We start from the raw sequence: 57,671 nt of genomic DNA on the forward strand, positions 1-57,671 counted from the left end.
TCATCTATCTAGAGCATGGTGCGCATTATGCCATTGGTGCCTTGGCAATTATTATGCTGCTATCAGTGAAATTCCATGTACCAGAGATTATTACTGGTTTGATTGGTATTGCCTTTATCGGTTGGGCCTTGCTTGCTTCACTTAAGCATCGCAAGCAACAAGCAAAGGCGATTACTTAGTGTTGATTTTGTCTTACGTTTAAACGCTACGTTCAAATTAATAAAAAGCGCTTTGGTAGAAAATCGTAGTCATGACAGGTTATATCAAGCGATTGGTATGACCTGTCTTCTGTCACGGATTACTTTCTATTGCCTAAGATAAGCATCTTACTTTGTAACGCATATTCCCAAAAACAAGAGATATACATGCTAAAGAAAGCTGAACAAACATTAGAGAAAACTATATTTAATAGTCGTTGGCTACTAGCCCCATTTTATTTGGGGCTAGTGATCGGTATTATTTTACTATTTATCAAGTTTTTCCAAGAACTATGGCACATGATTACCCATGTGTTTACTGCTTCTGAAGCCGATGTCATCGTCGGCACGTTGGCTCTTATTGACATGTCACTGGTCGCAAGCTTATTACTCATCATCATATTTAGTGGCTATGAGATCTTTGTCTCAAAAATTGATACAGGTGATCATGAAGATCGTCCTGAATGGATGGGAAAAATTGATTTCTCTGGTCTGAAACTTAAAGTAATCGGTGCCATCGTTGCCATTTCTGCCATTGATCTTCTCAAATCATTTATGGATATACCCAAAGAGATGAGTGATGCTGATGCTGATGTATTGATGTGGAAAGTGATTATCCATATGACGTTTGTATTATCTGGCTTGTTGTTTGCTTTGATGGATAAGATTGTCGGTGATACCAAAAAGCACTAAAAAATCTTTCAGTACAAAGTGTAGTGACATAATATATGGCACAGTTTTTAGAAAATCCACCCGTACAAGCAATGAGTCTTGTTGTACTGGGTATGCCTGTCGGTAGCCCCAGTATGGAGTATCAAGATAAGTTTGAACCGTATCAGATTATGCAGCGTAATAAGGATAGCATCACCTAAGTCTACGCAGATATTGACTCGGTTCAGCAGAAATGATAGTCGGGTAAATATTTTTCCTATTGTCTGAATCTAATCGCTATAAACCAAGAGTATCCATTCAATTAATTGGTGAATTGAATGGATACTGATCAGAGGTCTTACTCTTTTTATATATAGACTTCATAGCTGTGAATGCCATAATCTTCAACTGGTAATTTTACGAACCAATAAAGTAAGTTTGTCTTTACCATTATCAACTGTAGCTTCCTTATCATAGGCGACGGTCGTTTCATGTTCCGCAACATCATCACCAACTTTAAGAGCCGTAACGACTTTAGCAGTATGTTCATTATAGGGCTTTACTGTCAGGTTATACTGAAACTCAGTGTCAACAGCGATCAATGCCATCTCTTCAGCATTTACAAGCATCATAGGTGAAGCAATTAACTCACCATCTTTAAATACAGAGGTAGAAACTTTATAAGCATCAGCAGCAAAGCATGATCCTGACGCCAATACGGTAGCTACTAACAAACCTGATTTTACTTGCATCTTAATTTCCTTATTTATAATCAATGTAACTATTCGACAATATTTATAGCCCACTAAAAATCTGATATTTCATGCCTTCTATAACGGAAGCGCTATACGTTGAAAGTGACACATTACTTATGTAGCGCAGTCGCTGTCTCTTTTAGCCAAGCAACTGCTTCACTTAGTTAGTTTCTATAGGTTTGACATACATCTGCAGGTATTCACGAAAAAAACAGTCAGTCTTCAAGTTTGTGAAGTTCGGCAAACTTGAATTAAGACGACGTATCATTTGGCAGTAGCTCCGCTATTCGTTTTTGCCATTCATCTTTAGAAAGAAGCGTATTATTATTTGATTTCATTTCTTCTAATACCCTATAACGAGTAGTAAGCTGATTAATGACATTGGTAAGAGCCGCTTGTTCGCTTTTCGCTTGAGCAAGCTTTTCGGAAACGGCAAGCATTCGTTTATCGATACTGAAATTGCCATCGTAATAATCATTAAGACCATCCTTAATTTCATTGAGACTAAAACCGACAGCTTTTATGTTTTTAATTATTTCGATACGCTCAATACATTCAGGATGAAACTCTGTATATAATCGTGACCCTGCCTGACGTTTACGAGATCTCAGCAATCCCAATTCATCGTAATGGCGAATAGTATCTTTAGTCGTATTGGCTTGTTTTGCCAATGCCCCTATCAATAAAAAGGCTGGATCAGATTTCATGTAATAATCTCGAAAAGGTACGTTTGTCTTATTTTAGACAAGTATACCTCAATGAAACCAGTGTAAACCGACTTCTTCTATTCAAAGTTATTTGCCATAACATTTATTATGGCAAGAAGTGCGGTTCACGAGCCATGTCATGGTATTCCTTTATGTAATTTCATAACCATTTTCAATTAATACTTTATAGATTTCTAGAACCTCATCTAGAATCTTTGTAGCCATAGTGTCATCTTTCATCATTTGCCACGGCTTACTAGAGTTTCTCCAATCGAAAGGCTCAAACTTGTCCTTAGCTGGCCACCAGTTAGAACTTTCAAACTGCTTATTTTTAATATTCTCGTTTAGTAATCTATTTATTTTACTTTTATGTTCACTTGCAAATTCAGAATGTCTGAATTTTCCTAAAAATCTTACACCTAAGCTTGGTTTATTATAATAATCTTGAAATTCAAAACAAATAATTCCAATTTTTTCTATACTTCCGAAGCTAAATTTTTCATACTTATTATCTACTTTCATATTTCTTAGAATAATTTTTTGAGGATAGCTTTTAGCATTTAGGTATAAATCTAATTTAAGCTTTCCGACAAACTCTTTTTTCATTTTTTCAACATTATTATGGAAAGCCAGGCTAGCCTCTATAGTATTCTTATTTCGGCTCATAATTTCTAAAGCTGTTTTACACTCATTCATATCTCCAACCTCCGTAAACTGTTTTTTCTTGATACTCGTCTGTGAGGTAATATTGATTTTCTTAGAGACCGCGTCCTTGCGCACATGGTTACCCATTCTTTTTGGGCTGATAATGCTAAAGCTGTCCAAGTTATTTTGCCATATAGCGTCGTATACATTACAGACTGCTCTATTGAGCAAAACGGTGTCTTGGCGCGGATAATAGCAACCAAACTTATGCAGTTGTAGTTGGTCAGATACCTGTTGCACGATGTGTAATTGACCTTGCAAAACGATGATTTTATGAATAGCTTGGTATTGATAGCAAAAGACCACCTTGATAAGTGATCTTTTGCTGCTTATTCTTTTTTTCAGATATTCTTTTTTTCAGATATAGTGCATTCAGTTTTCATGAAACCCCATTTAAAAAATCATATGCGCACATAGTGCAATAATCGGTAATGAAATAATGGTTCTTAATAGAAAGATGATTAACAACTGAAAAAAGCTCACTGGAATTTTTGTGCCTAAAATTAATCCGCCTACTTCAGACATATAGATCAATTGAGAAACTGACAAGCAAGCGATGACAAACCGAGTTAACTCTGATTCTATTGAAGAACCGATAATCGCAGGCAAGAACATATCTGCAAAACCTACCATGATCGTTTTTGACATTTCTACCGCAAAAGGTATATTCAATAGCTCTAAGAATGGGATAAACGGCATGCCTAAATAATCAAATACAGGGGTTTCTTCTGCAACGATTAAACCCATTGTCCCAATTGCCATAACGACAGGCAATATCCCGATCCACATATCTAAAATATTTTTTAACCCATCATTTAAGAAAGTAGAAAAGCTCGGACTCTTTTCTGCTCTGTGAACGGCTTTATGCAAGCTGTGGGTAAATAACGTTTTTCCTTCAGGGATGGTTTCATGATCTCTATCACTATTTTCTACTACATACGTATCGTCAATTTTAGATAAGGGAAATAACCTTGGTACGATTAAGGCACAAACAATCCCGCATAAAGCAACCACGCCAATCATATTGAGAAAGTAAGTTTCTAGCTTGACCTGAGAGATGACAACCAAACAGAATGTAATCGAAACTGCTGAAAAGCTGGTAGCAATAACGGCTGCTTCTTTTTTGGTATAAAATCCGCCTTCCAATTGTTTATCGGTCAATAATACACCAATCGTTCCATCACCCAACCATGATGTTAGACAATCGACAGATGACCTACCGGGCAAACCGAATAGAGGTCTCATTACTTTACTTAATAAAACACCAAAAAACTCTAATAAGCCAAAATCAAGTAGTAATGGTAGCAATAGGCCAGCTAAGAAAAATACGATGAAAAGTATTGGCATTAATTCATATAATATTAAGCCGCCAATATTCTCTGAATATATTGCCTCAAACCCAAATTTAAAATAGGTAACGACAACAAAAAACGCACCAAGCATTCTAATAATAAGCCAAGGGGTTGTGACGTTCAGTAAGTTGTTTAAAAATGCATTATTCAAAATCAATGAAGGCTTCATGATTTTAGTATATAGCGTACAACACAGTGTAATCATAATAGAGATTACAACAAACAATGGCAAAAGGTCACCCATATACCCTTGTATATAATCCTTTAACACAGAGATAGGAATGGTAAACCCTTCTGCATATGATACAAATTTACCATCTACATAGGGAATTGGAAATACAAAGAGCATCAAACCTATTATAGAGGGTATAAAGAATTTCAAAAATTGTCTGATACTGATACTGCTGACAGCTTGACTTGAAGCATTGGCTTTAATAATGTCCATATTATTTTTACTCGCAGTCCATTTTTTAACTAGCATAAATAGATTTTTTTATGCTAGATTCTTTAACTCATTTTAAATAATTTATACTAATAATTATTTAAAAGAGACTGTGTCACTTTTTCTAAAATTTTAAATATTCTGGTTGAGTCATCTTTTGAATTATTATACAAAGGATTGATTTCTGCCATTTCCCAACAGCATACTTTCTTATTCTTGATTAACTCTATGTTAAGTTGCATGGCTTGTTCATATGACAAACCATTCATTGCAGGCGTACCGGTTCCTGGCACATACAAAGGGTCAACGCTATCAACATCAAATGAGACATAGATATGATCACAATATTCCAATTTTTTGAAGATTTCCTCTACTGTGGAACTGATGCCTTTTTGAGTAATCTCAGCAACGCTATATAAAGGGATTTTATGTCTTCTAATTAAATCCATTTCTTCTTCTTGATAATCCCTAACGGCACAAAAGACCACATTTTCTGGCTTGATTGAGGGTTCATCAGATGCCATAAATTTCAATTTTTCCCAATACTCTTTTTCTTTTTCAGAAAGCTCATTGCGCTGGCATTCTAGATTGTCAATGGCACAAGCCATCGCCAAAGGCATGCCATGCATGTTTCCTGATCCACTGGTATATGGTGAATGAAAATCAGCGTGTGCGTCTATATAAACCACACCAATTTCAGCATCAGGATGCGCCATTTTTAGGCCATGCATCGTTCCTGCACAGCTAGAATGATCTCCAGCTAAGACAATTGGGAATTTATTCTCATTTCTTATATCTTTTATTTTGTGTGCTAACTTAGAGATAATCGGTTCAATCACATCAGCATATTTTGCATGCGCAAATTGTGATTCCCCTTCACTGTTGCTATTATCCTCAATACTGTCAAATTGCAATTTTTCAAAATAATCTGCATTAAGTTCTTTTGATGATGCTTTTAATGCATCAATACCTAAAGAGGCGCCTTTTTTATATCCTGCGATATCTGAATAAACTTCTACTATTCTTATATTTTTCATCATATCAGTCATGATTTTGTCTCTATTAAATAAAATAATTTTTACATCATTTAAATTAAATTCATTTTTATATACTAAAGCTCTTGAAAATTAGCAGATAGATTTAAAACAATAAACATATCCATAACTATCCAAGAGCTTTGCTAAATATAGATAAAGTTTAAAAAAATGATGCAGATTTTAAACGCTACACAAAATGAGAAGTGCTTATCATTTTTTTGTATTAATTACTGTTGCATCAATAACCATTGTATTAATCACTTACTACATAGCCGCAGCCATCGATTCAGCTTCATTCGTCACTAGGCTATGATTTTTGCTATGGCCTTTCACTACCGAATATAAGTTTTTAGGGTCAGCTTGCTGAGGTATCAGATCTAAAACCTCATACCCTCCCTGCTCTCTGATCAAGTCACGCAAAAATACCAAAGCTGTAAAGTCTTCTGATGCAAACCCAACGCCATCGAACACGACTAGATCATCATCTGAAGTTCGAGCTTGCACTTCACCTTTGAGAATGCGATGAAATTCAGTAACAGGGAAATCGCTTGATAAATTTTGGATCTCTCCCTCAATGCGTGTTTGAGGCTCAAACTCTACAATCACATGATCTGCGCGCATTAATATGTTGCTATCCAGCTCTGTCTTACCAGGACAATCACCGCCTATCGCATTGATATAAACACCTTTGGTGATTATATCGTCTCGTAAAATAGTGGCATTGGTTTTATCAGCCGTACAGGTAGTAATAATCTCTGCACCTAAAACAGCTTCTTCTAACGTGCGACAAACAATGACTTTCAAACCTGAGTCTGAAAGGTTGTCAGCCGTTTTCTGCGATGCTGCTGGATCAATATCATACAAACGAACTTCTGAGATACCCATGATGGCTTTCATACCCAAGGCTTGAAACTCAGACTGAGCGCCGTTTCCTATTAACGCCAGTTTTGTAACGCCTTTTGGCGCGCAATGTTTGGCCAACATAGCTGATGTGGCAGCCGTACGTAATGCCGTAAGGATACACATTTCTGTCAGCAAAATAGGATAGCCAGTTTCGACGTCAGACAAGATACCCATCGCCGCTACGGTCTGCAAGTTTCGTTTGGTATTGATTGGATGACCATTGACATATTTGCAGGCAAACATTTCTCCATCGCTGACTGGCATCAACTCGATGACACCGTCTTTTGAATGCGAAGCAAAGCGAGAAGATTTTTCAAATTGATCCCAACGAAGATAATCTTGCTCTAAAGCATCCACTAGATCTGTAATGCATTGCTCAACGCCATAATCATGAATCATTTTAGCCATCGCTTGTACACTAACGAATGGCACGCCTTCCTTGGGTGATACGATAAACTTAGACATTAATGCTGTTCCTTTTCATGAATATTGTTTGTTGAACCGACAATTAATATCCTACCAACTATAATTGTCAGTTAAAATGTCAATAAGTTATTAAATATGGACGTATTTTTGACATATTGTTAAGTGCTACTTAGCATAATGTCAAAATTCAATGAAGGAAGCATTTTTATGGCGTATTACACTTATGATTCTTTAGATAGCGAACTGATATCTGAACTTCGACAAGATGGTCGAGCAACCATCTCAAACCTTGCCAAAAAACTCAAAGTCTCTCGTGCCACTATCCAAAACAGATTGGATAGACTGATGCATAACGGCGCTATTTTAGGATTTACGATTCGAGTGCATGAGGCACTAGATAAAGAAACCGTCAAAGCGATGATGATGATTGAAGTAACAGGAAAGTCTACGTCACAAGTGATTAGGAAGTTACGAGGTATCCCGCAACTGATTAAGCTACATACGACCAATGGAGCGTGGGACTTAGTAGCAGAAATACACACCACAAGCCTGAGAGAATTTGATGAAGTGCTGCGTCAAGTCAGAGAGATTGACGGCATTCTTAATAGCGAAACCAGTGTTTTGCTTTCGAGTTTGTAATACAACTATACCCAGAAAAATATGTTCAGCACAGCCTAAGGTTCAATTCCCTAGTGAGGACTTGAATCTTAGGCTGTAGGCTAAGGGTATCAATGGTTTGATGTAGTAGCATAATAAAACTAGACAGCTTCTAAGAGGTTAGATAAACCCGAAGAAGGAAAGTAGTATGACCAACAAACGCGACCAATATATCCAAGAATTCAAACTTAAAGCTATCAGCTTAGTGGTTGATCACCAACGTAAAATACTCGATGTAGCAAACTCACTTGGTATTGGTAGATCAACTGTAGTGATCAAATAATTTAGAACATCTGACCACTACAGTACAGTCTCATATTGCATATCTTAATATATATTGTTTTGTTCTAAACGGGTTAGAAATGCTGCAAAACCTTCGGTTGCTCGAGCCTGTAGTCGGCTACTGGTCATTACACGGACACGATTGCTCCAAGTGATGGCATAGCTTTGAGCCTCAAATCTACTAACCAATTCCACATCCTCATGACAAGGTATAGATGTAAAGCCGCCAACAGCCAGATAAGCCTCACTACTAAAACTTAAATTTGCTCCATGAATATGATGATGTCCCATTCTATCTTGGTAATGAGCGATATAATCCTTTCGAGTTTGTGGTGTTAACCGTGACCAACTGTCAACTTGCACTACGCCGCAAATCATATCTGTCGGCTGGTGGCTAATATGTTCAATCTGCTGTGCCAACCAATCTACAGTTACCATGGAGTCAGCGTCTGTACAGGCAATCCATGTGGCACCATTTGTGATCGCATGACGAATACCAATATCTCTCACCCTTCCCACACATTGATAGTCACAGCATAAGTAATCAATGCCAGCGGCTTTGACGATGGACTGCGTATTATCAGTGCAGCTATCCAACACCACTAGCGGATACGCTTTAATCGTTGAGGACAATTGCTCGATAGCGGTCCGTACTGATGCCAAGCATTTAGCGATGGTCATTGCCTCATTATGAGCGGGAATCACAATGCCAATTTTCATAGCCTATTCACCTCTCTACTCAGTTTTTTAAAACTTACACCCTGTTATATCAAGTTTTCTTGCATGGCTACCGAGCTTGGAGAACGTTGCCAAATATCTAATAAGAAATCATTGTCTATCACTTGGCTTTGATGATTGAATGCAACCTGATGCTTCTCATTATTTGCAAAACTAAAGGCATGGTGCAGGCGCTGATGTACGGTTTCACCTGTCATAGCAAAGCCATCAATAGCATAGCGCCAATGACAGCATAGCAACGTACCGCCTATAGCAAGATTTTGCTGAGTCCAAGCGATCACTATATCAACATCATTGGGTGATAAATAATATAAAATCTCACTAATGACAATTAAATCAAAGGCTGGCTCTATAAAGGCTGGCTCTATAGTAGGTGTATCGTTTGATAAAGGATAAGCCTCTATAATTGCCTCTCTTAAATTTAATAATCTATTAGGAACCACACCTTGAATAACCTTAACATGAGACAATTCTGCCAAGCGCTCTTTCGCAAGTTGCACTGCCCGTTCATTACCATCGATACTCACTAATGCCCGACAACGTTGAGCTAATAACTCACTAAGTACGCCGTTTCCGCAGCCCATTTCAATGGCATTGTCATATTGAGATTGGGGCAGTATTGCTAGACAAATATCACGTTTTCGTTTTTCATACCAGCGAGTTTGATACTGCCATGGGTCCGTATTGTCATTATATAATGCGTCAAAATACGATTCTGAATAAGCAGAGGTTTGGCACTTAGTAGCAGAATTATCGTCTAAGACAGTTTTATCATAATCTAAACTATCGACTAAGTTATCGGTATTCATCAATGGCTTAGGTTCAGAGGTGTGATTCATATAAATAAACCTCCCAAGGTTGGCTGATTCTAGCGATCGTTTGCGCGGATAAAATAGGCGGATTGCCCGTACTGTCATCAGCAGTGATTTGACTTTCAAAGCAGGCAATGGCCTTTATTTTACGCTGTAGCTGCTCAGTGGTTAAGTCGACTCTTTTGGCACAGTGCCAAGGAATACGGCTATCCGCAGGTTTTGCCCAATGCCATGCCCAAATCAACACTTGATAACAGGCTAAATGATGATGCTTGGCAAATGAGACTACCACTTGTCCAGTTGCTTCATGGTCAGGATGCCCGTCGTGCATAAAAGGCGTTATTAAAATATCGTTAGGTTGAATAATGGTGGATAGTTCCTGGTGAAACTGATCTTGTTGGGCAAAGACATTACCATCTGTTAAGTCTAAAGCAATAGTCATAACTTGATGGGCCACACTCAATACTTCTAGCGCTTTAACACTTTCTTGTGGACGGATGATATTAAGTTTTTCTTGTGTATAGATTGTCGAGTTTGGATGACTTTGCGTGCCGTTGGTCACGTGAATAAGAAGGATAGGATTGCCATTCGCCGCCAGTTGTTGCAACAGACCGCCACAGCCTAGCACTTCATCATCAGGATGTGGGGCGAAGATACAGACACGCTGATGCGGGGCAAAGCTTTTTGCAATATCAAATCGAGGCATGTCTTGCAGTCCTGACCAGTTTTTCCAGGCATCTTGACTGGTGCCATCGCCTTCAATAACACGGTCACCTACAATCGGATGGTTGCCTTTAGGAAAAGCAACATGGGTAGCAGCATTATCTTTGGTGGCAGGTTCTACAGCCTTATTAGATATTATAGTTGCCATATATTGTCCTGCCCATCAGTTAAGTCATTGGCTAAAATACCAGTTAATTCGCCAATTTTCTGTAAGTCAAAAGCGCCATGACTTTGGCAGATAAACACGGGCAGATCGGCTGACAATCTTGCAAAATGAGCATTGCGACAAAATGGTGCTGCTCCCAATGCCTGCCCGACAACCTCCATTACTTGGCGAGCAACTTTCTCAACTTGTAATCTTAGCTGGCGTATGGCAAGTTCATGACTCAGCTGTGGCTGACTATCTATTAAATCAGCAACATAATGAAAATACTGCTGAGTGACTGCCAATGCCGTACTAATTTGACCCAAATACATCGCTTTATAATCGTTTGGTTTTTGCTCATAGGCGCTGATTAAATAGTCTGCTAGATAAGCGGTTGCCCCATACCAGCAAGCAGCAACGCCCGCCGCCCCATGCCAAAACCCCACACGTTCTAGATAAGCATTGGCTGTCCCAACTTGATTGGCTGTCACCTTACAAAACTGTAAAGTCGCTGTATCAGTGGCTTGCATCCCTATCGCCCGCCATTCCTCATTATCAATCTCAATGCCAGTTTGCTGCATATCTACAATAAGTAATTGCGATTGTCCGTTCTTATCACGATAGGTCATTAGCGCGCGATCAACAATGTTGGCTCCGGAACACCACTCTTTTGTACCGCTGATTTTACCCTGCTGATAATGAATAGGATCGGAGTGACCCTCTGCTGCCCAAACAGCCCACAACCCTTGATCCGCTTTAGCATAGCCCACCTCATATAAAATGCTTAGCGCATCCAAGTGCGACTCAAACCATTTTGCAATCGTTAAATCGATTCCTGCAACGTAGGCCAAGATCTGCCAACGGATCAATGTGCTTGATATTGCACCATTTACATTGGTAGCACCACTTGCCGGATGCGGGACTTTCTCGCTATAGGTGATTAAGGCTTTTAGAATGTCATGACGTAATGCATCAGTTAAGCCAAGCGTCCTAATGGTTTGATTATCAGTATGTATGATATTGTCTATACTGGCTTTAATCTCTGATAATAAAGGATTTTTTGCATCTAACGGTAGCATAAGGGTCTCCTGATCGTTCTTATGAGTCAGACATTTGGACTGTGACAGGTTTCAAAATATCTGTTTGTCGCCTTTTAACATCATACAGATCATCTAAAAAACTCTGCTGCCAAGCTTGCAAGTTATCTTTTTGCAGTCCTTGCAGTAGCGATTGATAGCGCGACTGCCGCTCACCTAATGGCATCGTCAGAGCAATGCTTAAACCTTCTGTCATACTTTTTGGTTGATGTGGGTCGATAATGACTGCGGCTTGCATTTGCGCCGCTGCCCCAGCGTAACGTGAGAGCAATAGCACACCAGGATTATCAGGGTTTTGCGCTGCAATATACTCTTTGGCAACCAGATTCATACCATCTTTGAGCGAATTGACCCAGCCGATATCACTCTGCCAGAACATCGTCATTAGTGTCTCGTGACTTATTACGCTTTCGTCATAGTTGATAGCTTGCCAAGTATCTGTAGAAGCATCTTTTGTATATTTACTAGGCAAAAACTGCTGATTAATATCATTAACAGCAGTTTTAACATCATGATGAAGTCGTTGATAAGCAGGCACATCTAAGCGACTAGGACAGGCGATTTGTAATAATTTCAGTTGATTCTGATAAGACGGATTTTGCTGTAAAAAATTGCGATATGCCGAAAAACGCTTTAACAAACCCTTTGAGTAATCAATTCTATCTACTGCAATAATCTGCTGGGCAAGAGACTTTATGCTTTTTTTGCTCTGATGGGCTTTGACGGCTTGTACTGAGCACTGCGAAGACAAATGGCTAACCTGTTGTTGGATTCTCTCTACATTCACACCGATTGGATAAGCATTAACCATTAAAGAATGCTGGGATTTTAAATCTAAATTGAGCAGTAACTGCACATCAGATGATTTGTATAGACTAGCAGCATGTTTGTCGTGTAAAACATTTATTGGTGAGAGCTCTAAAGAACATACTGCTAAAATCTTATCTGTTAAATAATATCTGCAAACCGCAATACAGTTGGCTCTATCTTGATGAGTTTGTGTACCAAGTACGTCATAATGAGCAAGGTGCCTAATGAGCTCATCGCTTTTATCAAGCGATTGCCAAAATGGCAATGAGACAAATGGTATGTGTAAAAAAAATCCGATACGATTGTGAATACCCAACTGCCTACAATGATATGCCACACTTAAAAAGTGATAATCATGAACCCAAATCACATCATCAGGCTTAATAATCTTCTTTAATTGCTTAGCAAAAAGACGGTTTACCTCTTGATAGCCTGTGTAATCCTCTGGTGTTTCATGAATTAAATCAGGTCGCTCATGTAATAATGGCCACAATACATTATTGGCAAATCCACAGTAAAACTGCTGATATTGCTTAGTCGTAAAAGCAGTGGTCATATAAGTAATAGAGGTCTTACCCTGTGATATATCTATGCCTGATAAGACGGCTTGTTTGGTAATACTAAATTCATTAGAGAAATCATCATCAAGTATATTAACGATTTCACCATTCCAGCCCATCCAAATGACTGATTTTTCCATTAATACGTCTTGCAGTGCTATCGCCAGTCCGCCTGCCATTGGATTTTTATCAGGCATTTTAACCCGATTAGACAAGACGATTAAGCGGCTCATATCACCTGCCTCACTGTTTCTTTTTCTAGCATTGAATGCTCTTGGCAAAAGCTTAAAAAGCTATTCAGTAACATGGTGACCTCATGAGTATTACGTACATAGTAATTGGCATGCGTAGCCTCACTACCAACCTTAATCCCCATTCCTTTTAATGGCTGTGGTTGACTGACTATTATTTGATTTTCACCTTGTACAGCCACAAACCCTGCTTCATCCGTAATATCATCACCGATAAAAATAGGGAGCATATTATTACTACTCTGCATTCTTTTTAATAAAGTCAGAATTGCGCTACCTTTATCCACTCCTTTTGGCACTACCTCCCAAACATATTTACCGGATTTTAATGTCCAGTTAGCATGAGTTTTTAAGGTTTTTACCATGATGGTATAAGCTGCATCAGCCAAAACAGGGTTATTTCGGAAATGGAGGGCGACAGAATAGGGTTTATCTTCTACGGTGAAGTCATCAAAGGGAATGCAAGATTGGATAATAGACTTTCTTATTACAGCAAGTTCCATGATGTCAACAGATACAGCATGTGTCTCATTATGGTCACTGATATCATCAAACGCTATTTCTAGTCCATGCGTTGCGGCAATCGGTAATGTTAAAGGAGACAGCATTTGCCTTGCTTCAGCCAAACTGCGTCCTGTTACGACAGCAAGTTTTACACCATGGCTTTGTATTTTTTGTAGAAGAATTAAGGTTGATGTTGGGATAACGCTGTCTTTTGGATTCAGTGTGAAATCAGCTAACGTACCATCTATATCTAGAAACAAATAATAATTTTGCTGAGGGCATAAATAGTCAGCAAAGTTTTTTGGTAGAATATAGATAGGTCGCCTATTTATGCTGGGATTTCTTCCTGAAGTCACGTTTCTTCCCTCTTAGTATGAGACCATTTTTCGCTCTAACACCACCTAAGTTTGAAATAATTTAGCTGCTAAGAGTTACTGCCGTTTTTAATATAGATCTATAGGAAGGCCGCTACTAAGCAACTAAATCTAATAAGAAGTGTGCCATAGCTCCAGTAAAAATCTAGTGGCCAGAGTGTGCTGTTTGACGTGATTTCTGTAACTCATTGAACACGGTTGCCATTTATAGCAGGCCGCTATACATTGTATGTAATTCAATGGCGCTTAGCTTTTCGCGTAGTGCGCTCATTTGTAACTTGCAGCTCTTGTAATAGGCTACTTTCTCTTTATCCTCTAAGCTGTCTTGATAAGTAAAATCGTCCAATAGCATTAAACAATTTGTAATTAACTTGAGATTATTTAATGATAGATCCTCATACTTACCCAAAGTATGCGACTTGATTTTTGAGCGTAATTCACATAATCCCAAATTACTGTCTTGATAATATTTTTTAATCAGTTCGTCCCTTGATTCTACGCTACTCTTATCATTTTCTTTCATCGCAATCCTCAAACTATATACTCCTGTGCTTATAACTACCCATTTTTTTATAAATGACTAAACATCAAGAATCAAGCCAGTGCTGTTGTCTGGCATAAAAAAGCTGTTTGGGCGTATCGATATCATAGCTAAGTTGATGGTTTATGACCATACTTAACTGATTGGGCGGTAAGGCTCTAATCAAATAGCGCAGACCTTTATCCCCTCTCAGTGCTGGTTGCCATTGTTTGAGACGCTCAACATTAATAACTATCGGAAGACCAATGATATTATTCTTACCTGTATCAGTAGAAGACGCTTTATCTAGATATTGATAACGACTAGCGACCACTGTGCTTTTGAACGCTAATAATTCTTTCAAATGCTCACTATCTAACAATACTTGATCGACCCCCATGATTAACACCCGATTAATCAATGAGACTTTCAAGTTAGTTAGAGCTTCAATACCAAGAGACAAGCTATGCGCCATACCCGTTTTAGGTATTAAATTAATCACGGTATAGATTATTGGATTTTGACGGACCAACCCATTAATCTCATCAGTGATTGCTGGTTGATCTTGAGGAAGGACAACAATAACGGCAAGAGGCTTTGTGGCTAATGCTATTTTAGTCATATAACAGATAAGCGGTTCGCCATGCTTGATGAGCAGTTGCTTAGATTGACCAAGACGCTGGCTCAGACCACTTGCCAAGATAATAACAGCGTGGTTTTGTTCATTATTTTCTGTACTGCTAGGCAATGGGGTTTTCGTTGGTAAAATAGAATGACTAGTATCAACATCGCTAGTCATGGGCGTAATCATTTTTATAGGTATTGAAGCCTGATTGCTCTGAGGTTTGAATAGTATATTGGCTATTTGGAAGTGATGTTTGCGGCGCGTGTCCATAAATCACGGCGCTCATTTGTGCCATGATACTAAGTGCCAATGCTTCAGGTCCATCCCCACCCAACTTATAACCGATAGGATAATGCAGTTTACGAATACCATCAGCTAAAATATGTGGGTTAGCACTTGTCTCACTAATTTCTTTGATTAAACGCTCAGTACGATAGCGAGGTCCCAGTTGTCCAAGATAACGATATTGAGCAGAATGCTCTAGTAGTATGGCTAGTCGGGCGCGGTCTTGGGCCAGACTATGAGACATCACAGCAACGGCGGCGCCAGCACTGAGATTGAGCAATGTTTCACTATCATCCAAAGCCACGCACAGTACTGAGTCTGATTGGCTAAAGCGCAGACGTGTTGCATATTGGGGTCGACTGTCTATGACGGTGACATGCCAATCCTGTAACTTTGCCATTGTCACCAGCGGTACAACATCATTACCTGCCCCGCAAATCAGTAATCGTGTCTGTGGGTAAATCCGCTGCAATAACCACTCACTCTCATGCTTCCGATCACATGTAGCTTGTAATTCTAAATCGCCCATTAGCTTCATATATTCAGCATTTTTTTTATGAAACTTATGGTTTGATAGTTTTTGAATGGTATTTAACAACATATCATCTATAAACGTATTCGAATCGCTTATCATGTTGCGGTTCAAATATACATCAGCCAGACTTCCCGTTTTTAAATACTGATTTAAATAAATACGGGTACCAACTTTCATTTCTGGCACTTTAATTTTTGCACTATCCGACCTAATAAGCGTAGCAATGGTTGCTGGCTGTTGAGTGTGACGAACCTGACGGATGAGATCAAGTAATGGTATCGCTGTCGCTAAATGCTCAAATAAGACATGTATTCGTCCATTACAACCCAAGCCAAAATTGAGCTCACCGTATAAAAAATCGTCTTCAGACATATCCTCATCTTTGACAGTAATGCCTTCTTCTACAACAGTTGAATCAGGATCGCCATTGTTGAGATATCTAATATCATCCCCTGTCTGGTAAACTTGTACATTCGCGCCATGACGGGTCAGCCAAAATGCACGTTTGATAATATGCGGCTCAAGGCAGCCGCCGCTAATCATCCCAACCGAACGTCCATCGGCGCAGATAAGCATCATCGCACCTGGTTTCCGATACGCCGAGCCTTCTGTACGAACTACGGTAGCTAATACAGCATCGATGTTTTGTTGTATCGCTTGCGCAGCAAGGTCAAGGATATCAGCAGCTTGATTCATAATGTTCCTTATAGGCTTATCAGTAAGCTTAGAGAATAAGCTAAAAAACCCGCTGTTTAATCGGGTTTTTTTAAGCAAAACAGTATTTGATAAGAATCAATCTGGCAGTTGGTCAATAAGCTTATCTAGAGTAATGGGGAAGTCTCGAACCCGGATACCGACTGCATTATAGATAGCATTTGCAATCGCTGCTGCTGCGCCTGAAATTGCTGTTTCGCCAATCCCTTTGATATGCATTGGGTTGGTATAACGATCATCTTCTTCTAGCAAAATGACATCCAGTTGCGGTACGTCAGCATTGACAGGAATATGATATTCAGAAAGATCATGATTACATAAGCGCCCGTCATGCTTATCATGAATAACTTCTTCCATCAACGCCGAACCTATGCCAAAAACCATACCACCATAGCACTGTGAAGTAGCAGTTTTGTGATTGAGGATACGCCCTGCGGCAAATACTCCCGTCATACGCTTGACTCGAATCTCACCCGTCACTCGGTGCACAGCGACTTCCGCAAAATTGGCACCGAATGAAGATTGGCGATGGGTTTTTTCATTTTTACCCGGTTTAATCTTGCCTTTAGCACTTAACTTTTGGTCGTCATATTGCGCGATAATATCGGCTAGTGAATAACTATTATGGCCACTAAAATCATATCTGCTTTGTTTAGCCTCCTGCTTCTCCGGCAAGCGTTCCAATATAGATTTAGGGAGAGGCACGCTCGTTTTTTCTGCTAACTTCTCTACAAGTTCAATGGAGACATCCTTACCAGATTCAATGATAGTCTCTGTTACTGTAACTTCATGCTCTCCTATTTCGCTGATCTGACCGTCATTTAGCTGGATAGTATCGAAATATAGTCCGACTTTGTCTGCCAGCATTTCACGCAATTGCTGACACGCCAGATAAATACTGCTACCTGAGCTTGCCGCACCCATGCTACCGCCTGAACCAACGGCTGGCGGCATACTGGTATCCCCAAGTTTCATCTCAATATGGTCAACCGGTAGACCAAGTAGGTCAGCAGCAATTTGGGTAAATACGGTATAAGAGCCCGTACCAATATCGGTCATATCTGTTTCAATAATGGCTTTGACCCCAAGATTTTTTGAGTCATCAACTTGTAGGGTTGCTCTTGCTTCAGAAAGCTTTAACTGATTACCACGGGCAGCGGCAGCCATACCGATACCCAACCACCAGTCTCCTTCTAAGCACTTAGCAGGCATTTTATTGCGCTTCTCCCAACCAAACTGCTCAGCCCCTTTTTCCATACAGGCGATCAGCTGCCGAGTTGAAAAAGGGATTTCTTTACTAGGATCTTGTTGGGGTTCATTACGGCGGCGCAGCTCTATAGGATCCATATCTAATTGAATGGCCAACTCGTCCATTGCACATTCAACAGCAATTAACCCCACCGCTTCCCCAGGAGCGCGCATAGAACCTGATAGCACTTTATTGACATCAACCATCTGATATTCAACCTGACGATTTTCACCGCGGTATAGATAGTGAGTAGACAGCGCTGCAGGCTCAAAGAAGCTCTCACCGGGTAAGTTACTAGTAATAGTATTATGGATAAAAGTATTAATAATACCGTTTTTATTACAGCCGATGCCAATCCGTTGACGCGTATCTGAGCGCCTTATGGTGGTTTCCATGACTTGCGGGCGAGTCATCACAATCAATACCGGACGCTTTAGCTCTTTTGCAGAAATGGCTGCGGCAATCGATTCGGGTGCAATGCCAAGTTTACTGCCAAAACCGCCACCAACGTAATGAGCAATCAGTTGTACATTATCTGGATCCAAATTTAAGGCATCCGCCACTTGTTGTTTGCAAGATGACAACATCTGATTGGCCGTATACAAGACTAACTTTTCATCCTCCCAATAAGCCAATGTAGCATGTGGCTCCATGGGCGAACTACTCTGGCTTGGCGTATGATAAATCTGATCAAACGAAACCTCAGACTCTTTAAGTCCTTGCTCTGGGTAGCCCTGCTTATAATTCTTGTCCGAGCCTTTTTTTTCATCAACCGAATGCGCATTTCCCAATGCTGAGCTGAAATCTATCACAGCATTTGCTGTTTCATCTTCATAAGTCACCTTGAGGGCTTTTGCGCCTTCGGTAGCCGCTTCAAAGGTTTCAGCGATTACGGCAGCTATTGGCTGACCATGGTAAAAAATCTCAGCGACGCCTTGAGTGGGTGCTTTTTTCTCTCCGCCTTGCTGAGCATTACGCAAAAAATGCTCGGGATCAGTAACCACTTTAATAATACCTGGAATCGCCTCTACTGCATGGCTATCGATGTGCTTCACCTTGCCTTTAGCAATGGTCGCACCAACTAAGACGCCGTAAACCTGTCCTTCAATATAAAATTCTGCGCTATAAGTCGCTTGTCCACTGACTTTCAAGGAACCGTCTACACGGTTGATAGGTTTACCAACCAATTGACTGGCAGTTTTATCAAAAAGAGTATCAACTGGGTTATCCATGGTCAGTTTTTTTGTGGGTTCTGATGGCAGTACTGCGTCCAATAGTGACATGATTATGCTCCCTTACCCGTTAGTGCGCGCTCAATAACTTGCTTTAACAAGCGACGCGTCAGCGGTATCTTAAAATCGTTCTGACCATTACCCTTGGCATCTTTTAATAGCAAATCTGCCGCTTGCGAAATAATGTCGACATTACCGTCTGTACCTATCAGTAATGCTTCAACCGCTTCATTACGCCAAGGCTTAGTGCCAATACCACCAAATGCCAAACGTACCGTTTCTAATTTTCCTTGATTATTGACGTTTATTACGGCCGCGCATGACACTAAAGCAAAGGCGTAAGAGGCGCGATCACGAACTTTGTCATAAGTGTGCATGCCTTTCACTGGAGCTGGGAGAACAATATGAGTAATCAGCTCCCCTGTCTCTAAGACAGTTTCGATATTTGGCGTGTCTTTTGGCAAGCAATAGAAGTCTTTAATCGGAATCTGGCGCGAGGTGCCGTCTGCTTTGAGCGTCTCAATAGTGGCATCGAGTAAGCGCATCGCTACCGCCATATCTGATGGGTGCTGAGCAATACAATCATCACTTGTTCCTAAGACAGCAAGCGGACGATTTTCACCTTTAATAGCGGGGCAACCAGAACCAGGATTGCGTTTATTACAAGGACTATCGGGCTGATAAAAGTAGTAACAACGGGTGCGTTGTAATAGGTTGCCGCCTGTAGTGGCTCTGTTGCGCAATTGACCTGTCGCTCCGGCTAAAATTGCTCGAGAGAGTACAGGATAGTTTGCAATCACAGTGGGATACGCCGCTAAATCACTGTTCGTCACCAGCGTGCCGATGCGTAATCCACCATCAGCGGTAGTCTCTATTTGTTGCAGCTCCAAGCGCGTAATATCAACCAATTTTTGAGGAGTCTCAATCTCAATCTTCATTAAATCTAGTAAATTGGTGCCACCGGCAATAAAAGATGCATCCTCAGGCGTGGCAAACATCACGGCTTGTTGCGGTTCAAGGGCACGGATATATTCAAAGCGTTTCATGAACGTTCTCCCTTAGCACTGGCAGCATTGGGAACATTAGCAGTTTGCTTTACCATTGAATGACCGCCAATTTGTGCCTCGCTAGGCGGCGGCGACCAAATACCACTAATAGCTACATCAGCTGGGCTATTATTAGGCGCATCGTCGGTCACTGAAGAAGAGTTTGATACTTGCTTTTCAAGTACCTGTGAGATGGCTCTGATAATATTAGGATAGGCTGAACAGCGACAGATATTGCCACTCATGCGCTCAGCAATTTCTTGTACTAACAGTCCATTAGGATTTTGCAGATCAGTAGTTACATGACTTGGCCACTGTTGTTTGATTTCCTCTATCAATGCCGTTGCAGAACAAATTTGTCCCGGCGTGCAATAGCCACATTGAAACGCATCATGATCTTTAAAAGCCTGTTGCAATTCTGATAGCGATTCAGGTAGTCCGATACCTTCAATGGTGGTAATCTCATCACCATCGTGCATGACCGCTAATGTCAAACAAGAATTGATTCGTCGACCATTAATAATCATAGTACAAGCGCCGCATTGCCCATGATCGCAGCCTTTTTTTGGTCCTGTGATATGTAGATGGTGACGACATACATCCAGCAATGTCGTTCGCGGGTCAAGATTATCGAACTCATAATCCTGCTGATTAATCGTTAACATTAAATTAGACATGCTGGCTTCTCGCTGGCAAAAGATAATAAAATATTAGATTAGGTCTTGTAACTAGTCTATAGATTAAATGTTAACTGTTAACTACATTCAGTTATTGCTGTTGTATTTTTCGGGATCATGAGATTTTGGTAATTTGAACTACGAACCCATAAAGCGCGCAGTTCGACTAATTTCCGACTGCGCTACTTGTTCAGGTGATCCTTGCGCTACAATTTTTCCACCTTCATCACCAGCGCCCTGACCGATATCAATAATCCACTCGCTACTTATGGCAACCTGCATATCGTGCTCAACCATAATAACGGTATTGCCAGTGTCAACAAGAACCTTACAATCACCTAGTTAGCTTTATCAGTACCAGTCAAAATACAAGAATGTCGTATCTCTAAAGAAAATTGGAGCAGTTAGTAACAGTCGTAACCTTTCGTCAAGTTTCATAAAGCTACGCAACGTCATAATCCTTTATCATTTCCTTTGTCGACAGAATAAGGCTTCATCAAGACATTTTGTTTGATGGTAAGTTTTGCTTCTTAATCAATAATTCATGTTTGAATACGAATTTAGAAGGAAATGATAATGAAAAATACAATGATAAGCGCTATTGTAGCTGCTACCGTTTGTTTTGCTATGATTGGTCAAGCAAGTGCTGCACCCGCGCCGCATGTTGCAAAACATCATGTTACCCATACAAAGCAACATAAAGCTCCTCAGAAAGTAATAGTTAAAAAAGTTGCACATAAGAAGGTTGCACATAAGAGAGTTGTGGCTCAACACCATAAACCTGCACCTAAAGTCGTATATGTTCAAAACCGTCGTTAATTAGCATACATTTAATGGTATTATCTGATGAAAAATAGCTCCTAGTTAGGAGCTATTTTTTATTGTGTTATAGGTTGTAATTTCATCTATGGTCGTTTGAGCAGCAACGCGTGCTTGCTCTACAACCTATATACCTCCTGCCCCTTTACTTGATGCTTCACTGTTTTCGACCAATATTGCTGCAGCGCTTTTTCTCAGAGTTGCCCACTGCCCATCATCAACATAAATACCTTCTTTCCATGCCCTTTGATGGGTTGCATACAATTCATCTGTTGATAGTTTACGATCAAAACACTTAATATCCTGTTCAATATCAAAGTTGGTTGTTGATAACTCAATGACCATGTCATTGGTATTATAATTTGCCTGCGCTTCATTAAAAAAATATAGATCAGGATAAACAAATCTTTTATCTAAAGTAAATATCGTATGCTTGGGTGCGCTACCATTGTCCCACTTCGCCAAACAAGCAATGCCTTTTGCTGCCAGTTTTGCAAGCTCACTATAAGCCAGCCAGCGGTTATGACAATTTTGCAAATACACTTTAAAATGATTTCGACTGCCCATCTTTTCAATCATATAATCCATCACTGCCGGTAAATGACAGACCAAACTGCTCCCATGCAAGTCTAATCTGACTTCACCCTCGCCTTGATAGATGATATCAATCGCAACATCACGTTCAGACAAAATAAAAGGACTGGCATTATTGAAATGCAAAATACCGTTTAGACCAGCCATCTGTAGCTCAGCTACCATGGAAGCAATAAGGTCAGCTTCACCTACTTCACGTTGCATGCCCAAAAAAGCTTTATTCACCATGGTCACTATTTCGTTATGCGATACGATCATGGGTTAGCCCTCTTTTCGGTACAGATAAATTTGGTAACAAAGGAAACAGCCACTCATCGCTGTGTACTTCAGCAAACAAAGGCGCACCTTGGAATAGCGTGACACGCACCCAGCGATCTGATCTTGGATCGAACTTAGTCGCGCCAAACATAGACAATTTACAGCGTAACAAATGCATTGGTAATGCCGTTTTTTGCAGCACATTAATCTGAATATCACCCATTTTTTTATGTCCCATTGTCCAGACGCGCCGAGCAATTGAGCGATACTTTGGTTGCTTTAAGATAAATTCTGATAACAGTTGCTGTGGATCCGCTTGTTGTAATGCCAGATATAATGTATTCGCCTGCCTACCAATATCTAACAGGAATTCCTTATCATCGCCACGCTCTTGTCCGCGTACACCCATTCTTGGCTCTTCTTTATCTTCTGAGCGATACCAGAACCAATAGACATTATCTTCTGCCTCAAAATCAATACTGATCGCCCATTGATAACGCGCTTCTAATACGTCAATCAAATCTTGTACGACTTTGCCACCGGGCAGCGACATGGTTTCATCAGCATTGGCTTGCCCTGCAAACGCATCAACAAGCTCAGGATACAGCTCCATCAGGCAAGAGGTAATGACCTCTTGGCTCTCAAAACTAAGGTGTGCCTGACGCTGTAAAAAATCAGCCCACGTAACACATCCTTCAATCTGGCTCATAAAGTTGTTTTGTAGCTTATTCAGCTCATCAACGACGGTACTATTCAGTAGAATTTGCGGCCCATTGATAGTCACCACTTCAGAGAAATGCTGGATAGCGCGCTTCATTAAGTTTGAAAGCTGCTGGATTTTATTATTACGATCATCTTCAATATCACAGACCAACACTGCTTGTAGCGCGCCTTCACGCGCACTCAGCCATTGATCAACGACACAAGGATGATTGATGAGATAAGGCGCCATGCCAAGACCAGTCGCATTACCTATGCCCAGATACTGCTTAATCTCCGGATGCAAGCTGACCGCTTTAGCACCGCCCTTTTTTTGAGCCAAGTAATCGACCCAGTCAAGGCTAAACTCTCGAATGAGATACACGGCACACATCTGGGCGCGAAAAGATTGATTAAAATCCTCGCTGTGATCTAGTGGTTTAAAGTCATAAATACCAAATTTACCGTTGCCATAAACTGCCGTGGTACGCAGGATATAACCCACTTGCGCAAGTACGTCCAAATCAGGCTGCTGACCTTCAGCAAGGGAGCTGACAATATGATCAAAGACCCGCACGCTTTTATTGGCACGTGCCAGCACCATCACCATGTTGGAGTTACGACCCGCTTCTTGTAATGGCACATTGGCTTTTAGGTTTGCCAGCAGCTCGTCCCCTATCTCTCCATAAACGAGGGCAAAGGTGACATCCCATTTTTGCGCAATGACGCGATCATTACGCTCTTCATCAGCAATCTGATTGCAAAATACCACCAAGTGATAGACGTGTTCAGGCGTTTGTAAACGATAGATGACCTGTCCATAGCCGTCGTTATCTAAATCCCACAGATGCTTGCTTAATGTCCAATGCTCTTTGTCGATTTTGCGCAATAACGTACGGACGAAACTAATACGCGTTTGGTGCATAGCGCCCAGTCGTTCAGAATGCATCACCACATCGGGTGTACGGAAGCCGACTGCATCTAGCTTATCGTTGTTTGGCAAAGTATGTTCCATATAACTATCACCTTCAATAATGTGTTGAACCAACCACCTTTTAATACTGTAGATTTGCGGTTTTTATGAGCAAATAAATGATCATTTATAATAAAGCGCTACCTAGTCGATTTTTTCATTTTTTTCGACAAGTTGCTCTTCGATAAGTTGATGAGCAGTTTCCACTCTATTAGGGCGATAAAGATCTTGATCCCTTGCCATTTGCTTAGCAATTTTTGGTCCATTCCACAATGATGGCAGCAAAACAAAGGAGACAGGCACCGCCGTAATAACAATAAAGGATTGTAACGCCGTTACCCCGCCTGCACCAAGTGAGATAAGAACAATCGCCGTGACCCCCATCATCACGCCCCAAAAGGTGCGAATAATAGCATTTGGCTCTCTCTCACCACTGATAACGACACTGATGGTATAGGTCATCGAATCACCGGTGGTAACAATAAAAACCATAGTTAGAATGATAAACAATAAGGAAGTAATTAAAGGAAATGGCAGCTGCTGAGTGATGGCAAGCAATGCTCCAGGAAGATTAAAGCCTTCAAATGCTGTACTCACACTACCAGGATTGGCAATCTCAAACGCAAGACCCGAACCGCCGATGACCGTGAACCAAAAGCAGGTGACCAATGGCGCCAAAATGCACACGGTCGTAATCAATTCACGAATCGTGCGACCGCGTGAGATACGAGCGATAAATATCGCCATCATCGGGCCATAACCCAAAAACCAGCCCCAAAAGAAAACCGTCCAACCACCAAGCCAAGCTTCATCACCGCGATAGGTTGCCATCGGGATAAAGTTTTGTACCATGGTACCAACACCTTGAATGTAACCATTAACAATAAATTTGCTAGGACCAAACATCAAAATGAAGACCATCAGACCAAAGGCCAATATGACGTTAAAACGACTGAGCAGCTGCATACCTCGAGCAAGACCACTAATGGCTGAGAGCGTATAAAGTGCAATAGCAAAGATGATAATGATAAGTTGGGTAGTAAAGGTATCAGGAATACCAAACAGCGTATTTAATGCATAGCTGGTTTGTAAGCCCAAAAAACCAATAGGACCGATCGTACCGGCAGCCACAGCGACAATACAGCAAGCGTCGATAATTGCGCCCGTATGACCTGTAAGCACACGCTCACCAAACATAGGGTATAAAAGCGTACGCGGTTTCAGCGGCAAGCCTTTATCATAATGCAGATGCATCACCACAATAGCCGTCAAGCTACCGACAATTGACCAAGCTAGAAATCCCCAATGCATAAAGGACTGAGATAGCGCATTGAAAGCGCGTTGTTGGATATCAGCGGTTTCAGCATAGACAGGCGGTGCGCTAACGAAATGAGCGATAGGTTCAGCGGCTGCCCAAAAGACGCCGCCGCCAGCAAGCAGCGTACAGAATAGAATCGCCATCCATTTAAAACCGTCCATCTCAGGCTTCGCTAGATTACCTAAAATGACGCGTCCCGTGCGACCTGCGCCGACTGCGAGTGCAATCACAAAGGTCGCTAACAATAATATTTGCCAAAAAGGACCAAAGACCGTTGCCGACCAAGAAAATCCGATATTGATGAGTTTTGCCAAGCGCTCTTCAGCAAAGATGGCCATAAGAACAAACACAATGATAAAGCCGCCACTGTACCAAAATGCTGGGTTTTTTAGCCCTAAAGTATCTAATGGATTGTCTGCATGTGCTAGAGCGTCTGCTATTTTATCGGTTTCGTGAGAGCGTCCTTGCTCATGTTGCTTACTGCTAAATCCTTTTAAATCAGCCATGATGTGATTCCATATGATAATGTTGCGTCATTTAAATTGGCGTTTTATCTAAACCGTCTTACCCATCTATACTTTAATGATTGACTTTAATGCTTGTTACTTTGAGTTTTAGCCAGTCTTCTAGAAAGCTATAGTCAGTCCTTAATAAAAGAAATACAAATATTATCAATCACTACTGGGGTTAATTTTTCTTGCTTGCTGTGCCTACGCAGACAGAGGCTGCGAATAATGAACCCCAGTAGTTCCGTACTCTTTTAAAAGTGGATCAACTATACCTAGGTGCCTAGCATTTATACTAAAGGCTTAATGCCACTCTCAAGAAAATTAAACCAGTTTTGTCCGATGATTTTTCCAGCATCAGCATCATTAAAACCATGTTTGAGCAGACCGTTATAAATATTTTCCATTCCGTCCTTGCCTGCAAACCATGGCAAAGTATCCGGCCAACCTGAATTGTTGGCATTACCTTCGCCATAATCCATTGCCTTTGACCAGCGTCCATTGCGCATCCATTCAAGTACCGCTTGCGGTTGATTTAGGCACAAGTCACTACCAATTGCTAAATGCTCAACGCCATATTTATCAGCACAATCAGCAATCATGCTGCAAAAATCTTTGAGCGTGCAATCACTACCATTCGGCAGATGAAACGGATATAAGCTAAAACCTAACAGCCCGCCTGCTTTGGTCAAGGCACTAATAACGGTATCAGATTTATTACGCAGCGCATCGTGTGCAGCCGTTGGATTGGCATGACTGATACATATCGGGCGCGTAGAATGCTCAATCGCTTCAAGCGTTGAACGCTCTGCGCTATGCGACATATCAATAATCATCCCAACCCGATTCATCTCTGCTATCGCTTGCTGACCAAAGCGCGTAATACCACTGTCATTGTTCTCGTAACAACCCGTTGCTAGTAAGCTTTGGTTGTTATACGTCAGCTGCATGATCAGTAGCCCTAAGCGGCGCATCACGCTGATAAGACCAATTTCATCATCAATCGGTGAACAATTTTGCGCGCCAAAAAGGATACCGACTTTACCTTGCTGCTTTGCCCTCTCAATATCAGTAACTGAATACACTGGTAAGATAAGATCTGAGTTTTGCTCAAAGCGTGCATGCCATTCTGCAAAGCGTGTCATTGTCTGCCGCGAATCCTCGTGATAAACCAAGGTAGCATGTACCGCATTGATACCGCTGGCTTGCAGCATTTTGAAATAGTCACGATCCCAATGGCTATACTGTAAGCCGTCAATGACGATATGGTCTTGATACATGGTTAATTCCTTTTATACTTTTACGAATGCATTGTGGCAGGAGAATCTTTACCAGCCACACATCACTATTAGCACCTGTCATTAACTGACTTTTAATAAGCCTTTTGATAAGCCGTTTTGACAATGGTATAAAACTCTTTAGCATACTGACCCTGCTCACGCGGGCCAAAGCTAGACTCTTTACGACCACCAAACGGTACATGATAGTCCGTACCAGCAGTGGCTAGATTGACCATGACGCAACCTGCTTGTACTTGCTCTTTGAACATCGCGCTATTACGCAAGCTTTGGGTAATGATGCCGCCGGTGAGACCAAAGCGAGTATCATTGGTCATCGCAATCGCTTCCTCTAAACTGCTGACGCGCATGACACAAGCTAGTGGCGCGAATACTTCTTCTTGATTGATATCCCAGCTGTTATCAGTCTCAGTAAACAAGGTAGGCGACATATAATAACCCTCATGTGGCATATCTAAACGCTCGCCACCAAAGGCTAAGTTCGCACCGGCTTGCTTGGCTTTTTCAATCCAGTCTAGGTTGGATGCAAGTTGCTTATCATCAACCACAGGACCCATAAAGATACCGTCATCAAGCGCATGACCAACTTTTAGGGTTTTCATCTTTGCAATGACACCATCGACGAAAGCATCATGAATACCATCCAGGACAATCAAGCGTGAAGATGCCGTACATTTTTGTCCTGAACCCCCAAATGCACCTGCGACCGCCGCATCAATAGCGACTTGTAAATCAGCATCATCAGCGATAACCAAGGCATTCTTACTGCCCATCTCAAGCTGGCAGCGCACAAAGTTTGGCGCGGTTGCCGCAGCCACTTTACGACCGGTTGGCACAGAGCCTGTGAAGCTGACCGCATCAATGTCTTTTGAATGAATGAGTGCATCACCAACTGATGAGCCGCCCCCTAATACCAAGTTAAATGTGCCTTCAGGCAACCCTTGACGATGAATGATTTCAGCTAAGGCGACCGCACTGGCTGGTGTTAAATTAGCAGGCTTCCAAATGATGCTATTGCCAAATGCTAAGGCTGGGGCTATTTTCCACACAGCGGTTGCGGTTGGGAAGTTCCAAGGAGAGATAATCGCGACGACACCGACTGCCTCACGCGTTACTTCCACTTTAACCCCTGGACGTACTGAATCCGCAGTATCGCCCATTTGACGCAACACCTCAGCGGCATAATAATGGAAGAACTGACCTGCACGATAAATCTCACCACGACCCTCAAGAAATGGCTTGCCTTCTTCACGTGACAATAAAGTACCTAATTCATCGCAACGGGCAATCATCTCATCGCCAATCGCCTGTAGAATAGATTGCTTCTTCTCTAACGGCGTTGCCTCCCACTTTGGCTGCGCTTGGCGGGCAGCAGCAATAGCGTCCTTGACTTGATCGCTACTGGCTTGGGCGAACTCGCCGATAGTTTCAGTGATATCAGACGGGTTAATATTAGCAATAGTATCGTTACCCGCTTGCCACTCACCATTGATATAAAGTGATTGCTGCGGGTCTTGCTGTAATACTTTTTGTATGTTTTGAGCTGACATAGTAGCGTCCTCAGTTTATTAAAATTCAAGTGATAAAATGATTTAAAGAGCTGTATAAATATAGTGGAAAAATTATGGTACGTTCGCGTATACGACTAGCTCAACCAACATCTCTTCACGAGCAAGTCCTGCTATCACTAAAGCCGCGCGATTTGGATAGGGTGCTGTAAAATATTCCGCATAGACTTGATTGACCGTTTTTAGATATTCACGATCAGTAACATAAATGAGTACCTGTAAGACTGAGTCCATGCCTACATTGGCACATTCTAAAGTATGCTTTAAATTATCAAGGGTTTGCCGAGTTTGGGCTTCGATACCACCTGCAACCACATCACCGTTTTCATCAATAGGAATTTGCGCGGTGTATAACGTGCCATTACTCGTGACTGCCCATTCAAGAGGTGCTTTTGAGGCATAAAGTGAAGTCTGAACCGCTTGTTTGGTTGAGGGAGTCGTCATATCGTCATATCCTTTGAATGAATGGTTTGGCAATTTCTGTGTTATTGGTTATCCTACGCAATAAATAATGACAAATCTAACTAATTAAATATTAAATATGATAGATTTAATCTATCGCTATAATAGACAGTATCTGATCAACAGCAGCAAGCACAAAGGCACTAACGATTATGAAACTACAACAGTTACGACATTTTTTGTTTGTGGTAGAAGAAGGGGGTTTTCGTGTGGCAGCCAACCGCGCCAATAGAACACAGGCCGCATTATCCGCCTCTATAAAAGAGCTGGAAAAAACACTGGATCAGCGTTTATTCGAAAGTGGTAATAAAGCAACACTGACGCCGTTTGGGGAAAGTTGCTTGCCAAAGATTCAGCAGTTCATTAGTGTTTATCAAGCGTTTGAAGAGGACTTAAGAGCGACCGCAGCAGGCGATAAAGGGAAGATAAGAATTGCTAGCGTACCATCACTGGTGACTAAGCTACTACCTAGCGTATTGGTCGCCTATTCAAAGAAATATCCTGATATTGAAATTGTTTTGATAGATGATAACGCGGTTGGCGTTGCAAACCGGCTGCTCACGGGCGAGGTGGATTTGGCATTAGGTAATTGTACGAGTATCAATCAAACAGATATTGATTTTACCGCACTTATATCAGACCCTATCGGCGTGGTTTGTCTTAAAAGTAATGCGCTGAATCATGAATCGCGTCACTCTCAAGGGCTAAAATGGCAACAACTCATGGCAGAGCCTTTTATTTATAATGGCACCTGTCGATTACTTGAGAACACACCCGCAGAAGTGCTCAATCGCAAAGCTCGCTACACAATAGAAAATATCACCTCACTGTTCTCATTGTTAAGAAACGATCTTGGTATCACCACCCTACCGAAACTCGCCTTTCCCTCTAATGAACCCGAGCTGGTTTGGATAAACTTACTTGACCCTTCTTTAAACAGACAAATCGGCATCTTTAAACTGGCTGACAAATCTATTTCCCCGCCCGCTCAAGCTTTTTATGAGCTATGTGTGACCTATGTCCAAGAGCACTATCTATTGTGATGCATCCAACAATAAAGCCACTGATTGCGGTATTGTTGTCTTAATTAGGGAGTAGTGACAGACTTAATGAGTCATCACAGACGAAGACTTATCATCAAAGTAACGTCTAAAGATGGAGTGAACTCATTGATACCAGCGATACGTGATAGCGCTAGTTGTAACTAGCTCGAAGTGTGGCTGCAGCGCGGCATCAACTTGTGATAAATGTGATAGGTGTTAGAAATGCTGTGAGTGTGGTGAAAAGTAAATGTCGCCATCACTTTTAAACCTTATAATGCATAGCCATGTACAATATCGATGACACATAAAAAACAGCCTATAGAATCGATTCTGTAAGCTAATAAAATCAATACATATAAGATATTGTCGTATTATGATATTTGGTCGACTTACTTTGAACGATATAGGGTGTTGTCAGCAATTCAAGTCTGCTTATGCCTACCAAATATTTAGAAAGCCCCAGTCTAACGACTGAGGCTTTTTTTATTAGGGCAATATGGGATGTACCGGAAAATACTAGATTGATATCAATCAAAGCTTCGACTCTAACTCTTACGTTCTGTAAAGCACTTTAACCACATGCCAGCCAAATTTGGTTTTCACTAAGTGTGGAGTGAGGAGTTCGCCGCTGAAGCAAATTTTATCAAATGGCGGTACCATATCGCCTTGTTTAAACTCACCTAAGCTGCCGCCTTTTTTAGCTGAGGGGCAAGTTGAGTATTTCTTAGCCAACACATCAAACATGTTGCCTTTTTTAAGCTTGGCAAGGATATCTTCAGCTTGTTCTTTGTCTTTTACTAAAATGTGTAATGCGCTAGCTGTACGAGCCATAAGGTAAACCCTTTATAAAATATCGATTATCGGAGCATTATATCATTACTTACCTTAGTTGCTAACTTTACTGGTCTGCGCTACTTCATCAAAAGTCATTATCTGCCTTTTGAGTGTCAGTACCATATATCTAGCAGACGCCCATAAACAGTTTAATCTGAGCTAAAAGTAATTGGCAGCTTATGTACCCAGTGCTTATACAGTCGATTTATTAATTCGCTGCTGGCCATTGCAACTCCCTCAGTGGCAATCAATGAACTGGTACTTGTGTAAGAATTTTAGTATTTATATTACAGTATTTATATTGCTTAGTACCATAAAAAATTGCTTGGCTACTCTAGTTAGCCAAGCAATTTTAAATTTTATTATTATTGTGTGATTTCTTATCGTTATTAGCTATTAAGTACAAATGCTATTTAAACAACGGTAACATGCAAGCGCACATCAACATTGCCACGAGTGGCATTAGAGTATGGGCAAACTTGATGAGCGGTCTCGATTAGAGTTTGTGCTTGCGATTCATCAATACCAGATACTTCGACAGACAGCTCTATATCTAAGTTATAGCTATTATCAGCTTTCATACCAATACCAACTTGAGCAGATGTTTTCGAAGCGGTTACCGGTAGTTTCATTTGTTGTGCTGTCATGTTCAGGGCACTATCAAAACACGCAGCGTAACCCATCGCAAACAGCTGCTCTGGATTCACCCCCTCTTTATCTTTTTCCTGAAATGATACCAAATCAAAACCGAGCGAACCATCGTCAAGACCTGTATGTCCAGAACGACCACCAGTTGCTGTAGCACGAGTTTTATAAAATATTTTCATTATGCGTTCCTTATTTAGATTCATTGAATATGATTAAAATCAGACTTGATGCGTCGTGATAGGATTATTATAGATGCGCAACCAATAATTCGTTAGAACAGTCCTACGAAACTCTTGCCTAATTATCCAAAAATTTATATTATCAAGCAAACCTTAAAACAAGAAAAAAATTATGCAGTTAAAGACCATTGAGCAGTTACTTAAAATATTACCCAAAAATAAAACGATCGAATCTACTATTCCAAACTTATTTTTCTATTGCGCTGACAGACCAAGTAAAACCGTCAGCTATATTCAAGAGCCTAGCATCTGTATCGTCCTACAAGGCGAGCGCGAGATTTACTTAGGAAAAGATTGCCAAAAATTTGACAATAGCAGCCTTATGTTTTGCCCTGTCGATATTCCTTTAAGTATGCATATTAAGCATGCTTCGTCAGACCATCCTGTCATCGTTTTATCAATGAAATTAAATCTTGTGATGATTCAAGAAGTACTCGCTAGAATACCGCCTCAACAACAAGTAAAAGAAGGTTATTTGGGAATAAAATGGCAATTAGATGACGCTATAATGCAAGCGTTTGAGCGATTGGTAAACTTACTTGATTGTCCAAATGATACTGATTTTTTATCTTCTTTAATACAGCAAGAAATTTATTATCGCATGCTCTCGGCACAACAAGGGAATAAGTTGCGACAACTGGTTATCAACGGCAGTCATACTCACCGTATTGCACAAGCAACCGATTGGCTAAAAACGCATTTAGACGAACCTGTGGTGATTGGAGACTTGGCGAGCCGATGTGGTATGAGTATCTCAGGTTTTCACCAACACTTTAAAGAGATTACACAGTTGAGTCCGCTACAGTATCAAAAAAAATTACGATTAATGGAAGCGAGGCGTCTGATCATAACCAATGACTCTCAAATATCACAGATTGCCATGCAAGTAGGATATGAAAGCCCCAGCCAATTTAGCCGAGAATATAAACGATTATTTGGAAACAGTCCAAATAGCGATTTGAGTTAAGAGGTTGAAAAAAATGGTGAAGTTATTACTGCAAATGAGCATTTTTGAAATGGTAATCTTCCAAGTTGATGTCTTCCAAGTTAATGTCTACGAATTTGACAGCAAATGTCAGTTCAAGTCCTCACTATGAACCTGAACCTGAACCTTCGATTGCAGCACCCGTATTTTCGGTCTTTATTATTTTAAAACCCGCTAACTACACTAAGACCTGTATGTCGACTTCTTTAATATGACTTTTGAAGATAAACCCTAAACTTTACGCTGGTTAATCTTTGGCACTCTCTACCCAAGCAAACTCTTCCAAAATGCGCATCCATTGATCGTCTAATCCTGCTTTTAACAGTAATGGCTCACCGGTGACCGGATGGCTGAGCGCTAAACTCTGAGCATGTAGCAGCATGCGAGTACAATCATAGTGATTACGAAAAAATCGTGTGTGACGTATATCGCCGTGGCTGGTATCACCCACGATATGATGGAATAAATGTCTCATATGCCGACGCAGTTGATGCTTACGTCCGGTCTCGGGGGTTAAGCGCATTAGACTATAGCGGCTAGTGTCATGCTTTTTTGACACCGCAAATGGCAACTCAATTTGTGCCAAACTTTGCCAATGGGTCACCGCTTCTTGAGCAGGTTTATCCAAATTAGCGAACTTATCGGCAATAGCATCGGGCTGAAAGCTCAACGCATAATCAACGGTGCCTTGTTCTGACATATAGCCACGCACCACAGCTAAATATTGCTTGGTCACTTTGTGTTCAGTAAAAGCCTCCGTAAGGCTGCGCGCCACGGCTGAGCTCTTGGCAAACAACAACACGCCTGACGTAGGCTTGTCTAATCTATGCACCGGAAATACATGGCAACCTACCGCATCACGGGTGAGCTGCATGGCAAAGCGTGTCTCGCCTTTATCCAGCCAACTGCGATGCACCAACAGCCCAGCCTCTTTATTAATCGCCACCAGAAATTCATCTTCATAGATGATTTCTATTTGATTAGCGATTTGATTGGCGGTGTCGCTTTCGATATTCATGTTTTCAGTGCCTATATTTTAGATATCATAATTATATATCTTTTTTAGCAAACGCTACCAATTCACGTATAAAAGGTATTCCAATAATTTTGCCCATATTTCTGACCTATCCTATAACTTTCAATCTCACACGCTTTTAACCGCCTCGGTATTGCCGCTAACTTAATCCGCTAACTTCTTTAATATGCGAAGTCACCCATGCTACACTTTAGAAGATAGCTTACCAGCCTTTATCGCCTCATTACTGTGCTGATTCGCTTTTATCAAAAACACTAAGTCTCTGATAAAAGCGAATATTAATCCTATTCACTGCTCATTACTAAACATTATATTAAGCAGTATTTTTCTTTATACAAAATTACAGATTTGCTGCTTCACTATTTTTTAATTAATTTAAGGAGAAGGTCAAGGATGATAATAGATAATGACATATTACGTGAACGCATTAGTTTATTAGGCTCCTTCCTAGGGGATGCGATTTCTCGCCAGACTGGTGAACAAACGCTGCATACTATTGAAACTCTGCGCAAAGGTTTTATTCAACAGCGCCGTGAGCCCAATGAAGCTCATAAGCAGAAGCTCATCGATTTTATTGCCTCTTTGGACAATCAAGCCTTAAAAAATGTCATCCGCAGCTTTTCTATCTATTTTTTCTTAGCCAATCTAAGTGAAGAGAATTATCTACGTGAAGAGCGCCATGCATTACGTATGCAATCAGAGCAGAGCTGGGAAGGATCGTTTCGCCGTACTTTACTAGAGTGTCGTGAGCGCAATATTGAGCCAGCACAGATGCAAGAGCTCATTGAGCAACTAAAATTCATGCCTGTATTTACCGCCCATCCTACCGAAGCGCGTCGACGTACAACGATGAACTTATTACAAGGTTTATTTACGCATAGCGATGCCTTAAATAACGTTGCACAAAACAGTTTTGCCTACGAGCAAGCCAGAGAAAAAACGGCGCAAACGATTGATCTGCTATGGTCGTCTGATGAAGTGCGGACGCGTAAGCCTTTGGTCTATGACGAAATAAATAATGGCCTGCATTATTTCAATGCCAGTTTATTCAACGCCATTCCTAAGGTTTACCGTAACATTAAAAACGCCATTATTGATATCTATCCTGAGCTAACAGACTACCCTCTACCTGCTTTCATAAGCTTTGGCTCTTGGATTGGTGGCGACAGAGATGGCAATCCCTTTGTCACTCATGACACCACAGAAATGGCGGTATTGATGCATGCAGATACTGTATTGCGTCACTATCAAGTGTTGCTTAAGAAACTACGTCGTCAGCTTATTCATAGTGATACGATTGTTACTATCGAACCTGATGTGTATGCCAAGATTGAAAGTTATAGTGAGCTCGACAGACGAGTCTTTGATTACAATCTTGATGATTACGGCAATGAACCTTATCGCAGATTCCTCTCCTTAATCCTGAATAAAGTCAAAGCCACCAATCTTCTAATCCAAAGCAAAGGGAATGATAGTGCGGCTAAAAAAGATGCCTACGCCAATCCACAAGAACTATTAGAAGACTTACGCATCATCCGTCAAAGTGTGAATACTCATGATACTGCACATGGCGAAGGCTTATTACTCGATATAATACGTTTGGTAAAGACCTGTGGCTTCCATTTGGCAGCGCTCGATATTCGCCAAGAGTCGTCTTATCATAGCGAAGTGATAGCCGATATTTTTGCCAATGCTTCTAACTTGCCTGACTACCAAAGCCTCAATGAAACCGAGCGCCAAGAGTGGTTGACGCGCTTGCTTGAGAAACCAGGCACACCGCTTATTTATACCGATAATTTAACGGATAAAACCCGTGAACAATTGGCCTTGATGCACTCAGTAGCGACTTTACGCAAACTGGTTGGGCAAGATACTTTTGGCAGTTATGTTATCTCAATGACCAATAACGCCAGTCAATTATTAGAAGTATTGCTACTCATGCGCTTTGCAGGCTTATGTAGAGTGGATGACGAAGGGCGACTGTCTGCCGACTTGCCAGTAGCCCCCTTATTTGAGACGATAGAAGATCTTAAAAACATCGATAAAATTCTACCTGAAGTTTTAGACAATCCATTATATCGAGGGTTGCTACGACACTCAGATAATACCCAAGAAATCATGCTGGGCTATTCGGACTCTTCAAAAGACGGAGGCATCATTACTTCTGCATGGCAGCTTTATAGCGCACAGCAAACCATTAACCGTATCGCAGAAGAATATGGCATCAAAACCCGCCTATTTCATGGTCGTGGTGGCTCTGTCAGTCGTGGTGGCGGCTCAACGCATAAAGCGATTGCCGCGCAACCTGCCGGTACACTGCATGGGCAAATCAAAGTGACCGAACAAGGCGAAGTCCTTTATGCCAAATATGCCAACACTGATACCGCTGTATTTGAGCTAACCATGGGCATTACTGGCACGCTTAAAGCTTGCTCTTCAAGATTCGTGGTGCAACCGCCTGAACTGCCACATTATGAAGCGCTCTTTGCGCGTTTAGCAGATGCAGGTGAGCAGCGTTATCGCAAGCTAACGGATCATACCGAAGGGTTTTATCAGTTCTACTCCCAAGCGACGCCAGTAGCAGAAATCTCCTTATTAAATATTGGCTCACGCCCTGCCCATCGTAATAAAGGTCTACCAAGCAAGACGACTTTGCGCGCAATTCCTTGGGTATTTGGTTGGTCATTAGCGCGCTTTACGCTGCCCGCTTGGTATGGTGTCGGCAGTGCGTTGCACAGCGTCATCGATGATGAAGCACTGATGAAAGAAATGATTGACTGCTGGCCATTTTTTAACGTGTTTATTAGCAATATTGAAATGGCGTTTACCAAGTCTGATATGAGTATTGCTCATGCTTATAGCCAATTATGTGACGATGAGATATTACGTGAACAGATTATGACAGCGGTGACGCATGAGCACGAGCTGACCTATTCAGGTTTAAACTCCTTACTTAACCAAGAGTCGTTATTAGAGCATCAGCAGAATCTTGCCGCTTCTCTTGAATGGCGGAATGCGTATTTAGATCCAACCAACTATATCCAAATTGAGCTATTGAAGCGTGCCAGACAAAAAGACGCGACAGGCGATACCAATTATGGTGACCTCGACGTTGAAGATCCATTAATCCGTAGTATTAATGCCTTGGCAGCAGGTCTACGCAATACAGGGTAATGGATAAAACAGAAAAATATATGCAAAAAAGACAGTACTTTTAGTATTTCCTAAAGGTACTGTCTTTTAATCTGTTTATCTCAAACGGTCACTTAATTATCGATATAGGTTTAATAAACGCCTAAATAATATTGATTTCATAGCTGAACTTCTCTGCCAGCCCATAGGATTCTCTATATTCGATAGGATCGCCTTCTAGATTCTTCGCAATGCGGCATACCTTAACTAAGTTTTCTTGCTTAGTGTTGCCCAAATAATCGTCGCTGTGATCGGTTATAAAATACAGCGTCTCTACAGCAGACGACACAAACTGACCACACTTGGTATAGTAAAATGGATAGAGAAGATTCTCGAAATCTTCAGGATTTAAGGTTGCAAAAGCTTGGAAGCGACTCTTAGGTAACCAAATCTTTTCACTTAACAAGACTCTGTCTTCAACCATACGCGTACGCTCTATATAAATGAGCGCTTTGTTTTTACCTATATTTAGTTTTTTATTAATGTCATCAATACCGTCTATAACCATGATTTTTTTAATTATGCCCGTCGGTGTGACATAGCGAGCATCTTTATCACGAAACTTAAAAAACCTTAATAGTGAGCTTGCAAAATCTGGACGTTTTAAGAAGGTGCCTTTGCCTTGCTGCTTTATTAACACCCCATCTTCTACCAATTTTTCGACCGCTTTTCGGACGGTTCCTACAGATACTTCATACTTATCTGCAAACTCCTGCTCCGTCGGTAAGGGTGTGTTTTCATCCCACTTACTCTCTGTCAGTAACGTCTGTATATGCCATCGCACTTGCTCATAACGTGGCATTTTAAATTCTTTGAAATTATTTAGCATTTTTTTCACCACAGTGGAAAGGTTTTTATTAACTGTTTCAATCTCGTCAAGCACTGCTATTGCTGTAAAACTACGTTATCTCTGATCAACTTCTCTTAAACTTTCAGCGCATTTGCTAGGTATCACATTAATATTAAAGCATTATTATATTTTTATGATTAATCTTTCCTAATTAACGCCAACTTTTTTGCTATCATTCTATTCAAACAAATGCACTTTGAAGATTTATAAGCTCTTCTAGTCCAGAAAACCCTGTGTCAATATTAGCGTAATACTCTTTACTCTGTAAAAACTGCTATGGTTTTTTATAGAATTCATACAGTTAAGGTCAAGGAGTAGTCGTGACTCTTTATATTCTAGCCGCCATCGTGATATGTATCATTTTGGGCTATACCACTAAGATTAATATTGGCCTATTTGCTATTGCATTTTCATATCTAATCGGTTGTTTCGGTATGGGGATGAAGGCACATGAAATTGTTGAGCTATGGCCTCTCAAAATTTTCTTTGTTATTTTTGCGGTGACTCTTTTCTACAACTTTCCCCTAGCTAACGGTGCTTTAGAAAAGCTATCTAATCATTTAATCTATAAGTGCCGTCACTTTCCCGCATTCTTACCTTTGGTTATTTTCCTTGTGGCCACGATTATTGCGGGCTTAGGCGCTGGTTATTATACGGTCTTAGCAACGATGGCACCTATGATCCTGCTGTTGTCTAAACGCACTAACTTAAATCTTGTCATTGCTACTTTATCAGTGAACTATGGTGCCTTAGCGGGTGCTAACTTTATCACCTCACAAAGCGGTGTTATTTTTAGAGAGCTGATGCGCGGCGCAGGCGTCGCAAATGATAATACCTTTACTTATGTGTTAGGGATATTCGCTGTCACTTTTATAATGCCTATGATTGTATTGGGTGCTTATAGCTTTATCAATGCCAAAAACAGCAAAATCGCGATTCAGACGACCATACCAGAACCCTTTGACAGTAAGCAAAAACAGTCTCTTATACTGATTTTTATTATGATGGCTATTGTACTTATCGTGCCCATTTTAAATTTACTCATGCCACAAGTATCAGCGATTCAGTTTTTGAACGCTCGGATTGACATTGGTTTTATCGCCATATTTTTTGCTTTAGTGAGCTTATTTTTAAAATTAGGCGATGAAAAAGCAGTGATTGCTTTAATACCTTGGAATACCCTCATTATGATTTGTGGTGTTGGTATGTTAATCAGCCTCGGAGTAGAAATAGGCGTTATTTACGAGCTGACAGAATGGCTAAGTACCAATGTACCTATCTGGATGATACCGATTTTAGTCTTTGTGATTAGCGCCATTATGTCGATATTTGCTAGTACGCTCGGGGTAGTCGCCCCTACTTTATTCCCTATGGTCCTGCCCCTAGCCGTTGCCTCTGGACTAAGCCCTTTATTACTATTTACCTGTATTGTTGTGGGGGCGCAAAGCTCATCACTCTCGCCTTTCTCATCAGGAGGTAGTCTGATGTTAGGCGCTTCTCAAGTCGTTATAAACAAAGACAAGCTTTTTAATGCGCTATTATTCAAGGCAGTGCCCTTAGATATTGGTATTGGAATACTCGCAATTTTACTTATCCAGCTGATATTTTAACTTCTCATAGGCAAAATATACCGTGGTTTTTTAAAATTTTTACACCTGTCTGCTATATTTTGATCCCCATATATCTATTTTTCTCACTAAATTCATAACTTCTCAAATCGTTGTCATAGCTTCGTAATGGTATTGATATCAACGTGATTTTTGATACATCTAAATCATCTCCGCCATCACTAAATCATCCTATCTATCTGTTTTAGTTAAATTAAATGTTTTCTTTTGAAGGTATTCATATCATGTATTCATCCTGCATATTGCTATAACAGGAGATATTATGCCGCCTTCAATTTAATATATTACTATAAAATTCATATATACATACATATGTTTCTTGTTATTTTTAAAATATTCTGTTACTTTTGGCAAGTGATAAATCTCTACTGTTACGAAGTTTAGTCATCTCGTTAATCGAGTCTTCACTTCACCTGTAATAACTTTATATTTTGGCCAAAATTCTATTGAATTTTTATTGTAAAAATACACACAAGGAGTGTCGTGTGAAAAAACTATCCTATCTGGCTCTTGGCCTGTCTATCCTATCTTTGACCGCTTGTAACAATGCAAACGAAACTGCAAGTACAGATGCGACTACCGCAGATGGCTCAACTGAGCTCACTGCCCCTTCACGTCCAGAATGTATTGCGCCTGCCAAACCAGGTGGCGGTTTTGACTTGACTTGTAAGCTTGCCCAAGCTGGCTTAAGAGATACTGGTATCTTAAAAGATCCTATGCGCGTCACCTATATGCCAGGCGGCGTCGGTGCTGTTGCTTATAACAAAATCGTTGCCAATGATCGGGATAATGGCGATGCCATTATTGCCTTCTCTACTGGCTCTATCCTTAATTTATCGCAAGGTAAATTTGGTAAATTTACTGAAAAAGACGTGAAATGGCTAGCTGGCGTTGGTACTGATTATGGCGCTATCGCAGTCAACGCAGACTCTCCTATCAAAGATTTAGCTGGCTTAGTTACTGAACTCAAAAAAGATCCAAAAGCTATCAGCTTTGGTGCTGGCGGTAGTGTTGGCGGTCAAGATTGGATGCAAACCGCTATTTTAGCTAAAGCCGTTGGGGTTAAGCCTAGTGACATGACTTATGTTGCCATGGAAGGCGGCGGCGAGGCGATCACAGCAGTGATGGGCAATCATATTACTGTTGTTAGTGCCGGTATTGCTGAGATTATGCCGCAAGCCAATGCAGGTAAATTACGTGTATTAGCAGTATTTGCAGATGAAAGATTGGGCGGGACGATGACCGATATTCCTACTGCGAAAGAGCAAGGTTATGATGTGACGTGGCCAGTCGTTCGTGGTTACTACATGGGTCCAGACGTAAGCCCTAGTGCTTATAACTGGTGGAAAGAGGCTTTCGATAAGATGCTTGTTGATCCGAAATTCGCTGAAATACGTGAGCAACAAGAACTGCTACCTTTCTCTATGACTGGCGATGAGCTACAAGCCTACGTTTATAAACGTACGGGCGAACTACGCGAGTTATCTGCTGAATATGGTCTTGTTGAAGCAGCACCAACCAAATAGTTACATTGAGATTTAATAACCTTTAGTAATTGAATATCAAATGTTTTGGTATTTCTCAAAGGGCTGGCAGGATGTCTATCTGTCAGCCTTTTGCCCCCAAAATTCAAGGAATACTCCTTATGACAATGGAACGTTTGTTTTCCGGGCTGATGGCACTGGTCAGTATATTCTTAATATACTTAGCCATTGGTTATGTTGCCCCTATTGCTTATGACCCAATTGGTCCTCGTCCTTACCCTATTTTAATCTTTTCCCTGCTTGCCTTTGGCTGCTTAGTCGTTGCTTTTCGTCCCGCCAGTTTTACTAAAGCGATTGAATTGGGTTTAAACAAAACGATCATCCGTAATCTTATTTTATGTGCGCTTGCCTTATTGGTCTATGGTCTCATTTTTGAAGTATTGGGCTTTATTCTTGCCACTATTCTGATGTCTTTCGCCGTAGGTTTACTGTTTGCAGGTAATCCTCTAAAGAGTTTTATCTTTTCAGTGTTAATCAGTATTGGCTTATATGTCTTATTTGACCTATTTTTAGATGTCAAATTACCACTCGGATTGTTGTCAGGGATAATAGGATAGCCAATATGGATACTTTTGATTTTTTGATGCATGGCTTTGCTGTTGCATCTACCCCAAAAAACTTACTTCTTGCACTGATCGGCGCTTTTTTAGGTACGATTGTGGGTATGTTGCCGGGTCTTGGCCCGATTAATGGTGTGGCGATATTACTGCCTTTTGCTTTTGCCCTTGGTTTGCCGCCTGAGAGTGCGCTCATTCTGCTTGCAGCCGTGTATCTTGGCTGTGAATATGGTGGTCGTATTTCTGCCATTCTCATTAACGTACCCGGTGATGCCGGCGCCATTATGACGACTTTGGATGGCTATCCATTGGCAAAACAAGGCAAGGCTGGTATTGCACTGTCTTTATCTGCTGTCAGCTCTTTCGTTGGTGCCACTATCGCAACAATCGGCGTGGTGCTATTTGCGCCGTTATTAGCCAAATGGGCAATCTCATTTGGACCTGCTGAATACTTTGTACTGATGGTATTTGCGATTACCTGCCTCAGTGGTTTGGTAGGTGATCAACCAGTTAAGACGGGTATTGCCGCATTAATTGGTCTTGGTCTAGCAACTGTTGGGGTTGATGCCGTTACGGGTATCTATCGCTTTACCTTTGATTCCGTCAACCTATCTGATGGTATTCAATTTACTACCATTGTTATTGGTTTTTTTAGTGTGAGTGAAATTCTAATCTTACTCGAAAAAACCACGACGGGACACAAGGTTATTGAACAAGGTAAACGCAGTCTCTTAAACTTTAAAGAGTTTACTTTTGCCTTCGGGGCAATGCTACGCAGTGGTCTCATGGGCTTTGTCGTTGGTATCTTACCAGGTGCAGGCGCAACGATTGCCAGTGCAATGACTTATGCCAGTGAACGCAAAATCGCTGGTGATACCGGTACTTTTGGTAATGGTGATCTTCGAGGTGTTGCCTCACCAGAAGCGGCAAATAATGCCTCAGCTTGTGGCTCATTTGTGCCAATGTTGACGCTAGGTGTGCCGGGTTCTGGTACGACAGCAGTCATGATGGGTGCGTTGACGTTATATAACATCACACCGGGTCCGCAGTTATTTACTGAGCAGCCAGATATCGTATGGGGTCTGATTGCCTCACTATTTATCTGTAACGTGATTTTATTGATCATGAACATCCCTTTGGTGGGTTTGTTCGCCAAACTGCTTGACGTGCCGAACTACATCCTGATACCAGCCATTGCTGCGGTCAGTTTCGTTGGCGTATATTCTATCCATAGCACGACTTTTGACTTGGTCTTTATGGTGGCACTTGGTGTATTTGGTTACTTCTTGCGCAAACTAAATTTTCCCTTATCAGCGCTTATTTTGGGCTATGTATTGGGTGAGCTCATGGAGTCGAACTTAAGACGTGCCCTGTCTATTTCACAAGGCGAGCTTAGTATCTTATGGAGCAGCCCTATCACAGTAGTGCTATGGTTGTTGGCTATTTTGATGGTATTCATGCCTGTAATACGTAGTATCTACCGTAGAAAATTTAAGCCTGCTATTTAAGTTTTAGTTACTCTGTTCTCGAAATACTTCTCCGGTGGTGGTTATACTCTATGTATGACCACCATTTTTTTAGGTTGAATCATTGAAATACCCCAAAATTTTCCGAAGTAGATTTCATACTAATATGAAAGTAAATAGCAGTAGCTCGCCAAGACTGAGTCATTCGCATTTATAGCTTATAATTATAGGAAGTCCGTATGACTCAAATTGTTATTATGGTCGGATATTATTCAAAAGTATCTGTAGCTTGCCTTATCTCAAAGAGGATGAATGATGCAAAATAAATCTATACCAAGCCTGCCGAGTATGAATCGGCAACCTTTAGGGTTTTTCCCAACGCCGTTGATTGAGCTGACCAGATTAAGCAAAGCACTCGATGGTCCTAAAATTTATATGAAACGCGATGACAATACGGGACTGGCATTAGGCGGTAATAAAACCAGAAAGCTTGAATTTATCATTGGGGACGCCCTTGCTGAAGGTGCGGATACAATCGTGACAGCAGGTGCCGCGCAGTCAAACCATTGTCGCCAGACCGCAGCTGCCGCAGCCAGTTTGGGACTTGAATGCCATCTGGTTTTGGGTGGACAAGAACCAGAACAGTTGCAAGGCAATCTTTTACTGGATAAGATTTTTGGCTGTCATATCCACTGGGCAGGCAGCAACCGTAAAGGAGAAGACATTCCTGATATCGTAGAACAACTCAAGAAAGAAGGTAAGAAACCCTATATTGTCCCTTATGGCGGCTCAAGCGAGCTCGGTGCTTTTGCCTTTGTTGAAGCGTTTAAAGAGCTTGAATTACAACGTCAAGAGAGGGATATCTCATTCACGCATATCGTTTTTGCCTCCAGCTCCGGTGGCACACAAGCGGGCTTGATGCTGGGCAATAAAATCTTTAATTCACCTTATCAGATAGTGGGTATCAATATTGATAAAGGTGAAACCGATACGGTGCCGTTTGACCAATATATTGTCTCCCTCGCCAATAGCACGGCAGCATTGATTAAGGCAGACTACACCTTTTCAGAGTCAGATCTATTGCTTAATTCTGATTATGTGGGAGACGGTTATGGAGTGATTGGTGCACTAGAAAATGCAGCCATTGCTATGACCGCGCAAATGGAAGGGATATTATTAGATCCTGTTTATACAGGTCGTGCGATGGGCGGATTACTCGATATGATTCGTACCAGTAAAATCAAAAAAACGGACCGTGTGTTGTTTTGGCATACTGGCGGCGCGCCCGCTTTATTTGCTTATGCTAGTGATTTAGCGGTATCTCAAAGCGATAATTAATCTGTCTAGCGCTATCAAAAAGATCGGCTAACTAAGGCTAGCCGACCTTTTTAACAAGCTCTCAATCATTATAAAATCTAAACTTTAATTTTTAGATATCACTACATTCTATTCGCTAAAGAATAGCTATCACCAATCATAAACCTTGTTAAAAACAGTGAGCATATTTCACTCATCCTCACTGCAAGAAAGATATAACATTTATCTAACCTATTTAACGTCCTTAAGTATCCAGTTTCCGCTATACATCAAAGACTTAGGGCTGGATATTAAAAACATATCGAGCTTTATTACTGCCTTCTATGACCCAAGTTTAACTAACTAACCATCACGCACTAAATGTAAGTTTTAAGCATTATTTGAGTGTACAGTTGAACACATATATGTTACAATATATATACAAATACTTGAATATATATTTAGTTTATATAATAAATGTATATATATTGTTATTATCAGGTAATTGCGCTGTGCCGATAGGTTCCAAATTATTAAAAGATCTGATTTTAGATCTTACTATGGTAAATTTTAGTATTCAGTTGAATCCTAAATTTTATATTTTTGAAAACGCTAGAAAACCTAATCCTTTGGAGATTTACCATGTTATTTAAAAAATCGGTTATGACCGCGGCCGTATTTGCCGTTGGTAGTTTTGCTGTAATCTCTAGTGCGAATGCTGCCACAGATACTGGTGCTTTCGGTGTCGAACTTGCTGTTACAGAAATTTGTAAGGTAAACTCTCTAACAGATACTCACAAAATTGACTTTGGTACTTTTGCTGCTGGCGCGACTGTCACAGAAGCATCAGCTGCTGCTATCTCAGTGAACTGCTCTACCGGAACAGGCTACAATATTGGTCTACTAGGCTCAGGTTCTTTGTCTGACGGTGAAGTTTCACCTACTACGGTTGCTTATAAACTGCTAAAAGATACTGGTGGGGCTGAATGGAGTAATACTGGTACGGCGGATGTTCCAGGTACAGGTAGAGGTATGGCAGCTGAACAAGGAAATTCTCATACTGTATATGCATCCATACTTCCAGGTGCTATAGATAACCTTAAAGCTGGGACTTATACAGATACCGTTAATATCACAGTAACTTACTAATACCTATGCTAATTCTTCGGCTACGGCATATGCTAAGACCTACCCTTATTGCTACCTTGCTACTATCCTCTAGTGTGGCAGTGGCAGCGGGTTTACAGGTATCGCCCATCTCGTTAAGCTTACAAGCGCGCGAGACGGCGAGTGGTCTGACCCTCAGTAACACCAGTAACACTATGGTGCAAGCACATGTGCGGGTACAGCAGTGGACGCAGGATGGATCAGGTGACACGCTTACCCCATCGCGCGGACTGCTTGCCAGTCCGCCGATGATTGAGCTACAGCCTGGTGAGCGGCAGTTGGTACGTATCATCCGCGCCAAAGCGCCGCCGCAAGGTGCAGGCGCGGTTGAGGACGCGTACCGACTGTTGGTCAATGAGGTGCCAGTTAAGCTGCCTGAAAACACCAGCGGGCTACAGTTTGCGATGAGCTACTCGCTACCGGTTTTTGTTCAGCCGGTTGACGTGGCTAAGACCAGTCCACAATTGCAGTGGAGTACTCATCTGCAACCGGATGGTAAAGAGGTGAAACTCCGTGTCAAGAACACTGGTAATGGTCATGCCAAATTAGTAGGGCTGAGCTTTACTGATGCGGCCGGTACGAGTACGGATATTCATCAAGGTTTACTTGGTTATGTGTTACCCGGTGCGACTATGAACTGGACACTGAAAATACTGCCTTCTGTTTTAACTTCTGGGGGTAAATTCAAGGTTATGCTAAATGGTACACAGACGACACCTGACGTCACGCTGGACACAAACACTCGCTAATGCCGCTTTTTTACAAGGTGTGGCCGTCTCTATTAGCCACGCTGCGGTACCGAATAAAGATATCTCTACGAGCAGCGTTGATACCAGCGCTGCTTTTTTGCCTGCTGCGACAGCGGTAGCGCCTACCATTCAGGCTCAAACGGATACCATTGCTCAGGCTAATATAGATGCGGATTTGGCTCAGCTTGATTTGGACCGTTATAGTGATGATGACGATGCAGGGCTGGATTTATATCTGGACGTCACGCTGAATGGTGCCAGTAAGGGTCTAGTACACTTCGACTACCGTGATGAGCGCCTTTGGGCAACAGCAGCTATCTTGCAACAGCTGAGCTTTGTGTTGCCTCCATCGCTACAGGCAAGCCGTGACCCTATCGCCCTTGACAGCCTGTCTGAGCTAAAAATCGACTACGATGCGCGCCAGCAAACATTGACCCTTATCGCACCCCTAAGTATGCTTAAGCTAGATACGACTACCCATAGTACGCGTACCAATAAGCGCCCAAAAGCGAGCGCTTCGCCCGGTCTGTTATTAAACTACAACCTGTATGGCAGTCAAAACCAGAATAGCACTAAAAGTCTGAGCGCCTATACGGAGCTGCGCGCCTTTAATGCGCTTGGCGTGGTCAGCTCTACCGCTTTAACGACTGCAAAACCAGCTACTAATGACAGTCGTCACAGTCAATGGGATGGACAAACTGTGCGCCTTGATACCAGCTGGAGTCAGTCCTTCCCTGATAAACTGCTGACGGTTCGGGCAGGCGATATTCTGACCGGTGCATTATCATGGACGCGGTCGACACGATTGGGCGGTCTACAAATCGGTACTAATTTTAATCTGCAGCCTTATCGCTCGACCACACCGTTGCCATCGTTTTTTGGCTCAGCAACCCTACCCTCAAAGGTAGAGCTGTTTGTTGATGGTCTTAAACACTATAGCGGTGAGGTGCCCGCCGGTCCCTTTGAGCTGGACACCGCGCCCAGCATTAGTGGTGCAGGAACGGCGCAGCTGGTAGTCACCGATGCCTTAGGTCAAAGCAAGACGCTAACTTTTTCGTTATATGACACCCATCGTTTGCTCCAACCCGGACTGTCTGATTGGTCAGTTGAGCTTGGCGCAGTGCGTGAAAATTATGGTACAGAATCTTTTGATTATGGAGATGCGCTTGCCGCCAGTGCTACTTGGCGCCATGGGGTGTCCAACCGTTTTACCGCTGAAACCCATGCCGAAGTGACGCACGGTCTCTCCAATGCAGGGGTTGGTGGGACTTGGCTATTGGGGGGCGCTGGTGGTATTTTGTTTGCCTCGCTAGCCGCAAGCCATAGTGAGGGACAAAGCGGCATGCAGTACAGCACCAATTATTCATGGAACAATCGCCGCTTTAACATAGGTTTTAATGCGCTGGGAACTTCTGGTGTATATCGCGATGTAGGCTCGCAATATGGCAATGCCCCTGTACATCGAAGTGAGCAAATATCTACGGGTTACAGCATACCTACGCTCGGTAATTTTGGGCTAAGTTACCATCAGGTTGCGCAAGCTGAAAAAGAGGACACGCGATTTGCCCGTGTCTCTTGGTCCAAATCCTTTGGCAGACGAGTAAGTATGAACCTCAATTATAACCATGACTTTGACCAATCAGCAAAAAGTAGCCTGTCGATAGGCGCATCGCTATCACTAGATCGCAATATGTCAATGCGAAGTAGCTTGCAACACACCGCAGCGCAAGACATCATCACAGCAGATATCTCAAAATCAGCGCCAAGCGCAGGTGGCATTGATTGGCGCGCGCAGGTACGCCACAGCGCGGCTAGCCAATCAGACGACAGCTTAAATAGTAATGCTAAAGACAGTACAGGCGCGTTGGCTGAGCTAAGCTATCTTGGACGCTACGGACGGGTTCAGGCTGGTATCAGTAGTAATGATGACAGCTATGCCACTTACGCCAGTGGCACAGGGTCACTTGTGATGATGGGCGGCGGCATGTTTCCTGCGCGCCAAATTAATAGCGGATTTGCGGTGGTATCGACCGGCGGTATCGCTGATGTGCCCGTCCTATTGCAAAACAATCCCATCGGCACGACCAACCGCCGCGGGCTACTTTTGGTGACACCGCTCAATGCCTATCAAGAGAATAAGATTGGTATCGACCCCATGCAGTTGCCTGCTGACTTACGTATTAATAAAGTCAGTCTGGACGCAACCCCAACCGACCGTGCAGGGGTGATGGTTGCTTTTGATATTACCCCTGTGCGCTCAGCAACCATTGTATTAATCGATAGCGATGAGCAACCGATTGCCCTTGGCAGTCAAGTCACCTTGATCTCCAACGAAGATACGCCAACCACTGTAGTGGGTTTTGATGGTGAGGTATATTTGGATACATTGGATGCCCACAATACACTTGAGGTCACTACCCCTGCTGATGGCATTTGTACCGTGCGCTTTGAGTACACCAAGCAAGGCGATGAGATTCCGCTCCTCGGACCTTTTATCTGTAAAAAGGCACAATAATGTTACGACTCCAAAGCTATCATCTATTGATCATACTAGTAGTGGGTTTATTCTTAGCCAACCCTATAACCGCAAATGCCGCTATTAGCTGTACTCAAGCGAGTAACACCATCAGTAATTTAAACTTCGGTCCTGTCAATCCCTTCTCAAGTACAACCTCAACCTCAGCGACCATTAACTATGAATGCAGAGGCAGTGAGGGACGCGCGTCAACTGCTAGAATTTGCTATACCTTTGGTCCTTTGAACACCGATGACCACAAGCTACTTGGACCGAACAATACAACATTGGCTTTTGATTTATTTTCAAGTTTAAGCCATGGTGCGCCTATTAGTAAAGCCAATCCGCTACAACTGACACTTAGTAGTGATGGGAGTAGCACACTTATCAAAGGCAATATTACAGTATATGCGCAAACACTCGCTGGGCAGACGCAGCTGGTTTCAGGAGATTACACACTTAATAATCAGATATATATGACTGTGAACTCAGTGGATGGCAGTAGTGCGCCTAATGATTGTCTGGCGGTTACTGATACCTCAACCTACGCATTTACATATACCAGTCAGGCATCTGTTGACGCTCACTGCGCAGTTACTACGGCAGGTGTATTGGATCTTGGACGCGTTTCGGCATCAACTGTGCCCACGATAGGTTCAGCAAGCAACCTTATCAATGTCACCTGTACCAATACGACTTTTTATAATATTGGCTTAGCGCCTTCGAATAAGGATATAAATGGTCAGGGCGTTATGACAGGAACCAATGCCGAGCCTACCTTACCTTATCAACTACAATCTGATGCAAGCGGTACAGAATGGGGCAATAACGGAAATACTTATGCCGCCCTCACCAATGGTGTAACAGGTACAGGAGATGGTGCGGCGAAAGCCCATACAGTGTACGTTACTGTACCGAACACTGATGTCACCCCTGATACCTATTCTGATAGGGTGACTGTGACCGTGTATTATTAATAACCTTATAAAAGAAAGCAGCAAGAGTGAAGATAAGTCTTTTCACAAAACCGATCCACCTTTGCTTAGACCTAATACGTTCATCAGTAGATTCTCGACACTCAAATCTTAATAGATATGAAACTCTTGATGATTATTCACACTGAGGCATACATTTATCAATGCACAACAGGCGTACCCTCCGTGCTAAAAGCAAAGCCTTTATTGCTAAAATTACCAATCATGACTGCCTCAATGACAGGCGTAACGGTATCGTCTACCCCCTCTACTTCAATAATAAAGTTGGCACCAGAACCCCCTTTATCCTCTTCTTTTTCGACAATATAATTGAGAGTTGCCATCGCTGGCAGCTCAATAGGAGCTCTTAAGTAGGACTTTACTAAGGCACCATCAGTATCATAATAATCAATTTTATTGATATATAATGATTTTTTTAACGTGGTATTACGTACGCTGAGTGTCGCAGAAAGCAATACTTTGCGATTGTCTCGATCGGTATAAATGTCCGAATATATGGGCACATAAAACGTTTGTTTGTAGCCAAACTGGCTGTGATCCGTTTCTTTCGACGTTTTTTCCAGCTCTTGAATTGGGTCCTTATGCTTCTCTGAAAACATCACATTTGGATCTTGTATAGACCGATCACAGCCTGAAAACAATATCAGGGCAGTCAGACATAGCATAGATACTCGATATTTTCTCATGGCCTCTTTCCTTATTTAACGGGCTTTAACCCCAACACTACGTAAAAACTTATTAATATGTTCATTTGCACCATAAATGACCAGCACATCATTATCTTGTAGTACTTGTTCAGGTGCTGCCAAGCCTTGTATATTTGGTTTGGTTTGCATACGACCGAAGCTGTCTTCATAGTGCTCATAACGCATGGTGCTGAGCAATTTGATACTAAATCGGTGTTCAAGCTGTAGCTCGCCGATGGTTCTACCAATCAAATCAGTAGGAATACTAATCTCGACAATACTAAAGTTGTCGCTTAACTCGAACGAGTCTACAAAATAACGCAAGGACAGCCGTTTTGCCCAGCGCATTGCCGCCTCTTTCTCAGGATGAAAAATATCATCAACCCCAATCGCTTGTAGGACTTTTTCGTGTAGTGGATTGATACTACGACTGATCAAACGCCGTGCTTTTAGCGTTTTAAATAGCGCGGTCGCCATGACATTGGCACCTTGGTCTTCACCAATAGCTACCACGACAATATCGGTGTCTTTAATCGGTAGACCATTAACCGTATATTCATCGGTCGCATCCATACAGATGGTATGAGTAATCACTTCTTTATAGGTTTCAACCTTTTGCATACTGCTATCGATAGCAATGACCTCATGACCTTGACTGGTCAGCGCCATACCAAGCGAAGACCCAAAACTGCCCAAACCTGCGATAATGAATTTCATAATACTCCTTGTCACTCACTTCTATACTATAGTGGTAGTGATGGGACGGGTTAGTTAATAGTAATCTCTTCCGTTGGATAACGGTAGTTACGCTCATGTCTATTTTTGAGTAAGGCAATAAAAATCGTCAGCATACTGACACGCCCAACGAACATAATGAATGACACCACAAGTTTGCTAAAAGTAGACAGCTCTGTGGTCAGATTTAAGCTTAAGCCCACCGTGCTATAAGCCGAAAAACACTCAAATATCACTTTAATCAAATCAAGCTCAGGCTGATCATAACTGATTAAAGTCACGCCCAGCCCAATGACCAATAAGGACAGCCACATAACAGAAAACGCACGGCGAATTGAGTTATCTGCAATTTCGCGTTTGAACACTTCAACTTTGGTCTGTCCACGTGCCAAACTCAACGTATTTAGGAAAGCAATGGCAAAGGTGCTGGTTTTAATACCACCACCAGTAGAGTTTGGAGATGCCCCAATCCACATCAAAAAAATGGTCAGCATAATAGTTGGAAAAGCCAAGGCATTCATATCGATATTGTTAAAGCCTGCGGTTCGCGGTGTCGCAGCAGTAAAAAGACCCGCTACCAGCTTGCCATACCAACTGCTGTGCTCAGCCAACACACCATGATATTCAAACATCATCACCCCAATCAGCCCTACTAACAGCAAAGCGCCAGAGGTGATTAAAGTGATCCGACTATTGATACTCAGCAGCCACGGCTGGTAGGCATAGTGCTGTCCATCACGACACAACGCTCTTTGCATACGATGACGCAGATAACGGAGCAAGTTAACGACAATCAAAAAGCCCATACCACCAAATAAAAAGGTAATACTGATAATCAGCTGTAAAGGATAATTAAAGCGCAGTGATTCATCGTATAACCCTGCACTAAAAGTAGAGAATCCAGCATTACAGAATGCCGAAACGGCATGAAATATAGAGAAGAATAAACGCTCAAATATGCTCATGCCTGCCAAATCATAAACACTTATATAAATCAGTATTGCTGCCAGTGCCTCAATACCAAAGGTGACATATAAAATAGACTTTAAGGTTGTCACCATATCGCCCATACGTGGCGAATATGTCATCTCACTGATACTAAGCTGGGTCTCGTAACTGATACCACCCTTAAAGAAGTAGCTAAAATAAGTCACGAAAGTTAGGATACCAAGGCCACCAATTTGGATAAGACCTAGGATAATCACTTGCCCAAAGGTAGTGAAATGGGTAGCGGTATCGACGACGATGAGCCCCGTCACACAGACGGCACTGGTCGCGGTAAATAAGGCATCTATAAAGGAGATGGGTTGATTTGTAGCATTTGGCATCATTAGCAATAATGATCCGACCAGTATCACTGATAAAAAACTTAAGATAAAAAATTGACCGGGGTTTAAAAAGGCTCGGTTAAGACTAAAATTATTATCTGATATTTCACGGATGAAAGTGACTAGTACGGCAATCTTGATAGCAATAAAACCATCAGCGGGCGTAGACAATCCCGATTGAAACAATTCAGTAAAATGTAGGACGAGCAAGATTAAAATGGCAATGCTGGTCAGCAAATCAAAGACAGCTACTTTATTAACCGTCAGGCGTATTTTTGGACGTATATAACGTCTTAGCGTAGTGACAAAACTGAGTAAAATAATACTCATATAAAACAGGTGAAACACTTGTTGTAACCATGCGGACAATGTAAAACCACTATCAATTAAGGCAACACCGACACCAACAAGGCTTATTACAACGATAAATTTATTCAATAACCGATACGGTATGCCCACATACATAGCTTAGGTCCAGAAAAGGAATAACCAGAATACTTATACTCCTTTTTTCTGTCATATACTAAGCGTGGTTTTAGATAATCGTAACCAGTTATGTGCTCTAACATTAGCCACTACAATATTCGTCATAGTTACTTATCTAGTGGTTACTTTAACAACATTGTCTCCACCGTTTTATCAGCAGAGCACCTATGTTAACGGGCACTATTTATTATAATGTATTAACAATAAAACCACTGATTGCAGTGGCGATTATTGCCAGACTGAATAAACGATCAAGGACGAGGATTTGTTATGAAAATGACTTCTAGAGATAGCGTACACTCATTGATACCGACCATCCACTATAATACTGGCTGTACCTGCCCAAAGTGCGGCTGTAGCGCGGCATCAACTTGTGATAAATGTGATCGCTGTTCGAAATGCTGTGAGTGTGGTGAAAAATAGTCATTCTTACCATAGCCTTTTGAGCTACTGACATTAAAAAAGCAGCCTCTAGAGGCTGCTTTTTTATACTTCGAATTGCAAAATACTTAGTAAATATAGGGTCTACATTTCATTATAGTAAGGTTTAAGTATTAAATTTACTAGGATTATATTTAACTTTTATTTGCTGCAATCCAGCTTTGCATCTGCTCAATTTCAGGCTGTTGTGCATCGATTATTTCTTGCGCCAGCTTACGCATCTCAGGATTTTTACCATATTTAAGCTGCGTTTCTGCCATATCGACTGCCCCAGTATGATGAAGTAACATGCCACGAGCAAATGCCATATCTGGTACTGGGTCAGCAATACCTTTCATCATTTCACCATGCATCGCATCCATACCCTTAGCATAAGCTTGCTGCATGGCTTTGGTATCCGCTGTTGGCATTTTGCTATCAGGATTGTTGGCGAGCCATGTTTTCATCTGCTCAATCTCAGACTGCTGGGCGTCGATGATTTCTTGCGCCAGCTTACGCATCTCTGCATCGGTGCCGTATTTTAGTTCAATCTCTGCCATATCTACCGCGCCAATATGATGAGCAAGCATGCCTTGAGCAAATGCTGCATCTGGATCGTTATAATCCATACCAATCATATCTTCATTCATTTTGGTCATTGAGTCAGTGTATTCTTTGAGCATAGCCGTCATTGGTGTTCCGTCTGCTACCATAGCGCCTGCACTCATATCATGAACTGCATGCGGGTCCGCTGCAGCAGTATTTTCTTGTACAGCCTTTTGCGATGCAGCATCCTCTGGGGCAGTCACGTCAACCTTATCATTGGCTGGTTGACAGGCGCTTAGTGCCAATAAGGCACTGGTAGCGAGAGCAAAGGTACTTAATTTATTATTCATGGTACCGCCTTGTCTGATAATGATTTAATTTAGGTATTACAAAGCAAAAAAGCGCTAGCTTATAGCTGTTGCTCGGTTGAGACAATATCAGCATAAACCTCAGTAGTACCATCTTTATTAAGCTGCATAATCTGATAAGGCGCAAATTTATTTTGATACTCCATACCTGGACTACCAACTGGCATACCAGGTACCGCAAGACCTAGGGCTTGTACTGGTGGGTTTTCTAAAAACTGCGCCACATATTTGGCTGGTACATGACCTTCAAAGACGTAACCGTCGGTTGTGACAGCAGTATGGCAAGAGCGCATCTCAGTTGGTACGCCGTAGCGCTCTTTAAATACTGCCAAATCCGTAACATCGTGCGCAGTGGCGCTCAGACCATTATCTTCTGCATGACTTATCCAGTCTTTACAGCAGCCGCAATTGGCATCTTTGTAGACCGTTACTGAGACGTTTTTTAATAAATCTGGATTGCTGGCTGGCGTTGTTATTGCCGATTCCGTTTGAGCGTTTGATTCAGCAACATTTGCTGTGACTGCTGCGCCATTGTCATTTTGTAAGGAGCTTGCATTGGACGCGCTACTGTCAGGTTGGCTACAGGCGAATAAGGCGGATGCAGCAACTAACCACACTGTACTTTGCAAGAGTTTATAAGAATGACGTTTGAAGGTAGGGATAGAATCGGATGTAAAGGCGTTCATAATGCAATCTCATGTATTTTTTGCATTATACCAAATAACACTTATACTCAATCAAGACAGTCAGGCATTTAACATAGTGACTTTAACAAAACATGACATTCAGATAACAATGCTGGCAGGTTGGCATATCATTCACTTACTGACCCTTTCTCTGCTCTCATCATCTTTACGCCACCATAGCTGACCAACATCACCCCAAGTCCGATTAATGAAGCACCTAAGATTAGCCCTTCCGGTGGACTTTCATTTTGTAAAAAAATAGCAATTGGTACACCGACTACCGCCCCTACTGCCCCTAATAAGCTCAGCAGCACAGGACCGCCTGTTTTTTGCAGTAAAAACAACAGTAAAAACTGCGCAGCAAATACAAATGCTTGTAGCACAATTACACCAAGCGGTAAAAGCGCTGTCATCGGAACCGCTAAAGAATAATGAGGAACGATACTGACCAGAGCTAGCAATCCTGATGCAGCAATCAGCATACCAGGCGCAAGCGCACTAGCAGAGAGATTGGCTGGCCAATATAGCGTCCGATAAATATTACCAATGGCAAGCAAAACAGGACCACAAAGCGTCAAGACGATCCAAAATATACTGGCATCTGGCGCAGAAAACTTACGTGCTGCCAATACGCCTGCTCCCGCAAGAGCAGAAACTACGCCAAGTGCACGAAGCTTAGTAAATGGCTCGATACGCAATACGATGGCGGCAAGGTAAGTAAGCAGCGGCGGCAAGGATATAATCAAGGCGACAAAACTTGCGCCAACGTGTGGAATCGCTGAGAAAAATATTAAATTGGAACCTGCAACACTAACCAATGCTGCAACAAAATAATAGCTGAGGATAGGTTTATTTAAAGGCGGTAGCTCATGACGCCACAGTGCATAAATAAATAAAATAACTGCGGCACCTTTAATAGACCAAAACAGAAATGCCAATGGCGTCAGACCAATCTCGCCTGCATATTTTGCCAAATTGGTAGAAATACCGATTAAAGCGCCGCCAGCGAGCAGACAAAGCAGAGGAAGGAGCCATGTTTGCTTATGGCCTAAAGTCCCTTGTTGCGCTGACGACACCATAGCTTATCCTATTCATCCACCTTATTATGCCAACCACGATAGATTAGCATTCGCGCCATTGCAACCACAAACGCGTATCCAGCTCCAACTGATGATAATCAGGCTCCATATGACAGCAAAGCTGATAGAACGCTTTGTTATGCTCCTGCTCCTTAAAGTGCGCCAACTCATGAACAACAATCATCCGCAAAAACTCAGGCGGTGCCTCTTTGAATAAGCTTGCGACCGTAATGCTATTATGCGCTTTAAGCTTGCTGCCTTGCACACGAGACTGATAAGTATGAATACCCAGCGCATGTTTGAGCACGGTGAGCTTACTGTTATAAGTCACTTGAGACAATGGATTGCTTTTGCGCATATACTGATTTTTTATGTCATTAATATAATGATATAACGCTTTGTCGTTTTGGATTTGGTGTCTCTCGGGATAGTTTTTATCCAAATAATCGCCCAGTTTGCCGCTGCTAATTAACATGGCAGCTTGGCTTTGAATCTGCTCCGAATAATGAGCAATATATTTTAAGGTGGTCACTGCTTTTGTCCTTTATCTTGATGCGCGATATTTATCTATATCAATTATACGGTAAGGATATTTTTTTGCTTTAATAGTTTGCTCAAATAGATAGTGGTTGTTCTATTATTGAGTCATCAACATGTTATTAAAGTAGATAAAATAATGGTGTTATGGTCGATATTTAGACAATTATGATTAGATTTATAATTAATCTCATAATAAGGTTGACAGCTCATGACTACTTGGCTAAAATGTGCCCCACATAACGCAAACAAGACAAGCAATTGGGCATATTAAAGCCTTGCAAAACTTGACGTTATTACCAATTATTCTCCAATAGCTCAGTTGGTAGAGCAACGGACTGTTAATCCGTGTGTCCCTGGTTCGAGCCCAGGTTGGAGAGCCATATACGAAAAAACCTTCATCACTTATTTGATGGAGGTTTTTTTTGGCTTGTATTTATTAGTCCTTTATTAATATGGCTATTAATGCAGCTTCGGTGTTCTTTTGGGGACTTTTGTTGTATGGTAAGAGTACATATGACTAAGTCAGTTTTGCCTGAGTGCTTTATTC

53 protein-coding genes, 1 tRNA gene and 1 pseudogene are annotated in these 57,671 nt (G+C 41.7%); 19 read left to right on the forward strand and 36 right to left on the reverse strand.

Translation table 11 applies throughout. From position 1 onward, the window contains the following. The 3 genes and pseudogenes from FQ083_RS05600 to FQ083_RS12645 form a co-directional block, all read left to right on the forward strand. Window positions 1-179: DUF475 domain-containing protein (locus tag FQ083_RS05600; RefSeq protein ID WP_149409158.1), on the forward strand; the 179-nt coding region annotated here is incomplete at its 5' end. A 186-nt stretch (window positions 180-365) separates the two neighbouring features. Further along, complete coding sequence (locus FQ083_RS05605) at window positions 366-890, forward strand: TIGR00645 family protein (protein WP_149409159.1); 525 nt, start codon at window positions 366-368, stop codon at window positions 888-890. Between the two features lie 32 nt (window positions 891-922). Next, window positions 923-1,069 (forward strand): annotated as a pseudogene (locus FQ083_RS12645) (DUF411 domain-containing protein); the annotation flags it as partial. Between the two features lie 183 nt (window positions 1,070-1,252). Here the strand turns inward: FQ083_RS12645 and FQ083_RS05610 are convergent. From FQ083_RS05610 to FQ083_RS05635, 6 genes are all read right to left on the reverse strand, one after another. Beyond that, window positions 1,253-1,600 (reverse strand): hypothetical protein, encoded by a 348-nt coding sequence (locus FQ083_RS05610; protein ID WP_262880865.1) that lies wholly within the window; start codon window positions 1,598-1,600, stop codon window positions 1,253-1,255. A 254-nt stretch (window positions 1,601-1,854) separates the two neighbouring features. Further along, window positions 1,855-2,310: a MerR family transcriptional regulator gene (locus tag FQ083_RS05615; protein WP_149409161.1), complete on the reverse strand. Its 456-nt coding sequence runs from the start codon at window positions 2,308-2,310 to the stop codon at window positions 1,855-1,857. Window positions 2,311-2,460: 150 nt separating this feature from the next. Next, window positions 2,461-3,006, reverse strand: coding sequence for a hypothetical protein (locus FQ083_RS05620; protein WP_149409162.1), 546 nt, complete (start codon window positions 3,004-3,006; stop codon window positions 2,461-2,463). A gap of 402 nt (window positions 3,007-3,408) precedes the next feature. Next, window positions 3,409-4,812: a YjiH family protein gene (locus FQ083_RS05625; protein ID WP_262880867.1), complete on the reverse strand. Its 1,404-nt coding sequence runs from the start codon at window positions 4,810-4,812 to the stop codon at window positions 3,409-3,411. Window positions 4,813-4,898: 86 nt separating this feature from the next. Continuing rightward, window positions 4,899-5,858 (reverse strand): arginase, encoded by a 960-nt coding sequence (locus FQ083_RS05630; protein WP_133105004.1) that lies wholly within the window; start codon window positions 5,856-5,858, stop codon window positions 4,899-4,901. Window positions 5,859-6,110: 252 nt separating this feature from the next. Beyond that, window positions 6,111-7,214: an ornithine cyclodeaminase gene (locus FQ083_RS05635; protein WP_149409163.1), complete on the reverse strand. Its 1,104-nt coding sequence runs from the start codon at window positions 7,212-7,214 to the stop codon at window positions 6,111-6,113. Between the two features lie 168 nt (window positions 7,215-7,382). Between FQ083_RS05635 and FQ083_RS05640 the strand changes: the two genes are divergently transcribed. Beyond that, window positions 7,383-7,814, forward strand: coding sequence for an Lrp/AsnC family transcriptional regulator (locus FQ083_RS05640; RefSeq protein ID WP_020443938.1), 432 nt, complete (start codon window positions 7,383-7,385; stop codon window positions 7,812-7,814). A gap of 166 nt (window positions 7,815-7,980) precedes the next feature. Then, window positions 7,981-8,115 (forward strand): transposase, encoded by a 135-nt coding sequence (locus tag FQ083_RS12810; RefSeq protein WP_011514117.1) that lies wholly within the window; start codon window positions 7,981-7,983, stop codon window positions 8,113-8,115. A gap of 44 nt (window positions 8,116-8,159) precedes the next feature. On the opposite strand, the gene FQ083_RS05645 is transcribed toward FQ083_RS12810, so the two are convergent. From FQ083_RS05645 to FQ083_RS05705, 13 genes are all read right to left on the reverse strand, one after another. Then, window positions 8,160-8,834 carry a glycosyltransferase gene (locus FQ083_RS05645; RefSeq protein ID WP_149409164.1) on the reverse strand — a complete coding sequence of 225 codons (675 nt, stop codon included), beginning with the start codon at window positions 8,832-8,834 and terminating at the stop codon, window positions 8,160-8,162. Window positions 8,835-8,878: 44 nt separating this feature from the next. Further along, window positions 8,879-9,691, reverse strand: coding sequence for a class I SAM-dependent methyltransferase (locus tag FQ083_RS05650; protein WP_149409165.1), 813 nt, complete (start codon window positions 9,689-9,691; stop codon window positions 8,879-8,881). After that, a complete protein-coding gene (locus FQ083_RS05655; protein WP_262880868.1) occupies window positions 9,675-10,535 on the reverse strand; it encodes a PIG-L deacetylase family protein in 861 nt (286 codons plus the stop codon). Before FQ083_RS05655 ends, FQ083_RS05650 begins: the two co-directional genes overlap by 17 nt. Then, window positions 10,523-11,611 (reverse strand): acyl-CoA/acyl-ACP dehydrogenase, encoded by a 1,089-nt coding sequence (locus FQ083_RS05660; protein ID WP_149409166.1) that lies wholly within the window; start codon window positions 11,609-11,611, stop codon window positions 10,523-10,525. The genes FQ083_RS05655 and FQ083_RS05660 overlap by 13 nt, the downstream gene beginning before the upstream one ends. Window positions 11,612-11,630: 19 nt before the next feature. After that, entirely contained in the window at window positions 11,631-13,232 is a 1,602-nt protein-coding gene (locus FQ083_RS05665) for a trehalose-6-phosphate synthase (protein ID WP_149409167.1), read from the reverse strand. Continuing rightward, window positions 13,229-14,110 (reverse strand): trehalose-phosphatase, encoded by an 882-nt coding sequence (gene otsB, locus FQ083_RS05670; RefSeq protein ID WP_149409168.1) that lies wholly within the window; start codon window positions 14,108-14,110, stop codon window positions 13,229-13,231. Before otsB ends, FQ083_RS05665 begins: the two co-directional genes overlap by 4 nt. A 223-nt stretch (window positions 14,111-14,333) precedes the next feature. Beyond that, window positions 14,334-14,651, reverse strand: a complete 318-nt coding sequence (locus FQ083_RS05675) for a hypothetical protein (RefSeq protein ID WP_149409169.1) — start codon at window positions 14,649-14,651, stop codon at window positions 14,334-14,336. A 64-nt stretch (window positions 14,652-14,715) separates the two neighbouring features. Further along, window positions 14,716-15,447 carry a nucleotidyltransferase family protein gene (locus tag FQ083_RS05680; protein ID WP_149409170.1) on the reverse strand — a complete coding sequence of 244 codons (732 nt, stop codon included), beginning with the start codon at window positions 15,445-15,447 and terminating at the stop codon, window positions 14,716-14,718. After that, a complete protein-coding gene (locus FQ083_RS05685) occupies window positions 15,440-16,789 on the reverse strand; it encodes an XdhC family protein (RefSeq protein WP_149409171.1) in 1,350 nt (449 codons plus the stop codon). Before FQ083_RS05685 ends, FQ083_RS05680 begins: the two co-directional genes overlap by 8 nt. A 96-nt stretch (window positions 16,790-16,885) precedes the next feature. Next, complete coding sequence (locus FQ083_RS05690; protein WP_149409172.1) at window positions 16,886-19,339, reverse strand: xanthine dehydrogenase family protein molybdopterin-binding subunit; 2,454 nt, start codon at window positions 19,337-19,339, stop codon at window positions 16,886-16,888. A gap of 2 nt (window positions 19,340-19,341) precedes the next feature. Beyond that, window positions 19,342-20,334: an FAD binding domain-containing protein gene (locus FQ083_RS05695; protein WP_149409173.1), complete on the reverse strand. Its 993-nt coding sequence runs from the start codon at window positions 20,332-20,334 to the stop codon at window positions 19,342-19,344. Next, a complete protein-coding gene (locus FQ083_RS05700; protein WP_149409174.1) occupies window positions 20,331-21,011 on the reverse strand; it encodes a 2Fe-2S iron-sulfur cluster-binding protein in 681 nt (226 codons plus the stop codon). The genes FQ083_RS05695 and FQ083_RS05700 overlap by 4 nt, the downstream gene beginning before the upstream one ends. A gap of 138 nt (window positions 21,012-21,149) precedes the next feature. After that, on the reverse strand, window positions 21,150-21,293 hold the full coding sequence (locus FQ083_RS05705) for a hypothetical protein (protein ID WP_262880869.1): 144 nt from the start codon (window positions 21,291-21,293) through the stop codon (window positions 21,150-21,152). Window positions 21,294-21,587: 294 nt separating this feature from the next. On the opposite strand from FQ083_RS05705, the gene FQ083_RS05710 reads away from it, so the two are divergent. Next, window positions 21,588-21,830 carry a hypothetical protein gene (locus FQ083_RS05710; RefSeq protein WP_149409175.1) on the forward strand — a complete coding sequence of 81 codons (243 nt, stop codon included), beginning with the start codon at window positions 21,588-21,590 and terminating at the stop codon, window positions 21,828-21,830. A gap of 126 nt (window positions 21,831-21,956) precedes the next feature. Here FQ083_RS05710 and FQ083_RS05715 read toward each other — a convergent pair whose 3' ends face one another. The 6 genes from FQ083_RS05715 to FQ083_RS05740 form a co-directional block, all read right to left on the reverse strand. Then, window positions 21,957-22,682 carry a DUF3726 domain-containing protein gene (locus FQ083_RS05715; protein WP_149409176.1) on the reverse strand — a complete coding sequence of 242 codons (726 nt, stop codon included), beginning with the start codon at window positions 22,680-22,682 and terminating at the stop codon, window positions 21,957-21,959. Then, entirely contained in the window at window positions 22,666-24,396 is a 1,731-nt protein-coding gene (locus FQ083_RS05720; RefSeq protein ID WP_149409177.1) for a hypothetical protein, read from the reverse strand. The genes FQ083_RS05715 and FQ083_RS05720 overlap by 17 nt, the downstream gene beginning before the upstream one ends. 102 nt (window positions 24,397-24,498) lie before the next feature. Further along, on the reverse strand, window positions 24,499-26,178 hold the full coding sequence (locus FQ083_RS05725; RefSeq protein WP_188004075.1) for a BCCT family transporter: 1,680 nt from the start codon (window positions 26,176-26,178) through the stop codon (window positions 24,499-24,501). Window positions 26,179-26,468: 290 nt separating this feature from the next. Continuing rightward, the gene (locus FQ083_RS05730; RefSeq protein ID WP_149409178.1) at window positions 26,469-27,458 is read right to left on the reverse strand and encodes a membrane dipeptidase; all 990 of its coding nucleotides are present in this window, start codon (window positions 27,456-27,458) and stop codon (window positions 26,469-26,471) included. Window positions 27,459-27,550: 92 nt separating this feature from the next. Continuing rightward, window positions 27,551-29,026 (reverse strand): aldehyde dehydrogenase family protein, encoded by a 1,476-nt coding sequence (locus tag FQ083_RS05735; protein ID WP_149409179.1) that lies wholly within the window; start codon window positions 29,024-29,026, stop codon window positions 27,551-27,553. 72 nt (window positions 29,027-29,098) lie between these two features. Next, entirely contained in the window at window positions 29,099-29,488 is a 390-nt protein-coding gene (locus FQ083_RS05740; protein ID WP_011514136.1) for a RidA family protein, read from the reverse strand. Window positions 29,489-29,658: 170 nt separating this feature from the next. Between FQ083_RS05740 and FQ083_RS05745 the strand changes: the two genes are divergently transcribed. Continuing rightward, window positions 29,659-30,549: a LysR family transcriptional regulator gene (locus FQ083_RS05745; protein ID WP_149409180.1), complete on the forward strand. Its 891-nt coding sequence runs from the start codon at window positions 29,659-29,661 to the stop codon at window positions 30,547-30,549. A gap of 552 nt (window positions 30,550-31,101) precedes the next feature. Here FQ083_RS05745 and FQ083_RS05750 read toward each other — a convergent pair. Beyond that, complete coding sequence (locus tag FQ083_RS05750; RefSeq protein ID WP_011514138.1) at window positions 31,102-31,380, reverse strand: peptidylprolyl isomerase; 279 nt, start codon at window positions 31,378-31,380, stop codon at window positions 31,102-31,104. A 416-nt stretch (window positions 31,381-31,796) separates the two neighbouring features. Then, window positions 31,797-32,210 (reverse strand): organic hydroperoxide resistance protein, encoded by a 414-nt coding sequence (locus tag FQ083_RS05755; RefSeq protein ID WP_020443961.1) that lies wholly within the window; start codon window positions 32,208-32,210, stop codon window positions 31,797-31,799. Between the two features lie 172 nt (window positions 32,211-32,382). On the opposite strand from FQ083_RS05755, the gene FQ083_RS05760 reads away from it, so the two are divergent. Further along, window positions 32,383-33,237: an AraC family transcriptional regulator gene (locus tag FQ083_RS05760; protein WP_149409181.1), complete on the forward strand. Its 855-nt coding sequence runs from the start codon at window positions 32,383-32,385 to the stop codon at window positions 33,235-33,237. Between the two features lie 265 nt (window positions 33,238-33,502). Here FQ083_RS05760 and truC read toward each other — a convergent pair whose 3' ends face one another. Continuing rightward, on the reverse strand, window positions 33,503-34,273 hold the full coding sequence (gene truC, locus FQ083_RS05765) for a tRNA pseudouridine(65) synthase TruC (protein WP_149409182.1): 771 nt from the start codon (window positions 34,271-34,273) through the stop codon (window positions 33,503-33,505). Between the two features lie 411 nt (window positions 34,274-34,684). Between truC and ppc the strand changes: the two genes are divergently transcribed. Continuing rightward, the gene (gene ppc, locus FQ083_RS05770; RefSeq protein WP_149409183.1) at window positions 34,685-37,465 is read left to right on the forward strand and encodes a phosphoenolpyruvate carboxylase; all 2,781 of its coding nucleotides are present in this window, start codon (window positions 34,685-34,687) and stop codon (window positions 37,463-37,465) included. A 121-nt stretch (window positions 37,466-37,586) separates the two neighbouring features. On the opposite strand, the gene FQ083_RS05775 is transcribed toward ppc, so the two are convergent. Continuing rightward, window positions 37,587-38,312 carry a GntR family transcriptional regulator gene (locus tag FQ083_RS05775; protein ID WP_133105025.1) on the reverse strand — a complete coding sequence of 242 codons (726 nt, stop codon included), beginning with the start codon at window positions 38,310-38,312 and terminating at the stop codon, window positions 37,587-37,589. 341 nt (window positions 38,313-38,653) lie between these two features. Between FQ083_RS05775 and FQ083_RS05780 the strand changes: the two genes are divergently transcribed. The 9 genes from FQ083_RS05780 to FQ083_RS05820 all read left to right on the forward strand — a co-directional run bounded on the left by FQ083_RS05780 (window position 38,654) and on the right by FQ083_RS05820 (window position 50,232). Then, window positions 38,654-39,943, forward strand: coding sequence for an SLC13 family permease (locus FQ083_RS05780; RefSeq protein WP_011514144.1), 1,290 nt, complete (start codon window positions 38,654-38,656; stop codon window positions 39,941-39,943). 503 nt (window positions 39,944-40,446) lie between these two features. After that, window positions 40,447-41,487: a Bug family tripartite tricarboxylate transporter substrate binding protein gene (locus tag FQ083_RS05785; protein ID WP_149409184.1), complete on the forward strand. Its 1,041-nt coding sequence runs from the start codon at window positions 40,447-40,449 to the stop codon at window positions 41,485-41,487. 119 nt (window positions 41,488-41,606) lie between these two features. Continuing rightward, window positions 41,607-42,062 (forward strand): tripartite tricarboxylate transporter TctB family protein, encoded by a 456-nt coding sequence (locus FQ083_RS05790; protein ID WP_041753189.1) that lies wholly within the window; start codon window positions 41,607-41,609, stop codon window positions 42,060-42,062. Between the two features lie 5 nt (window positions 42,063-42,067). Beyond that, window positions 42,068-43,570: a tripartite tricarboxylate transporter permease gene (locus FQ083_RS05795; RefSeq protein WP_149409185.1), complete on the forward strand. Its 1,503-nt coding sequence runs from the start codon at window positions 42,068-42,070 to the stop codon at window positions 43,568-43,570. Window positions 43,571-43,840: 270 nt separating this feature from the next. Then, complete coding sequence (locus FQ083_RS05800; RefSeq protein ID WP_262880870.1) at window positions 43,841-44,866, forward strand: D-cysteine desulfhydrase family protein; 1,026 nt, start codon at window positions 43,841-43,843, stop codon at window positions 44,864-44,866. A gap of 621 nt (window positions 44,867-45,487) precedes the next feature. After that, complete coding sequence (locus tag FQ083_RS05805; protein WP_188004076.1) at window positions 45,488-45,973, forward strand: spore coat U domain-containing protein; 486 nt, start codon at window positions 45,488-45,490, stop codon at window positions 45,971-45,973. A gap of 29 nt (window positions 45,974-46,002) precedes the next feature. Further along, window positions 46,003-46,740, forward strand: a complete 738-nt coding sequence (locus FQ083_RS05810) for a molecular chaperone (protein WP_149409187.1) — start codon at window positions 46,003-46,005, stop codon at window positions 46,738-46,740. Further along, the gene (locus tag FQ083_RS05815) at window positions 46,691-49,255 is read left to right on the forward strand and encodes a fimbria/pilus outer membrane usher protein (protein ID WP_149409188.1); all 2,565 of its coding nucleotides are present in this window, start codon (window positions 46,691-46,693) and stop codon (window positions 49,253-49,255) included. Before FQ083_RS05810 ends, FQ083_RS05815 begins: the two co-directional genes overlap by 50 nt. Further along, the gene (locus tag FQ083_RS05820; RefSeq protein ID WP_149409189.1) at window positions 49,255-50,232 is read left to right on the forward strand and encodes a spore coat U domain-containing protein; all 978 of its coding nucleotides are present in this window, start codon (window positions 49,255-49,257) and stop codon (window positions 50,230-50,232) included. The genes FQ083_RS05815 and FQ083_RS05820 overlap by 1 nt, the downstream gene beginning before the upstream one ends. A gap of 158 nt (window positions 50,233-50,390) precedes the next feature. On the opposite strand, the gene FQ083_RS05825 is transcribed toward FQ083_RS05820, so the two are convergent. The 7 genes from FQ083_RS05825 to FQ083_RS05855 form a co-directional block, all read right to left on the reverse strand. Beyond that, the gene (locus tag FQ083_RS05825) at window positions 50,391-50,936 is read right to left on the reverse strand and encodes a DUF3124 domain-containing protein (RefSeq protein WP_149409190.1); all 546 of its coding nucleotides are present in this window, start codon (window positions 50,934-50,936) and stop codon (window positions 50,391-50,393) included. A 15-nt stretch (window positions 50,937-50,951) separates the two neighbouring features. Then, complete coding sequence (locus tag FQ083_RS05830; protein ID WP_011514154.1) at window positions 50,952-51,653, reverse strand: potassium channel family protein; 702 nt, start codon at window positions 51,651-51,653, stop codon at window positions 50,952-50,954. Window positions 51,654-51,703: 50 nt separating this feature from the next. Next, the gene (locus FQ083_RS05835) at window positions 51,704-53,464 is read right to left on the reverse strand and encodes a TrkH family potassium uptake protein (protein WP_149409191.1); all 1,761 of its coding nucleotides are present in this window, start codon (window positions 53,462-53,464) and stop codon (window positions 51,704-51,706) included. Between the two features lie 596 nt (window positions 53,465-54,060). Then, a complete protein-coding gene (locus FQ083_RS05840) occupies window positions 54,061-54,801 on the reverse strand; it encodes a DUF305 domain-containing protein (RefSeq protein ID WP_149409192.1) in 741 nt (246 codons plus the stop codon). 59 nt (window positions 54,802-54,860) lie between these two features. Then, entirely contained in the window at window positions 54,861-55,505 is a 645-nt protein-coding gene (locus FQ083_RS05845) for a DUF411 domain-containing protein (RefSeq protein WP_149409193.1), read from the reverse strand. A gap of 128 nt (window positions 55,506-55,633) precedes the next feature. Beyond that, the gene (locus tag FQ083_RS05850) at window positions 55,634-56,584 is read right to left on the reverse strand and encodes a DMT family transporter (protein WP_149409194.1); all 951 of its coding nucleotides are present in this window, start codon (window positions 56,582-56,584) and stop codon (window positions 55,634-55,636) included. 43 nt (window positions 56,585-56,627) lie between these two features. After that, window positions 56,628-57,116, reverse strand: coding sequence for a M48 family metallopeptidase (locus FQ083_RS05855; protein WP_020443980.1), 489 nt, complete (start codon window positions 57,114-57,116; stop codon window positions 56,628-56,630). A 312-nt stretch (window positions 57,117-57,428) separates the two neighbouring features. Here FQ083_RS05855 and FQ083_RS05860 point away from each other — a divergent pair. Then, a tRNA-Asn gene (locus tag FQ083_RS05860) sits at window positions 57,429-57,504 on the forward strand. Window positions 57,505-57,671: the final 167 nt, after the last annotated feature.

The sequence above is a fragment of the Psychrobacter sp. ANT_H59 genome (assembly GCF_008369225.1).
Taxonomy (GTDB): domain Bacteria; phylum Pseudomonadota; class Gammaproteobacteria; order Pseudomonadales; family Moraxellaceae; genus Psychrobacter; species Psychrobacter cryohalolentis.

Bases quoted from the DNA above. Each gene is read 5' to 3' on its own strand.
- FQ083_RS05605 (WP_149409159.1), top strand. From the start codon at position 366: ATGCTAAAGAAAGCTGAACAAACATTAGAGAAAACTATATTTAATAGT.
- FQ083_RS05610 (WP_262880865.1), bottom strand. From the start codon at position 1,600: ATGCAAGTAAAATCAGGTTTGTTAGTAGCTACCGTATTGGCGTCAGGA.
- FQ083_RS05615 (WP_149409161.1), bottom strand. From the start codon at position 2,310: ATGAAATCTGATCCAGCCTTTTTATTGATAGGGGCATTGGCAAAACAA.
- FQ083_RS05620 (WP_149409162.1), bottom strand. From the start codon at position 3,006: ATGAATGAGTGTAAAACAGCTTTAGAAATTATGAGCCGAAATAAGAAT.
- FQ083_RS05625 (WP_262880867.1), bottom strand. From the start codon at position 4,812: ATGGACATTATTAAAGCCAATGCTTCAAGTCAAGCTGTCAGCAGTATC.
- FQ083_RS05630 (WP_133105004.1), bottom strand. From the start codon at position 5,858: ATGACTGATATGATGAAAAATATAAGAATAGTAGAAGTTTATTCAGAT.
- FQ083_RS05635 (WP_149409163.1), bottom strand. From the start codon at position 7,214: ATGTCTAAGTTTATCGTATCACCCAAGGAAGGCGTGCCATTCGTTAGT.
- FQ083_RS05640 (WP_020443938.1), top strand. From the start codon at position 7,383: ATGGCGTATTACACTTATGATTCTTTAGATAGCGAACTGATATCTGAA.
- FQ083_RS12810 (WP_011514117.1), top strand. From the start codon at position 7,981: ATGACCAACAAACGCGACCAATATATCCAAGAATTCAAACTTAAAGCT.
- FQ083_RS05645 (WP_149409164.1), bottom strand. From the start codon at position 8,834: ATGAAAATTGGCATTGTGATTCCCGCTCATAATGAGGCAATGACCATC.
- FQ083_RS05650 (WP_149409165.1), bottom strand. From the start codon at position 9,691: ATGAATCACACCTCTGAACCTAAGCCATTGATGAATACCGATAACTTA.
- FQ083_RS05655 (WP_262880868.1), bottom strand. From the start codon at position 10,535: ATGGCAACTATAATATCTAATAAGGCTGTAGAACCTGCCACCAAAGAT.
- FQ083_RS05660 (WP_149409166.1), bottom strand. From the start codon at position 11,611: ATGCTACCGTTAGATGCAAAAAATCCTTTATTATCAGAGATTAAAGCC.
- FQ083_RS05665 (WP_149409167.1), bottom strand. From the start codon at position 13,232: ATGAGCCGCTTAATCGTCTTGTCTAATCGGGTTAAAATGCCTGATAAA.
- FQ083_RS05675 (WP_149409169.1), bottom strand. From the start codon at position 14,651: ATGAAAGAAAATGATAAGAGTAGCGTAGAATCAAGGGACGAACTGATT.
- FQ083_RS05680 (WP_149409170.1), bottom strand. From the start codon at position 15,447: ATGACTAGCGATGTTGATACTAGTCATTCTATTTTACCAACGAAAACC.
- FQ083_RS05685 (WP_149409171.1), bottom strand. From the start codon at position 16,789: ATGAATCAAGCTGCTGATATCCTTGACCTTGCTGCGCAAGCGATACAA.
- FQ083_RS05690 (WP_149409172.1), bottom strand. From the start codon at position 19,339: ATGTCACTATTGGACGCAGTACTGCCATCAGAACCCACAAAAAAACTG.
- FQ083_RS05695 (WP_149409173.1), bottom strand. From the start codon at position 20,334: ATGAAACGCTTTGAATATATCCGTGCCCTTGAACCGCAACAAGCCGTG.
- FQ083_RS05700 (WP_149409174.1), bottom strand. From the start codon at position 21,011: ATGTCTAATTTAATGTTAACGATTAATCAGCAGGATTATGAGTTCGAT.
- FQ083_RS05705 (WP_262880869.1), bottom strand. From the start codon at position 21,293: ATGCAGGTTGCCATAAGTAGCGAGTGGATTATTGATATCGGTCAGGGC.
- FQ083_RS05710 (WP_149409175.1), top strand. From the start codon at position 21,588: ATGAAAAATACAATGATAAGCGCTATTGTAGCTGCTACCGTTTGTTTT.
- FQ083_RS05715 (WP_149409176.1), bottom strand. From the start codon at position 22,682: ATGATCGTATCGCATAACGAAATAGTGACCATGGTGAATAAAGCTTTT.
- FQ083_RS05720 (WP_149409177.1), bottom strand. From the start codon at position 24,396: ATGGAACATACTTTGCCAAACAACGATAAGCTAGATGCAGTCGGCTTC.
- FQ083_RS05725 (WP_188004075.1), bottom strand. From the start codon at position 26,178: ATGGCTGATTTAAAAGGATTTAGCAGTAAGCAACATGAGCAAGGACGC.
- FQ083_RS05730 (WP_149409178.1), bottom strand. From the start codon at position 27,458: ATGTATCAAGACCATATCGTCATTGACGGCTTACAGTATAGCCATTGG.
- FQ083_RS05735 (WP_149409179.1), bottom strand. From the start codon at position 29,026: ATGTCAGCTCAAAACATACAAAAAGTATTACAGCAAGACCCGCAGCAA.
- FQ083_RS05740 (WP_011514136.1), bottom strand. From the start codon at position 29,488: ATGACGACTCCCTCAACCAAACAAGCGGTTCAGACTTCACTTTATGCC.
- FQ083_RS05745 (WP_149409180.1), top strand. From the start codon at position 29,659: ATGAAACTACAACAGTTACGACATTTTTTGTTTGTGGTAGAAGAAGGG.
- FQ083_RS05750 (WP_011514138.1), bottom strand. From the start codon at position 31,380: ATGGCTCGTACAGCTAGCGCATTACACATTTTAGTAAAAGACAAAGAA.
- FQ083_RS05755 (WP_020443961.1), bottom strand. From the start codon at position 32,210: ATGAAAATATTTTATAAAACTCGTGCTACAGCAACTGGTGGTCGTTCT.
- FQ083_RS05760 (WP_149409181.1), top strand. From the start codon at position 32,383: ATGCAGTTAAAGACCATTGAGCAGTTACTTAAAATATTACCCAAAAAT.
- truC (WP_149409182.1), bottom strand. From the start codon at position 34,273: ATGAATATCGAAAGCGACACCGCCAATCAAATCGCTAATCAAATAGAA.
- ppc (WP_149409183.1), top strand. From the start codon at position 34,685: ATGATAATAGATAATGACATATTACGTGAACGCATTAGTTTATTAGGC.
- FQ083_RS05775 (WP_133105025.1), bottom strand. From the start codon at position 38,312: ATGCTAAATAATTTCAAAGAATTTAAAATGCCACGTTATGAGCAAGTG.
- FQ083_RS05790 (WP_041753189.1), top strand. From the start codon at position 41,607: ATGACAATGGAACGTTTGTTTTCCGGGCTGATGGCACTGGTCAGTATA.
- FQ083_RS05795 (WP_149409185.1), top strand. From the start codon at position 42,068: ATGGATACTTTTGATTTTTTGATGCATGGCTTTGCTGTTGCATCTACC.
- FQ083_RS05800 (WP_262880870.1), top strand. From the start codon at position 43,841: ATGATGCAAAATAAATCTATACCAAGCCTGCCGAGTATGAATCGGCAA.
- FQ083_RS05805 (WP_188004076.1), top strand. From the start codon at position 45,488: ATGACCGCGGCCGTATTTGCCGTTGGTAGTTTTGCTGTAATCTCTAGT.
- FQ083_RS05810 (WP_149409187.1), top strand. From the start codon at position 46,003: ATGCTAAGACCTACCCTTATTGCTACCTTGCTACTATCCTCTAGTGTG.
- FQ083_RS05815 (WP_149409188.1), top strand. From the start codon at position 46,691: ATGGTACACAGACGACACCTGACGTCACGCTGGACACAAACACTCGCT.
- FQ083_RS05820 (WP_149409189.1), top strand. From the start codon at position 49,255: ATGTTACGACTCCAAAGCTATCATCTATTGATCATACTAGTAGTGGGT.
- FQ083_RS05825 (WP_149409190.1), bottom strand. From the start codon at position 50,936: ATGAGAAAATATCGAGTATCTATGCTATGTCTGACTGCCCTGATATTG.
- FQ083_RS05830 (WP_011514154.1), bottom strand. From the start codon at position 51,653: ATGAAATTCATTATCGCAGGTTTGGGCAGTTTTGGGTCTTCGCTTGGT.
- FQ083_RS05835 (WP_149409191.1), bottom strand. From the start codon at position 53,464: ATGTATGTGGGCATACCGTATCGGTTATTGAATAAATTTATCGTTGTA.
- FQ083_RS05840 (WP_149409192.1), bottom strand. From the start codon at position 54,801: ATGAATAATAAATTAAGTACCTTTGCTCTCGCTACCAGTGCCTTATTG.
- FQ083_RS05845 (WP_149409193.1), bottom strand. From the start codon at position 55,505: ATGAACGCCTTTACATCCGATTCTATCCCTACCTTCAAACGTCATTCT.
- FQ083_RS05850 (WP_149409194.1), bottom strand. From the start codon at position 56,584: ATGGTGTCGTCAGCGCAACAAGGGACTTTAGGCCATAAGCAAACATGG.